General features: G+C 59.0%; 40 protein-coding genes, 1 tRNA gene, 2 rRNA genes and 1 pseudogene (1 of these 44 only partly in view). 20 read left to right on the top strand and 24 right to left on the bottom strand.

Going from position 1 to position 53,176, the window contains the following annotated elements; all coding sequences use genetic code 11:
• From J3O30_RS18150 to J3O30_RS18140, 3 genes are all read left to right on the top strand, one after another.
• Nucleotides 1–1,299: ribosomal RNA gene (locus J3O30_RS18150) — 23S ribosomal RNA — on the top strand (it extends 1,581 nt beyond the left edge of the window).
• Nucleotides 1,300–1,519: 220 nt separating this feature from the next.
• Nucleotides 1,520–1,634: ribosomal RNA gene (gene rrf / locus J3O30_RS18145) — 5S ribosomal RNA — on the top strand.
• A 172-nt stretch (nucleotides 1,635–1,806) separates the two neighbouring features.
• A tRNA-Met gene (locus J3O30_RS18140) sits at nucleotides 1,807–1,883 on the top strand.
• Between the two features lie 430 nt (nucleotides 1,884–2,313).
• On the opposite strand, the gene J3O30_RS18135 is transcribed toward J3O30_RS18140, so the two are convergent.
• The 5 genes and pseudogenes from J3O30_RS18135 to J3O30_RS18115 all read right to left on the bottom strand — a co-directional run bounded on the left by J3O30_RS18135 (nucleotide 2,314) and on the right by J3O30_RS18115 (nucleotide 8,753).
• A complete protein-coding gene (locus J3O30_RS18135; RefSeq protein ID WP_207581618.1) occupies nucleotides 2,314–3,633 on the bottom strand; it encodes a glucoamylase family protein in 1,320 nt (439 codons plus the stop codon).
• A 251-nt stretch (nucleotides 3,634–3,884) separates the two neighbouring features.
• Nucleotides 3,885–4,325 (bottom strand): annotated as a pseudogene (locus J3O30_RS33750) (glycosyl transferase); the annotation flags it as partial.
• Between the two features lie 120 nt (nucleotides 4,326–4,445).
• The gene (locus tag J3O30_RS18125; RefSeq protein ID WP_246762766.1) at nucleotides 4,446–6,884 is read right to left on the bottom strand and encodes a phosphoketolase family protein; all 2,439 of its coding nucleotides are present in this window, start codon (nucleotides 6,882–6,884) and stop codon (nucleotides 4,446–4,448) included.
• Between the two features lie 93 nt (nucleotides 6,885–6,977).
• A complete protein-coding gene (gene adhP / locus J3O30_RS18120) occupies nucleotides 6,978–8,006 on the bottom strand; it encodes an alcohol dehydrogenase AdhP (RefSeq protein WP_207581616.1) in 1,029 nt (342 codons plus the stop codon).
• A gap of 78 nt (nucleotides 8,007–8,084) precedes the next feature.
• Nucleotides 8,085–8,753: a CBS domain-containing protein gene (locus J3O30_RS18115; protein WP_207581615.1), complete on the bottom strand. Its 669-nt coding sequence runs from the start codon at nucleotides 8,751–8,753 to the stop codon at nucleotides 8,085–8,087.
• 465 nt (nucleotides 8,754–9,218) lie between these two features.
• Between J3O30_RS18115 and J3O30_RS18110 the strand changes: the two genes are divergently transcribed.
• On the top strand, nucleotides 9,219–10,184 hold the full coding sequence (locus J3O30_RS18110) for a phosphate acetyltransferase (protein ID WP_207581614.1): 966 nt from the start codon (nucleotides 9,219–9,221) through the stop codon (nucleotides 10,182–10,184).
• A 4-nt stretch (nucleotides 10,185–10,188) separates the two neighbouring features.
• Nucleotides 10,189–11,361: an acetate kinase gene (locus tag J3O30_RS18105; RefSeq protein WP_207581613.1), complete on the top strand. Its 1,173-nt coding sequence runs from the start codon at nucleotides 10,189–10,191 to the stop codon at nucleotides 11,359–11,361.
• Between the two features lie 68 nt (nucleotides 11,362–11,429).
• Here J3O30_RS18105 and J3O30_RS18100 read toward each other — a convergent pair whose 3' ends face one another.
• The 3 genes from J3O30_RS18100 to J3O30_RS18090 all read right to left on the bottom strand — a co-directional run bounded on the left by J3O30_RS18100 (nucleotide 11,430) and on the right by J3O30_RS18090 (nucleotide 17,444).
• Complete coding sequence (locus J3O30_RS18100) at nucleotides 11,430–13,118, bottom strand: SbmA/BacA-like family transporter (protein ID WP_207581612.1); 1,689 nt, start codon at nucleotides 13,116–13,118, stop codon at nucleotides 11,430–11,432.
• 70 nt (nucleotides 13,119–13,188) lie between these two features.
• Nucleotides 13,189–14,982 (bottom strand): adenylate/guanylate cyclase domain-containing protein, encoded by a 1,794-nt coding sequence (locus tag J3O30_RS18095; protein ID WP_207581611.1) that lies wholly within the window; start codon nucleotides 14,980–14,982, stop codon nucleotides 13,189–13,191.
• Between the two features lie 143 nt (nucleotides 14,983–15,125).
• Entirely contained in the window at nucleotides 15,126–17,444 is a 2,319-nt protein-coding gene (locus tag J3O30_RS18090) for a membrane-bound PQQ-dependent dehydrogenase, glucose/quinate/shikimate family (protein ID WP_207581610.1), read from the bottom strand.
• 254 nt (nucleotides 17,445–17,698) lie between these two features.
• Here J3O30_RS18090 and J3O30_RS18085 point away from each other — a divergent pair, with 254 nt between their 5' ends.
• Entirely contained in the window at nucleotides 17,699–18,808 is a 1,110-nt protein-coding gene (locus J3O30_RS18085) for an acyltransferase (RefSeq protein WP_207584364.1), read from the top strand.
• A 586-nt stretch (nucleotides 18,809–19,394) separates the two neighbouring features.
• Entirely contained in the window at nucleotides 19,395–19,694 is a 300-nt protein-coding gene (locus J3O30_RS18080) for a hypothetical protein (protein ID WP_207581609.1), read from the top strand.
• Between the two features lie 213 nt (nucleotides 19,695–19,907).
• On the opposite strand, the gene J3O30_RS18075 is transcribed toward J3O30_RS18080, so the two are convergent.
• Nucleotides 19,908–20,558, bottom strand: a complete 651-nt coding sequence (locus J3O30_RS18075; RefSeq protein WP_207581608.1) for a sugar transferase — start codon at nucleotides 20,556–20,558, stop codon at nucleotides 19,908–19,910.
• A gap of 450 nt (nucleotides 20,559–21,008) precedes the next feature.
• On the opposite strand from J3O30_RS18075, the gene J3O30_RS18070 reads away from it, so the two are divergent.
• On the top strand, nucleotides 21,009–21,761 hold the full coding sequence (locus tag J3O30_RS18070; RefSeq protein WP_207581607.1) for a Crp/Fnr family transcriptional regulator: 753 nt from the start codon (nucleotides 21,009–21,011) through the stop codon (nucleotides 21,759–21,761).
• Between the two features lie 48 nt (nucleotides 21,762–21,809).
• Here the strand turns inward: J3O30_RS18070 and J3O30_RS18065 are convergent, their stop codons facing one another.
• Both J3O30_RS18065 and J3O30_RS18060 read right to left on the bottom strand, forming a co-directional pair.
• Nucleotides 21,810–22,832 (bottom strand): glycosyltransferase family 2 protein, encoded by a 1,023-nt coding sequence (locus tag J3O30_RS18065; protein ID WP_207581606.1) that lies wholly within the window; start codon nucleotides 22,830–22,832, stop codon nucleotides 21,810–21,812.
• A gap of 135 nt (nucleotides 22,833–22,967) precedes the next feature.
• Nucleotides 22,968–23,879, bottom strand: coding sequence for a glycosyltransferase (locus J3O30_RS18060; RefSeq protein WP_207581605.1), 912 nt, complete (start codon nucleotides 23,877–23,879; stop codon nucleotides 22,968–22,970).
• 305 nt (nucleotides 23,880–24,184) lie between these two features.
• Here J3O30_RS18060 and J3O30_RS18055 point away from each other — a divergent pair, with 305 nt between their 5' ends.
• Nucleotides 24,185–24,484, top strand: coding sequence for a hypothetical protein (locus J3O30_RS18055; RefSeq protein ID WP_246762687.1), 300 nt, complete (start codon nucleotides 24,185–24,187; stop codon nucleotides 24,482–24,484).
• A 104-nt stretch (nucleotides 24,485–24,588) separates the two neighbouring features.
• Here the strand turns inward: J3O30_RS18055 and J3O30_RS18050 are convergent, their stop codons facing one another.
• From J3O30_RS18050 to J3O30_RS18030, 5 genes are all read right to left on the bottom strand, one after another.
• The gene (locus tag J3O30_RS18050) at nucleotides 24,589–26,058 is read right to left on the bottom strand and encodes a hypothetical protein (protein ID WP_207581603.1); all 1,470 of its coding nucleotides are present in this window, start codon (nucleotides 26,056–26,058) and stop codon (nucleotides 24,589–24,591) included.
• A 125-nt stretch (nucleotides 26,059–26,183) separates the two neighbouring features.
• Nucleotides 26,184–27,563, bottom strand: coding sequence for a polysaccharide biosynthesis/export family protein (locus J3O30_RS18045; RefSeq protein ID WP_207581602.1), 1,380 nt, complete (start codon nucleotides 27,561–27,563; stop codon nucleotides 26,184–26,186).
• 4 nt (nucleotides 27,564–27,567) lie between these two features.
• Nucleotides 27,568–28,590 carry a glycosyltransferase gene (locus J3O30_RS18040; RefSeq protein WP_207581601.1) on the bottom strand — a complete coding sequence of 341 codons (1,023 nt, stop codon included), beginning with the start codon at nucleotides 28,588–28,590 and terminating at the stop codon, nucleotides 27,568–27,570.
• Nucleotides 28,587–30,341, bottom strand: a complete 1,755-nt coding sequence (locus J3O30_RS18035; protein ID WP_207581600.1) for a GNVR domain-containing protein — start codon at nucleotides 30,339–30,341, stop codon at nucleotides 28,587–28,589. Before J3O30_RS18035 ends, J3O30_RS18040 begins: the two co-directional genes overlap by 4 nt.
• A gap of 133 nt (nucleotides 30,342–30,474) precedes the next feature.
• Nucleotides 30,475–31,176, bottom strand: coding sequence for a sugar transferase (locus J3O30_RS18030; protein ID WP_207581599.1), 702 nt, complete (start codon nucleotides 31,174–31,176; stop codon nucleotides 30,475–30,477).
• A 471-nt stretch (nucleotides 31,177–31,647) separates the two neighbouring features.
• On the opposite strand from J3O30_RS18030, the gene J3O30_RS18025 reads away from it, so the two are divergent.
• The 5 genes from J3O30_RS18025 (at nucleotide 31,648) to J3O30_RS18005 (ending at nucleotide 37,416) form a co-directional block, all read left to right on the top strand.
• Nucleotides 31,648–32,385 (top strand): Crp/Fnr family transcriptional regulator, encoded by a 738-nt coding sequence (locus J3O30_RS18025; RefSeq protein WP_207581598.1) that lies wholly within the window; start codon nucleotides 31,648–31,650, stop codon nucleotides 32,383–32,385.
• On the top strand, nucleotides 32,385–33,731 hold the full coding sequence (locus J3O30_RS18020) for a glycosyltransferase family 4 protein (RefSeq protein ID WP_207581597.1): 1,347 nt from the start codon (nucleotides 32,385–32,387) through the stop codon (nucleotides 33,729–33,731). Before J3O30_RS18025 ends, J3O30_RS18020 begins: the two co-directional genes overlap by 1 nt.
• Nucleotides 33,728–34,972 (top strand): glycosyltransferase family 4 protein, encoded by a 1,245-nt coding sequence (locus tag J3O30_RS18015; protein WP_207581596.1) that lies wholly within the window; start codon nucleotides 33,728–33,730, stop codon nucleotides 34,970–34,972. Before J3O30_RS18020 ends, J3O30_RS18015 begins: the two co-directional genes overlap by 4 nt.
• Nucleotides 34,973–35,055: 83 nt before the next feature.
• Entirely contained in the window at nucleotides 35,056–36,537 is a 1,482-nt protein-coding gene (locus tag J3O30_RS18010; protein ID WP_207581595.1) for a lipopolysaccharide biosynthesis protein, read from the top strand.
• 51 nt (nucleotides 36,538–36,588) lie between these two features.
• The gene (locus J3O30_RS18005; protein WP_207581594.1) at nucleotides 36,589–37,416 is read left to right on the top strand and encodes a glycoside hydrolase family 16 protein; all 828 of its coding nucleotides are present in this window, start codon (nucleotides 36,589–36,591) and stop codon (nucleotides 37,414–37,416) included.
• A 27-nt stretch (nucleotides 37,417–37,443) separates the two neighbouring features.
• Here J3O30_RS18005 and J3O30_RS18000 read toward each other — a convergent pair whose 3' ends face one another.
• The 6 genes from J3O30_RS18000 to J3O30_RS17975 all read right to left on the bottom strand — a co-directional run bounded on the left by J3O30_RS18000 (nucleotide 37,444) and on the right by J3O30_RS17975 (nucleotide 43,512).
• The gene (locus tag J3O30_RS18000) at nucleotides 37,444–38,523 is read right to left on the bottom strand and encodes an ABC transporter ATP-binding protein (protein ID WP_207581593.1); all 1,080 of its coding nucleotides are present in this window, start codon (nucleotides 38,521–38,523) and stop codon (nucleotides 37,444–37,446) included.
• Complete coding sequence (locus tag J3O30_RS17995; protein ID WP_207581592.1) at nucleotides 38,520–39,449, bottom strand: PfkB family carbohydrate kinase; 930 nt, start codon at nucleotides 39,447–39,449, stop codon at nucleotides 38,520–38,522. Before J3O30_RS17995 ends, J3O30_RS18000 begins: the two co-directional genes overlap by 4 nt.
• A complete protein-coding gene (locus J3O30_RS17990; RefSeq protein ID WP_207581591.1) occupies nucleotides 39,450–40,472 on the bottom strand; it encodes an SIS domain-containing protein in 1,023 nt (340 codons plus the stop codon).
• On the bottom strand, nucleotides 40,469–41,314 hold the full coding sequence (locus J3O30_RS17985; protein ID WP_207581590.1) for a carbohydrate ABC transporter permease: 846 nt from the start codon (nucleotides 41,312–41,314) through the stop codon (nucleotides 40,469–40,471). Before J3O30_RS17985 ends, J3O30_RS17990 begins: the two co-directional genes overlap by 4 nt.
• Nucleotides 41,314–42,198 (bottom strand): sugar ABC transporter permease, encoded by an 885-nt coding sequence (locus J3O30_RS17980; protein ID WP_207581589.1) that lies wholly within the window; start codon nucleotides 42,196–42,198, stop codon nucleotides 41,314–41,316. The genes J3O30_RS17985 and J3O30_RS17980 overlap by 1 nt, the downstream gene beginning before the upstream one ends.
• Nucleotides 42,199–42,273: 75 nt before the next feature.
• A complete protein-coding gene (locus J3O30_RS17975; RefSeq protein ID WP_207581588.1) occupies nucleotides 42,274–43,512 on the bottom strand; it encodes an extracellular solute-binding protein in 1,239 nt (412 codons plus the stop codon).
• A 193-nt stretch (nucleotides 43,513–43,705) separates the two neighbouring features.
• Between J3O30_RS17975 and J3O30_RS17970 the strand changes: the two genes are divergently transcribed.
• From J3O30_RS17970 to J3O30_RS17950, 5 genes are all read left to right on the top strand, one after another.
• Nucleotides 43,706–44,911 (top strand): ROK family transcriptional regulator, encoded by a 1,206-nt coding sequence (locus J3O30_RS17970; protein ID WP_207581587.1) that lies wholly within the window; start codon nucleotides 43,706–43,708, stop codon nucleotides 44,909–44,911.
• Nucleotides 44,912–45,273: 362 nt separating this feature from the next.
• Nucleotides 45,274–46,629: an extracellular solute-binding protein gene (locus J3O30_RS17965; RefSeq protein WP_207581586.1), complete on the top strand. Its 1,356-nt coding sequence runs from the start codon at nucleotides 45,274–45,276 to the stop codon at nucleotides 46,627–46,629.
• Between the two features lie 227 nt (nucleotides 46,630–46,856).
• On the top strand, nucleotides 46,857–47,741 hold the full coding sequence (locus J3O30_RS17960; protein ID WP_207581585.1) for a sugar ABC transporter permease: 885 nt from the start codon (nucleotides 46,857–46,859) through the stop codon (nucleotides 47,739–47,741).
• A gap of 11 nt (nucleotides 47,742–47,752) precedes the next feature.
• Complete coding sequence (locus J3O30_RS17955) at nucleotides 47,753–48,667, top strand: ABC transporter permease subunit (protein WP_164016154.1); 915 nt, start codon at nucleotides 47,753–47,755, stop codon at nucleotides 48,665–48,667.
• Nucleotides 48,668–48,679: 12 nt separating this feature from the next.
• Complete coding sequence (locus tag J3O30_RS17950; RefSeq protein WP_207581584.1) at nucleotides 48,680–49,789, top strand: sn-glycerol-3-phosphate import ATP-binding protein UgpC; 1,110 nt, start codon at nucleotides 48,680–48,682, stop codon at nucleotides 49,787–49,789.
• Nucleotides 49,790–49,837: 48 nt separating this feature from the next.
• Here J3O30_RS17950 and J3O30_RS17945 read toward each other — a convergent pair whose 3' ends face one another.
• Nucleotides 49,838–50,311 (bottom strand): cupin domain-containing protein, encoded by a 474-nt coding sequence (locus tag J3O30_RS17945; RefSeq protein ID WP_207581583.1) that lies wholly within the window; start codon nucleotides 50,309–50,311, stop codon nucleotides 49,838–49,840.
• Nucleotides 50,312–50,485: 174 nt separating this feature from the next.
• Between J3O30_RS17945 and J3O30_RS17940 the strand changes: the two genes are divergently transcribed.
• Complete coding sequence (locus J3O30_RS17940; protein WP_207581582.1) at nucleotides 50,486–51,028, top strand: hypothetical protein; 543 nt, start codon at nucleotides 50,486–50,488, stop codon at nucleotides 51,026–51,028.
• Nucleotides 51,029–51,031: 3 nt separating this feature from the next.
• Here J3O30_RS17940 and J3O30_RS17935 read toward each other — a convergent pair whose 3' ends face one another.
• Nucleotides 51,032–53,134 (bottom strand): beta-galactosidase, encoded by a 2,103-nt coding sequence (locus tag J3O30_RS17935; RefSeq protein WP_207581581.1) that lies wholly within the window; start codon nucleotides 53,132–53,134, stop codon nucleotides 51,032–51,034.
• Nucleotides 53,135–53,176 lie beyond the last annotated feature (42 nt).

Genomic DNA, 53,176 nt, shown 5'->3' with positions numbered 1-53,176 from the left:
CGGAGCGGTTCCAGGAAATAGCTCCACCGTATAGACCGTACCCGAAACCGACACAGGTGGTCAGGTAGAGTATACCAAGGCGCTTGAGAGAACTATGTTGAAGGAACTCGGCAAATTGCACGCGTAACTTCGGAAGAAGCGTGACCCCATTCTACGCAAGTATGATGGGGTGGCACAGACCAGGGGGTAGCGACTGTTTATCAAAAACACAGGGCTCTGCGAAGTCGCAAGACGACGTATAGGGTCTGACGCCTGCCCGGTGCTGGAAGGTTAAGAGGAGAGGTGCAAGCTTTGAATCGAAGCCCCAGTAAACGGCGGCCGTAACTATAACGGTCCTAAGGTAGCGAAATTCCTTGTCGGGTAAGTTCCGACCTGCACGAATGGCGTAACGACTTCCCCGCTGTCTCCAACATAGACTCAGTGAAATTGAATTCCCCGTGAAGATGCGGGGTTCCTGCGGTCAGACGGAAAGACCCCGTGCACCTTTACTATAGCTTTACACTGGCATTCGTGTCGGCATGTGTAGGATAGGTGGTAGGCTTTGAAGCGGGGACGCCAGTTTCCGTGGAGCCATCCTTGAAATACCACCCTTATCGTCATGGATGTCTAACCGCGGCCCGTTATCCGGGTCCGGGACAGTGTATGGTGGGTAGTTTGACTGGGGCGGTCGCCTCCGAAAGAGTAACGGAGGCGCGCGATGGTGGGCTCAGACCGGTCGGAAATCGGTCGTCGAGTGCAATGGCATAAGCCCGCCTGACTGCGAGACTGACAAGTCGAGCAGAGACGAAAGTCGGTCATAGTGATCCGGTGGTCCCGCGTGGAAGGGCCATCGCTCAACGGATAAAAGGTACGCCGGGGATAACAGGCTGATGACCCCCAAGAGTCCATATCGACGGGGTTGTTTGGCACCTCGATGTCGGCTCATCGCATCCTGGGGCTGGAGCAGGTCCCAAGGGTTTGGCTGTTCGCCAATTAAAGCGGTACGTGAGCTGGGTTCAGAACGTCGTGAGACAGTTCGGTCCCTATCTGCCGTGGGTGTAGGAATATTGACAGGATCTGTCCCTAGTACGAGAGGACCGGGATGGACATATCTCTGGTGGACCTGTTGTCCTGCCAAGGGCATAGCAGGGTAGCTACATATGGACGGGATAACCGCTGAAGGCATCTAAGCGGGAAACCCACCTGAAAACGAGTATTCCCTATCAGAGCCGTGGAAGACGACCACGTTGATAGGCCGGGTGTGGAAGTGCGGCAACGCATGAAGCTTACCGGTACTAATAGCTCGATTGGCTTGATCGTTCTCATTGACTGTGCTCATCGAACAAAGTTCGATGATGCTTGACCTTTGTCCTGACGCGCCAATGGCGCTGCGGACGGCCCGCGCTACCGAGCGCGACGGCCTCTGGCCTGTATGGGTGCCACAAGCGCCCTCGGGTGGAAAAGATCGAAGACGTGTTCAAAAAAAGAAAACAGGCTAACGCCTGCCAGCTTCTCAAAACATAAAGTTGCGCTTTGCCGACCTGGTGGTTATGGCGGGGTGGCTGCACCCGTTCCCTTTCCGAACACGGCCGTGAAACGCCCCTGCGCCCATGGTACTTCGTCTTAAGACGCGGGAGAGTAGGTCGCTGCCAGGTCTGCAAAGCGCAACTTAACGCATGCTCCCGGAGCCTTAAGGCTTCGGAAAGATGCATGCGCCAACAAAACCAATCTTCTCAAAACAATCAACGGCAAACGCCGTCAAAAGGCCGCTAACAAGCGGCCTTTCGTGTTATAATACTCAAAGCAGATCCAATGGATTTGCCATGGCGCGGGGTGGAGCAGCCCGGTAGCTCGTCAGGCTCATAACCTGAAGGCCGCAGGTTCAAATCCTGCCCCCGCAACCAATCCTTCCATGATCAAACACACAATACCCAAAAACCCGCCTCATGGCGGGCTTTTGCGTTTACGGGGTGGCCGGGAAGATCCAGTAGGCGACCAGGATCCCTCAGTTCGGACCGCTGAAGCGTGGGAATTCGCCACCGTGCTCCACGGAAACGCTTCCCCACGAACCATAGATATTTTGCCTTCGCGGCAGACAGCCGAGGAAGTTCGTAAGCAGCCTGAGCGCATACGCGAAAGCTCGAAATTACTTCACTCCTAACGATTAAAGCATGTCGCGCAAAAGTGTGCAGCGGTTTTGCGCTAATGACATGCGTAAAAACAAAGACCTAAAGCGCGAGGAGCAAATCTGAAAGATCGCGACCCGCTTTAGGCCCGAGATCGTTGACGCTGTTTGTAACATTCGAACCGAGGCCTGTTGCCTCTCGGTTGTTTTCACAGCCACCCGCCTGCAAAACCTGCTTTCCTCAATCCCACCACGATTGGCCGGCAGCGACGCATGATGCTCCACAGCAACCCGCTCCTGTAGTTCTCGATCATCAGAACGACGGGACCTTGATCGATTCCAAAGTGATAGGGACTGACCCATCGTCCGGTGTCACTGTTTTTCACGGCATAGGTTTGGTTGAAAGACGGCTTGAAGCCATAAAGTCGCGTCATGCCAAGATCCATGCGTGCGAAGTTCCAAAGTGTCGGTATGACTATCTCTGGCGCAAAGGGTAGGGAGGCAACAACTGCCCATGGTGATACCGTTCCATCGTCCGGCCCGTATGGCGCGCCGCGAGCGATGTAGTCGAAGAACTCCACCTCTACCCCCCCAATGTTTCGCTTGGTCCAGCCCGGTCCGTCGCTTGCGGTGAAACCCCAGCAATGCTCGCCGTATCCGGCGAAATTCTTGGGATTGCGGATCGCATATTCCTGCTGGACGAATGTCGCGTGGCGACTGTTCTGGAAATAGTCGCTGTCGTGCTCTCTCATAAATTCGTCACGGATGCCACGAAAGTCGATCCACATATGCGAAAGCTGATGGGTAAACAGCGGTCCGGAGTAGAGCAGTTCGCGTCCGTAGATGTTACGCCATTCATAGCTGGCGGTGTAGGCCGCATAGGATTCAAAGGGCAACGGATGGGTCGGTGACCCGAGGCCCAGAATATAGAGAAGCAATCCCTCGTCGTAACCGCGCCAGCGGTAGGGGATAAAACCGATTTCCGGCCGCCAGCCGTGGGTCAAGGTGAGGCCGTGATCACAAGCCCAATCCCAGTCAGCGCGCTCGTAAAGTGCATTGGCCAGGCGGCGAACTTCAGCCTCTTCCACGGAATCGCCATCAAAATAGGCGGCAACGGTCAATGCTCCGGCAAACAGGAACGCGGAGTCGATCGTCGACAGCTCGCATTGCCAAACGCGTCGTCCGGTTTCGATGTCAAGGAAATGGTAGAAAAAGCCCTTGTATCCCGTTGCATCGGGCTCAGGTCCTTGTGGACTATCCAGCAAGAACTTCAATCGCATGCGTGCGATCTTCACCGCGAACTCTCGAATGATGATGCCACGCTCCACGAGAACGGGGATGGTTGCGAGAGCCATGCCTATCGCGGCAATGCTCGCAGGCGCGTCCGGCTGCGTCTTGTCGCGGACAAGGCCGTTGTCCGGATTCGTGCAGTGAAGATAGTAGAGCAGGGTCGTGAACTGCAGACGAGCCAGGTCCTCCTCGGCCGGCATCCTGTTCAGTTCGGGATCCGTAGAGAGCTGCTCTGTCATGGCGAACCAAGGATAGTGCGGACATCATGACGGCGGCCGTCATCTGACAGCGTTATCGTGCTTCCATCGATCCCTTTGCCATCCACGACAAGCGAAAGCAGGCTGTGCCCCGGCCCGCTCTTGTTGTCCACATGGATTTTATGGGTTGCTGATCCGTGCTCGAAATCGAGCTCGTAGCCCGGCCAATCCGCCGGATTGCAGGGATCGACCGAAAGAAACTGACCTTCTCTTCGAATGCCGAGAATAGCCTCAAGTTTGGCAAAGGCCGGATGCGCACTGTCGGCACGACGGTTGTTCAGGCAGATTTCGCTATAGCTTGTCAGTTCGAGCTCTTTTGCCTTTGAGCCAAGATTGGAAATTCGAAGCAGGCGCACTTCCGCATCGCAATCTGTCACGACGCATATCGAACTCCGAATATCAATGTCTTCGGTAGAGCAGCGGAGTTCCGCTCGATCACTTTGAAAGGAGTGTTCGTAGATGCAGTCTGTCCGATGGATCGGCTGCCCGCCGACTGACCAGATCTTGTTGTCCGCAAGATCCCTGACGTAGCAGAATTGCCCCCAGCAATCGCGCGTGCCATCCTCGCGCCAGCGAGTCACGTCGAGGTCGAACCGGGATGCGTAGCCCGCGCCTGCCTCGGTGACGAGAGTGCGACCGTTGGAGAGCAAGCCTACCTCTGGAAGCATGCCCATACGGTCATGGCTTCCTTCGGCGTCGTGAGCGCCAACATCCTTGTTTGATCGCATCATAAACGGATCCTTCAAACTAGATCGGTCCCGCGGAGCGATTGATTGGAAAGCCCGCCAATGTCTTCAGGCGTTGTCGCCTTCGGTGGAGGTTGATTTCGGTGCCTTCGTCGTGCCCCTTGCTCCCCATTTCCAGCCGCTGATCGACGGCATGTCATCGCCGTATTTCTCGATGTACTCCTTGTGTTCAAGCAGCTTCATCCGGATGGCCTGTTTGAAGTAGGCGGCGCGGGCACCCAGTTGCGGCAACCGGTCGATGACGTCTGCGACAAGGCTGAACCGATCGAGTTCATTAAGAACCACCATGTCGAAGGGCGTGGTTGTGGTGCCTTCTTCCTTGTAGCCGCGGACATGCAGGTTGCCGTGGTTCGTCCTCCGATAGGTCAGCCGGTGGATCAGCCAGGGATAGCCGTGGAACGCGAAGATGATGGGCTTGTTCTTGGTGAACAGGCCGTCGAAATCCGCATCGGACAGCCCGTGTGGATGTTCCTTGGCCGGCTGCAGCTTCATCAGGTTGACGACATTGATGACCCGCACCTTGATCTCGGGAAGATGCTCACGGATCAATTGGACCGCGGCCAGCGTCTCGACGGTCGGAACGTCGCCACAGCAGGCCATCACCACGTCCGGCTCGCTGCCCTTGTCATTGCTGGCCCATTCCCAGATGCCAATACCCATGCTGCAATGCCTGACGGCCTCGGACATCGTCAGCCATTGCGGCGCGGGTTGCTTTCCCGCAACCACCACGTTGACGTAGTTGCGACTGCGCAGGCAATGATCCGTGACCGACAGCAGTGTGTTGGCATCCGGTGGCAGGTAGACCCGCACCACCTCCGCCTTCTTGTTGACGACATGATCGATGAACCCGGGGTCTTGATGGCTGAAGCCGTTGTGATCCTGGCGCCAGACATGAGAACTCAAAAAGTAGTTCAGTGACGCGATCGGCCTTCGCCACGGGATTTCATTGCATACTTTCAGCCATTTGGCGTGCTGGTTGAACATCGAGTCGATGATGTGGATGAAGGCTTCGTAGCAGGAGAAGAAGCCGTGACGACCCGTCAGAAGGTAGCCTTCCAGCCAGCCCTGGCACTGGTGCTCGCTCAGCACTTCCATGACACGGCCATCAGGCGAGAGATGGTCGTCCTCCGGATAGATCTCGGCCATGTAACAACGGTTGGTGACCTCGAGCACGTCCTGCCAGCGGTTGGAATTGTTTTCATCCGGACTGAAGAGGCGGAAATTTTCGGTTTCGAGGTTCAGCTTCATTACGTCGCGCAGGAATGTTCCCATGACGCGCGCCGCCTCGGCCGTCGTTTCGCCGGGACTCGGAACATCGATCGCGTAGTCCCGGAAATCCGGCATCTTGAGATCGCGCATCACGAGCCCGCCATTGGCATGGGGGTTATCGCTCATCCGGCGCTGCCCGGTCGGAGCCAGTGCCGCCAGTTCGGGCTTGAACCGGCCGGAATCGTCGAACAGCTCCTCGGGACGATAGCTCTTCATCCATTGCTCGAGGATTCGGATGTGTTCGGGCTTGTCCATGTCGCCCATCGGAACCTGGTGCGATCGCCAGTAGCCCTCGGACTTCTTCCCATCTATCTCCGCCGGGCATGTCCACCCCTTTGGCGTTCGAAAGACGATCATCGGCCAGGCGGGGCGCTTCAGGTTGCCGTTCGCTCGCGCATCTGCCCAGATGTTGCGGATCTCGGCAACGGCCGTGTCGAGCACAGAAGCCAGCTCCCGGTGGACCTTGTCGGGATCATGCCCCTCGACGAAATAGGGCTTGTAACCCATGCCCTCGAAGAACTTCCGCAGTTCCTCTTTCGGGATTCTGGCAAGGAAGCACGGGTTGGCGATTTTGTATCCGTTGAGATGGAGGATCGGCAGAACGCAGCCGTCGCGCGCCGGGTTCAGGAACTTGTTGCCTTGCCAGCCGGTCGCCAGTGGCCCGGTCTCGGCTTCGCCGTCACCGACGACGCAGGCAACGATCATGTCGGGATTGTCGAAGGCGGCGCCATAGGCGTGGCTGAGCGCATATCCGAGCTCACCGCCCTCATGAATGCTGCCCGGCGTTTCCGGAGCAACATGGCTTGGAATGCCGCCTGGGAAGCTGAACTGCTTGAACAGCCGCCGCATGCCCTCCGTATCCTTGCTAATGTTCGGATAGAACTCGCTGTAGGTGCCCTCCAGATAGGCATGGGCGACCAGTGACGGCCCTCCATGACCAGGACCGATCACGTAGATCATGTTCAGGTCATCGCGCTTGATCACCCTATTCAGGTGCACATAGAGCATGTTGAGGCCGGGCGACGTGCCCCAGTGGCCGAGCAGCCGCGGCTTTACGTGCTCGCGCTTCAACGGCTCCTTCAGCAAAGGATTGTCCAGGAGGTATATCTGGCCGACCGAAAGGTAGTTCGAAGCGCGCCAATAGGCATCCAGCAGACGAAGTTCTTGTGCTGAAATCGCACTTGGTGGCGGGGGACCGCCCGACACAGTTTCGTTCATTGCTGCCATCTCAGTCGAACCCATCTCAACCTCCCGATCAAACTGACATTTGCCAACCCGTAGATCTATGCAGCTCGCTCCGACGCTCTCCGGTTATGAAAGGGGAATGACGACGCGACCATCGATTTTGCCCGCTTCCATGCGGTGGAATATGTCGTTGATGTTTTCCAAGCTGTCCCAGGAAAAATGAGGCGTAACCTTGCCCTCCGCCGCGAACTGCAGGGACTCGTCCAAATCCTGGCGCGTGCCAACGATTGATCCACGCACGGTGATGCGTTTCAGAACCGTTTCAAAGACGGGTAGTGCGATTTTCCCAGGCGGCAAGCCGACGAGGACCATCGTGCCCTTTGACCGCATGAACCCGAAAGCCTGCTCCATTGCCGGCGGTGAGACCGCCGTCACCAGTACTCCATGAACGCCGCCATTTGTGGCAGCTTGTATCTGCGCGACCGCATCTACAGCCTTGGCGTTTATCGTGATATCCGCGCCGAGTTGCTTTGCCAACGCCAGCTTGTCTTCGAAAATGTCGGCAGCAACAACGTTCATGCCCATCGCCTTAGCATACTGAACGGCCATGTGGCCCAAGCCTCCCACGCCCGAAATCGCCACCCATTCACCGGGGCGCACCTCTGATTCCTTGAGGCCTTTGTAAACGGTCACCCCGGCGCACAGCACCGGAGCGGCGGGACCGAAATCCAACCCGTTTGGCAAATTGCCGACGAAATCAGGATCAGCCAGCCCGAACTCGGCGAAGGTTCCATTCACCGAATATCCAGTGTTGGACTGAGACGCGCAAAGCGTTTCCCAACCGGTTCGGCAATGGGGGCAGTAGCCGCACGCGGCATGGAGCCAAGGCACGCCGACTCGGTCGCCCTCCTTTACCCGCTTCACGCCCGCTCCTACCGCAGCGACAAAGCCGGCACCTTCATGTCCAGGTATGAACGGCGGGGAGGGCTTCACTGGCCAGTCGCCATTGGCCGCATGCAGATCGGTGTGGCATACACCAGTCGCTTCGTATTTCACGAGAATCTGACCGCTTCCCGGACTTGGGATCTCCATCTCTTCGATAACTAGCGGTGCGCGGAACTGTCGAACGACGGCCGCGTTCATGAGCTTTACCATGCGATGCCTCCGTCGGAATATGCCAGCTCCGACAGTCCGGAGCGGCAGTAGGCCTCTATATCGGCAATGCAGTGCTGATCAGCTATCCGGGGCGGTGAAGTGCTCGACTACTCCCCTGACCCCATGAACACCTTCTGCGAGAACCCGCGCCGCTCTTCGGCATTCGGTGGTCTCGACGTTCCCCCAGATGTGCACGATCCCGTCGGTAACCGTCACGCTTAGATCCAAACCTTCCAGTCCGGTGTTTTCTCCGAACCGTGTGACGATACTGCGTTGGATGCCCTCATCCCCTCCACCAGTTTCGTCTTGCCGCGCCACCAGAATTGCCTGAAGCAGGTCTGCGCGACTAACTATGCCGACCAGCTCGCGACCTCTCACGACAGGAATTCGCTTGATGCTCCGCTCGTGCATGAGCTTCGCAACGCGCGCCAGCGAGGCTTCCTCGTCAATGGTGAGAGGATCCGGGGTCATTGCATCACCGACCCGCCACGAGGTGCGCCTGACATAGGCGTTGGCTCGAGCTTCCGATGGCAATGCCATTTCCTCAAGCGAGGCTATCGCTCCAGATACCAACTCCGTTCTGCGGATCAGATCCCCTTCGCTGAGGACACCCAGCAAATGCCCTTCGTCATCAACGACTGGGACGCCGCTGACGTGGTTATCAAGCATGATTTTTGCCGCCTGCCTGACACTGTTGTCAGGCGACACCTTGATAATTTTGACGGTCATTACATCTTTGACGAGCATTCGGCTCCAACTCCTGCATGGACCTCAGGGCGGCGATACGAATTGAGCTAGCTGTAGGCTCGGTAACCGTTTATCGCCCATGGGCAAAGTTGCAGACAGGCGGCATCAGATAACTCCCTACGGGTATCTGGCAAGGTGTATGTTCCCGTAACATACGTGCAGTGGCTGGAAGGAGACGATAAACCGTCACAATGGGTTACTAGGATGGCTTCGGTCGCCGGCTTGTCCTGCACGCCGTCGGGTTTTTCCCGTTGAATTGCGGCTGCCGCAAAGCGGGGCTGGCAAGAAGCAATGTGGGTGCGCTCGCGGCGCTCCCGGCATGTCGCCTGCAGACACGCAGCTTAGCCGGAGCGCCATCCGATTGCCCGAAAACGGCGAGGATCGCACCGGACCGGCAGGTCCAGAACTCAGGATCACGACCCGATATCGGCGGCTGCGATAGAAGCTGTTCTAATGGGAGTTTTCATGACGGATACAGCAGGCATTGTACCGCCGGAGGCGCACCGGAAATATGAACAGCTCGTCGCGCGCGCCAAGCAGGCTCCGCGGATGAACACGGTCATCGTTCACCCCTGCGACGAAGCATCTCTGCGCGGCGCCGTCGAGGCTGCCGAGGAGGGGCTGATCACGCCCATACTCGTCGGTCCCGCCCAGAAGATTGAGGCGGTGGCCGAGGCACACCATCTCGATATCGCAGCCTATGAGATCGTGGACGTTACCCACAGCGATGCCGCCGCAGTTCGCGGAGTTGAGCTGATCCGCGAGGCGAAAGGCGAGCTTCTGATGAAGGGCAGCCTGCACACCGACGAGTTGATGCGTGCCGTGACCGCGTCAGCCACGGGATTGCGGACTGCCCGCCGGATCAGCCACGTCTTCGTCATGGACGTGCCGACCTATTCGGAGCCGCTGTTCATCACGGATGCAGCTATCAATATCGAACCGGACCTCGATGCGAAGCGCGATATCGTCCAGAATGCCATCGACCTGTTTACCCAGGTTGGCCTCGGCAAGCCGCGGGTGGCGATCCTGTCGGCCGTCGAAACGGTAACCTCGAAGATCCCTTCCACCATCGAGGCGGCCGCGCTTTGCAAGATGGCGGAGCGCGGGCAGATCACCGGCGGGCTGCTCGATGGGCCGCTCGCCTTCGACAATGCCATCGACCCCGAAGCTGCGCGGATAAAAGCTATCCATTCGCCGGTGGCAGGCAAGGCGCAGATTCTTGTCGTGCCCAATCTGGAAGCCGGCAATATGCTGGCGAAGAACCTTACATTTCTGGCGCGCGCAGACGCTGCTGGCATCGTGCTCGGCGCCAGGGTGCCGATCATCCTCACGTCCCGTGCCGATTCCGTGCGGACCCGCCTTGCTTCCTGTGCGGTGGCAGTCCTGCTCGCCGAAGCGCGCCGCCGAATGGCGACCATATCGGGTGCATAGTGTGATGGATGTCATTCTCGTCGTAAATGCCGGATCCTCCAGCCTCAAATTCGAGGTCTTTTCGGTCGAAGGTGGCCTTTCAAAACTTTTGAAAGGGCAGATGGAAGGCGTGGGTACCGCCCCGCGTTTACGCATCAAGGGCACCGGCTCAGAGATGCTTGCGGATCATCAGCACAGCCCGAGCGAAGTTCCCGACCTGCCGGCCGCCATGCGGCTCGTCGGGGACTGGCTGCGAGAACGACATCAAGATCGGCTTGTCGCAGTTGGTCACCGGGTTGTGCACGGCGGCCCGGATTATGATCGGGCGGTGCTCATCGATAAAACGGTGCTCGCGGATCTGGAGCGTTATGTGCCGCTCGCCCCGCTGCATCAGCCGAACAATCTGGCGCCGATCCGCGCGATCCGGCAGCGGCGTCCGGATTTGCCGCAGGTCGCCTGCTTCGATACATCCTTCCATCGCGGCCACAGTGCGGTTGCAGATCACTATGCCATTCCTGAACGGTTCTATGCCGAAGGCGTCAGGCGCTACGGCTTTCACGGGCTCTCCTATGAATATGTGGCAAATCGCCTGCGCGAACTTGCACCGGAGATCGCCGGTGGCCGCATTGTCGTCGCCCATCTCGGCAGCGGCGCCTCAATGTGCGCGCTGCTCGGTGGTCACAGTGTGGAAAGCACTTTTGGCTTCACTGCTCTCGACGGGCTGCCGATGGGCACGCGTTGCGGTCAGATCGATCCCGGCGTCATCCTCTATCTTCTAGACCAGAAGGGCATGAAGCCCGACGGAGTGCAGGACCTGCTCTACAAGGAGTCGGGGCTCATGGGCCTTTCCGGCGTGAGCAATGATGTACGTGCGCTCCTGGAAAGCCGGCAATCGTCTGCGGCCTTCGCTCTGGAGCACTTCGTCCATCGCATCGGCTTGCATGCCGGCATGCTGGCAGCAGCCCTTGGCGGCATCGATGCCTTTGTCTTCACTGCCGGCATCGGCGAAAACTCGCCCGAGATGAGGAAGAGGATCGTTGCGAAACTCGAATGGCTGGGGGCGAAGCTGGATCCGGAAAGGAACGCCAAGGGAGATCTGCTGATCTCGACGCCGGATAGCAGGCTGCGGGTCTATGTGGTGCCTACGGACGAAGAACTGATGATCGCCCGCCATACGCTAGCTACGACCCGGACCTAGAATGGAATGTCCAACAGCGGCAATGGCGGCATGGAGGAAGTGCGGCAGCACTCGCCCACCATGAGCAATTAGGAATTGCCTAGTTGATCGATCCAGATCCAGGATCCGTCGGCATGATATTCGAGAACTGCATCATAGCCGCTGCGCGCTGCATCGGGCTCCGCGAAGTTGATGCATGCGACCGATCTTTCCGCCAGAAGCCCGAGGATCTGATTCAGCAGTTCCTGCCCGAACATGACCTCGCCCTTCTCCATCAGGACATAGTGCGGCTCGGCAACGAGCGCTCCCGCGATAGCCAGAAGGTGCTGCTCGCGTGGCGACAGCAGTGTCGCCCAGTTCTGTTCCTTGTCGATTTCCCCGGCATCCATGGCGCGTCCAAGACCGAGCTCTTTCAGCAATCGAAGGATTTGCTCTTCCGAGACGTCCCCGGATCGATCCGGCGGTACGAGGATCTGGCGCAACGTGCCGGGAGCAACATAGGGGCGCTGGGGAATGAAACGGATCAAATCCCGCCTTGGACGGTTGATGCGTCCGTTGCCTGATATATTGATCCCCGCTGTGGCCCGGAACAAAGCAATGCCTGCGGCGTCTTCATCGCCGACGACAAGCAATCGCGTGCCGAGCGGGATCGACGTTGACAGCTCTCGCAGCAAAGGCACATCCGAGGGTGCCGTCAGGGTCACATCCTCATAGGCAAGTTGCTCTCCGTTTTCGGTGAACTCAATCCCGGATTCTGCGGATTCTTGCGCCTCCTCTATGGCGTCCAGCAGAGAGCTGATGCGGGCCACCACGGCGGCGAAATTGGAAATCGAATGGAACTGGCTGACGATGAACGAGAATGCGCCGACCAGCGTCGCAAACGCTGCAGCCGACTGCGTGATGACGCCGAATTCCATGTCGCTATTCATGAAGACTGGAGCAATGATGACGACCGGAATGATCTGTATCATCCAGTTATAGCCGGTGGTGAAGAAGCCGACATTGCGATTGATGAGTATTATTCTCCTGAAATTGCTGGCGAGCTGATCGAACTGTTTGATCAGGAATCTGGCGTGGCGCTCCTCTCCGCCTGCGATCATGACGGATTCCGCGTTTTCCCGCATATGGATCAGGCTGGAGCGGAAGGCCGCTTCGGAGTCGAGCTGGTTGTAGTTCAGGTCGATCAACGGTCGGCCGAGCGCGATCGTCATGTAGGAGCCAAATGCCGCATAGACGACTGCAGCAATGAACAGCAGCGGACTGATCAACCACAGCACACCTGAAAAGGTCAAAATGGTCAACCCGCTGTTCAACAGCATCAGCACGAAGGAAAGCGTGGCAATGGTAAACGCCTTGATGTCGTCTGCGATTCTCTGGTCCGGGTGTGAGAGCTTGCCTGATATGCCGACCCGATAAAAGGTGCCGTCGCTCATGTAAAGCCCGATGGCGCGATGTGTCAGGAATTCCCTCCAGAGCAGAGCAAGACGTTCCTCCGCAAAACGCGCGATCACCGAGACAATCGTCGAGGCGCCAAATACCCCAGTATAAAGCAACGCCTGGCGGACGAATTCGGCAGTTTGCTTTTCGGCAATGGCGGTCATGAAATGTCGCCCAACAAAGCTGTTGAGGACATTCAGTGCGCTGATGCCGCAGAAGAGCGTTACCAAGCCAAGGAGGAGGAGTTTTGCTCTTCCGCCGACATGCGAAGTCAAGAAGATTTTCACCGCGTAGGAAAACCTGGCCACGGTTACCTTGAGCGGAGTGTATTGCTGGCTCATGCTCTTCCTCCACAACTACATATCTGCGGCGGATGCAGCTATCGGCATCGTAAGCGCGGCCGAAGGCGGTTCATCGATCGAGATTCGCGATCGTCAATCCGGCCTTACGCAGTCCTTCCACACGGCGGTTAAAGTCCTCGGGGTTTCGGAAGGGAAGGACGCGGCGGCGGCGCTCGACGGAAAAATTGGGATTGATCTGGAGTGCCTTTTCCCACGCGCGTCGGCACTCCTCCGGCCGGCCGAGGTGGCCGTAGCATGACGCCAGCAGGGCATAGGCGGTTTCCGATTGGGAGTTTTGTTGGAGCCGCAGCTCGATCGCGACGATCGCTTGCTCATATTCACCGAGAGAAAAGCGCGCGTCAGCGAGAAATTGGAAAAGAATTTCCGGATGATGTGGGTCAAGCCGCATCGATGCATCGAGTTTTTCCAAGGCGCCTTCGGGATCGCCGGAGAATATCTGGATATGGGCCATCAGCATCAGGAGCTCGGCGGAATTGGGAGAAAGCGCGAGGCCTCGCAGCACTTCTGCCCGGGCCCGGTCCAGTTCGCGGTTCCACATGCAGGCCATGCCCAGCGCGAAGTGGCTATTGGGTTGTTCTTCCGCCATTTGCACTGCCTGCTGCGCGAGATCCAGCCCGATCTGCAGCGAAGCCTCCGGATCGTCGCTCCAGGCGTTGACGTAGTCGAGCACATGCGTGAAGGAAATGAGGGCTTGGGCCGCCGCGTAGTCCGGATCGATGGCTATAGCGTCTGCAGCCAGGCTGCGGGCGGCTCTATTTCCGGCTCGGGTATGGGCCGACGCCTGCTCACGGCCACGCAATAACAACTCGTAAGCGCCGACGTCGACTGCGCGCCCCTGGCCCAAACGGTCCTGGTCGCCATGGGTGAGGTTCAACTTGAGCGCTGTCACGATCTCCTGTGTTAGTTCATCCTGAACCGCAAAAATGTCGGTAAGGTCGCGGTCGAACCGGCTGGCCCAGATATGTCCGCCATTGCTGGCGTCGATCAATTGGGCGGTAACACGCACGCGGTTGCCAGCCTTGCGCACGCTGCCTTCAAGGACATAGCGGACACCAAGAGCCTTGGCCATCTCAGGCACGGAAGCTGTCACGTTCTTGTAGATGAAGGATGAATTGCGGGCGATCACGTGCAATTCGGACAACTTCGAGAGGTCGGTGATGATGTCCTCGCTGATCCCGTCGGAGAAATATTCCTGTTCGGCGTCGCCGCTCATGTTGTTGAACGCCAGTACGGCGATGGAGGGCTTGTCATGAACGGCTGCGGCCCATGTCGGTTTCATCGGGGTCGGCTCTCCCGGCTGCCATGCCGGAAGCGGCTTTGAGACAGTTCCGATCTGAAGCAAATAGGCCCGCATCGGCTCCGCGATATTCTTGAGAGGGATTTTGCCGAGATCGGTCACGGCACATTCAAGCCGCGTTTTCACCTGGCGATAGGCATCTTCGGAGAGACAGATGGCGCCGGGCTGGGCAATTCCCTCCAGCCGTGCGGCGATATTGACGCCGTCGCCCATCAAATCGCCGTCGCTCTCCTCGACGACATCCCCCAGATGGATACCGACCCGGAACTCGATGCGATTCTCGGGGGACACGCCGATATTTCGCTCGACCATGGCAGTCTGCACTTCGATCGCGCAGCGCACGGCGTCGACGACGCTGCGAAACTCGATGAGGCTTCCATCTCCGGTACGCTTGACCACACGGCCATTGTGTACGGCAATGGTCGGATCGACCAGATCGCTGCGCAACGTTCGCAGCCGCGCCAGGATGCGATCCTCGTCCGCACCGGCGAGGCGGCTGTAGCCGACCACATCCGCGACCAGGATCGCCGCCAGTTTTCGCGTCACGCTCGTAGCCTCAGTTCCCTATCGGACCAAAATAACACAATGCGGCCGGCAACGTCGCCAAATCCTGATTGCCTTTGCTGCGGGTCTCGTGATGAGTTCGTTTGAGGTGGAGATGGTCGGGTAAGCTTGTGCGCTGACAGCGGCTAATGTTCGTCTTTGAGAGTGAAGGCGAGCACGTAGTCGCCGACGTCCGTCGAATATGGCGCTCCACCAACGGATATCAGGACATACTGCTTTCCGGTTTTAGGTGAGACATAGGTCATGGGCGTGGCGCTCGAGCCGACCGGCAGGGGATATTTCCAGAGTTCCGAGCCGTTCTCGGCGTCATAGGCGCGGATATAATAGTCCTGAAAGCCGGCGAAGAAGACGACACCGCCGGCAGTCGCCGACGTGCCGGCATAACTCGGCAGGCCCATCGGCATCGGCAGATTGGTTTTGATCTTAAACGGCCCTAGTTCTTCGGCGGTCCCGGCCGGAACCTGCCATGCGATCTTACGGGTGTTCAGATCCACTGCCGTGACGGTGCCGAAAGGCGGCTGCGTGCAGGGAACCCGGAGCCTCGAGGTCCACATTTCGGTAGCCATACCATATGGTGTACCGCGCTGCGGGGCGGAGGGGCCATGCGCGGTCGTGGTGAGGGCAAAATCGACATACTCTGCGCGTGGGATGAGTGCGAAGAGACTGGGCACGCGGATATCGTTTATGAAGACCCGGTTGTTCGGCAGATCAACCGATACGCTTCCCCAGTTGAGGCCGCCCAGATTTCCCGGCTGCTGGATTGCATAGTGCGGGCCGATCGGGGTGAAATCGCCATCGTAGCGCATCTTTCGGAAGGCGATGCGGCATGCCAGTTGATCGAACATCGTCAGGCCCCAGGCCGTCTGCTCCGTCACCCGCTCGGCACCGATTGTCGGCATGCCGACGGAATAGGGCTGTGTCGGAGACAGCTTCTCCCCCGGCGCGCCGCCGTCCTGCGGCACCGGATTCTCCTGAACCTCGGCAAGCGGTGCGCCGGTCTGCCGGTTGAGCAGGAAAAGCTGCCCGCGTTTGGTGGTCTGCAGGAGAGCAGGCATTGTGGCGCCATTGCCATCAGGCAGGTCGATCAAAACCGGTTGGGCCGGGAGGTCATAGTCCCAGAGGTCGTGATGCACGGTCTGGAACTTCCATTTCTCTCGTCCCGTCGTGACATCGAGCGCTACCAGTGTGGCATTGTATCGATCGGCGAAGGCCGGGCGATTGACGCCGTAGTAATCCGGGGTGGTATTGCCGAGCGGTGCATAGATGAGCCCAAGCTTGTCGTCGAATGCGGCCGTCGTCCACATGTTGGGCGTGGCCCGCGTATAAGTCTGGCCCTTCGGCGGGAGTTTGGTGATCTCAGGATTGCCGAGATCCCACGCCCATTCGAGCTCGCCGGTGACGACATTGAAGGCGCGGATGACGCCCGAGGGTTCGCCGACCTCCTGATTGTCCATGACCCAGCCTCCGACGACGATCAGATTGCGGGCAATCAGCGGCGCTGATGTTTGGAAATAATAACCTGTCTTGACTTCGCCCATGCCCTGGGAGAGCTGCACGGTGCCATTGTCTCCGAAGCCTTTACAGGGCGCGCCGGTCCTGCTGTCGATCTCGAGGAGGCGGGCATCAATCGTTGTCTGCACCAGACGCTCATTGCAAAGACCGTCGGCAGATGGGGCCTCCTGGGGCATCTTATAGTAACCGAGGCCGCGGCAGCGCTGCCAGTAAGGCGCCGTTGCCTTGGGGTCGAAGGTCCAGCGGGGTTTGCCGGTATCTGCATCGAGCGCTGCGATCACATCCGTCGGCGTGCAGCTATAGATCGTATCGCCGATCTGCAGAGGCGTGTTCTGATCGGCGCCTTCTCCTTTTCCTGTGCGATATGTCCAGGCAAGGTCTAGCTTGGCAACATTGCCGCGATTGATCTGATCGAACGGCGAGTAGCGATCTCCTGCCGTGCTGCGGCCATAGGATGTCCAGTCGGAGGGAGCATTGTCGCCTTTGGCGATTTTGTAGGCGGGGATGTCGGCGGAGGGGCGGATCAGCCCATGCGGCGTGAAAGCAAGGCTAAAGCCCGCAACGAACAGGACGACGGCAAGCAGGGTGCCGCCATAGAAAAGTTTCCGGTTGGCGGCTGGCAAAAGCGAGGGCGCAAAAAGAAGTGCAAAGCCCGCCAGTGCAATGGGAGACATCAAACGTGCAAAAAGTGCCCAAAAATTGAGACCCGACTCCCAAAGTGCCCAGGGAAGGGTGAAAACGGCACCAAGAAAGACGATGAATGCGCCTGACGCTTTCCGGCGCCATAGCAGGAGCGCTGCAATCAGATAGGCAAGCCCGACGATCGCGTAATAGGGCGAGCCGCCGAGGCTGAGCAGCACGGCGCCGCCTCCCATCAAGCCCAACCCGATAAAGGCGAGAACAATACAGAATAGGGTGGCCAGAAATTTCATCGTTTCCTCATCCAATCCGCCGCCCGATCGCCTGGATTTAAACTCTGACCGTCGCATGGCACCTCGGGAAGCACAGGGCCATTGGGTTGATGGTCAGCTATCTCGTCTTCAGGAGAGGGGAGCTCTCTCGTTCAATTTTTCCTGGTGTACCTCTGGTCACTGACACGCGGCTCCGATCTGGCAATGATGCCGCCGCCGCACTGCGGCAACAGCTTGCCATTCCAAATCGAGTAATATTTCTGAAAGGGGCACAGATGTTTCTCGGCGAAAAGCTTGATCTAGCGAACGGGCGACCGGCAGGATTCGATTATATGCGATTACTGTTAGCCTTTTCAGTGCTTTGGATACATACGGCCCGCGTCACCTACGGCGATGACCTCTTCCTCTGGGAGTCGCCCTTCCGTCCTGTCATCAAATCAGTGCTCCCGATGTTCTTTGTCTTGAGTGGATTCCTGGTGGCCGGCAGTCTTGAACGGTCGAAGACATTAATCTCATTTCTCGGTAACCGATTTATCCGGATCTACCCTGCTCTTGCGGTGGAGGTATTGCTGGCTGCCTTTATACTCGGAGCGATCTATACAGAGTATGACCTGCGTGACTATTTCACCGACCCACAGTTCTTTACCTATCTGCTGAATGTCACAGGGCACATTCACTTCAATCTTCCAGGGGTATTCCTGGATAATCCCGACGCCGCGATGGTGAACGGGCAGCTCTGGACTGTACCCTTCGAGCTCGAGTGTTATGCTGTGATCGCCGCCCTGTTTCTGCTTGGCGTGGTCAGGCGGCGCGTGATCGCCCTTATCGCAACGCCGGCTTTGATCGTAAGCTTCGGTATCGCAAGGTATTGGAAACATGAAAGTGACTGGGCGGCGATGCCCACGACCGCGTCAGGTAATCTGCTTATTTGTGCTTTTCTCGTGGGCGTGACTTTCTATCTCTACAAGGACAAGGTTCTTTGGGATGTGAGAATTTTCCTTGCCTCCATGGCAATGATATTCTGGGCCTACTGGTTCACCTCCTTTGGGGATTTCATAGCCATTCCGGCCATGGGATATGTCACGGTTTTCCTCGGCCTGACCTCGCCCCGCAAGCTTGGCGTTTTGCGCGGGGCAGACTACTCCTACGGCGTCTTCCTCTATGGATATCCCATCCAACAAGCGTTCGTAGCGCTCGGGCCTTGGGCGCATAACTGGTTGTTGAATGGCATTGTCTGCAGCATCGTTGCGACTTGCTTTGCTGCCTTCTCCTGGAGATTCATCGAAAAGCCGGCGTTGAAATTGAGGAAACAAGTCACTTGGCTTGAAAACCTCAGTCTCCAACGCGGCGCAAAACGGCAATTGGCGGCTGCAGTCTCGAAATAGACTTATCGATGCCGGTCGCGAGACTGGCAACTTTATCGCCGGTGCTTAACCTGCAAAAGACATCAGCAGGGCTCACCAATCACCGGCGGGCCCTGTTTCGTTGTAACGTGGTCGACCGCCACGGGGGGAGCGTCCGATCCCGTCGTGAAAGCCGAGCTTGGAGCAGGCTTGCTGCAGATCACTGACGTCGTCGTCATCTCATGCTGGGTTGACAGGCGCTGTTTGGATCATCGCGGGTGCATAATACGCAAGCTTATGTTCAGATTTGTCTTTTTGGAACAATCGAACGAATGTTCAGTTAGGCGCTGGAACGTCGCGGCAGCACCGCGGCGCCTCGTTACTAATCCGATACCTAAACCTTCCTGCGTGCTCCAAGCATCTTTTGATTTTGGACGATGGATGGCCCTGTCTGAGGAATAGCCAAATATTCTTCGCGTAGTTGATCGGGTTGCTAGGCGGTTCTTAGCAATATTTTAACAGTAATAGATAAAATACTTTGATCGGACTTCGTTCCGACTTTGAGTTTTGTCATGTCATTGAGGGCAGACGGCGGCTTGAAGGAGGCGTGAAGAGAGGAGCAGTATAAATGCTGAAGAGCACGCTCATCGTGGTTTCCATCTCCATCGCCGCCGGAGCGGCCATTCGCGCCTGGGCCTTTGCAATCTTTGCATTTCTGCTGGTCGCTGCCCTGGGTGCTGTGATCCTGCTGAAAGGCTCCTCCTTTTCCGAAGCGATCGCCTACTCGCTCGAAGCGCTTGTATTGATGGAAATATGCTATCTGGCGGGTCTATTCGCCTACTCATTGTGGGTGCATATCCAAAAGCGGCGGAAAAAGGACTCTATCACCGAGCGCTCACAAGTGACCGGCAAGCCTCCCCACGGATAATGCAATGGCTGAACAGGCAGGTTGCGCCTCTGTGTGGTATCTCAGCCGTCCGGAACGAAGGCAACATCCACAAAAAATGACGATTTGCGCCCACCAGAACAGGATGGTTTAAGGCTGCCGGTCTGCCTAAAATCCTGTTTTTAATAAGATATTTTGCATCATTATTTCGTCCAAAAACCGCTTACGCTTTTCGGCGGGGAAAACGGAAATACTCTACCAGTCCACTTTCGGCAGCAAGGCGTGCCGGGAAAGCAGGGCCGACAGAGTTTTTGCCATGATCATGAAATCCAATGCGAGCGTCCATTTGCTCAGATACTCGACGTCGAGGCAAACGCTATTCTGATATTTGGCGCGCTCGCCAGTCTGCCACTGACCGATCAGACCAGGACGGACCGCGATGTAGGCATAGGCATGTTCGCCGTATCGCGGCAGCTCTTCTTTGCTAACGGCGCGGGGTCCGACAAGGCTCATTTGCCCAAGCAGCACGTTGATCACTTTAGGAAGCTTGTCGAGGCTCGATCGCGTCAGGATGTCGCCGAGAACAGTCACATGCGGGCTGGCCGTTGCGTCGGCTCTCGTCGTCCGAAACTTGAGGCAACCGAACTCTTTTCCCCTATAGCCAATCCGCCGATGGGAATTGAGAATAGGCCCCCTATCGCTTAGCGTCATGATGAGTGCTACCGACAGAAGGAGCGGCGACAGAAGAAATAAGAGAGACGCCGCAATGGTGATGTCCAATGCGCGCTTCAGAATCCTGCTGATCGTATCGGATTTGGACGAGTTGAATGGATACCCTTCCTGTCGTCCCCTGGTGTAGTCCCGCCAAGGATCGTTTCGGTTGATACCCTGATTTTTTCCCGCCATCCGCGTCTCCGTTGGGCGAAGCCCAGAAATTACAGCGAAAGCTTGTTCTAATATAGGCTTGATGTCTGTGACCGAGGTCATAATGGTGAACAAATTCCTTATCTCCGAAGGTGTATTTGTGCATATTTAAAATACTGTTTGCACATCCGGTTAAGTAAACAAAATGTTATTAGTATTAATTGGTGGTAATGGGATTAATCGTCTGTCGCGCCGATTTGTCGTGTAATTGAGAAATTGTCATGGATCGTACAAAATCCAACCATAGCTTACGATCATGGCAGTTTATGGAATTCAGTATAGATCTTTATGTATATAAATGTGAGCATTCGTCATAGTTTATGTATAATTTCGACAGTATATCTTTATACTATCGTTATTCGACTTTCTAAGTTAACGTATTTCCAATGTTGCCGACGATAATAACGAATTAATCTGCGTGGAGTTGTGTGTATGGACGGGGCGATTAGCATCAGAGATAACAAGACTAAAGGAGGCGCGTCGCGAATAGAGGAGGCGGTTACTTCAGGGCCTGTAGGTATTATATACGGTGGGCGGGGGGATCTGGATCATGAATTCCCGTTTTGCCGTTCGAGTGTCCGAAAGTTTCGCCGCGGTGAGGTGATTGCCAGCGCCGGTGTCGTCGTCGACATATTCGCCCGCGTTCAGCACGGAATGGTGAGTGCAAGCACCCCGCTTGCAGATGGACGAGAGTTCATCGTGGAAATCGTTCCAAAAGGCGGCCTGATCGGCGAACTGGCGGTACTGCGCAAGCAGTCCCTCAGCCTGGAATATCGGGCCTCGTCCGACTGCGAACTGCATTATTTCGACGGTCGGTTGCTGCGGGACTTATGTGCAAACGATCCGCAATTCCAGGTGAAGCTTCTGTCGAAGGCGCTGGCGCGTGTTTCCGAACTCGAACTGCGGATCATTTCCAATGCGGGATCGAGCCTAAGGCAGAGACTGGCCGGGACGCTGCTGCGCCTTTCTGCCGTGTACAAAGTGGATGCGCAAAATAGCGGAGATGAGCTGATTATCTCCCAACATGAGCTGGCGGCGACGCTGCCGGCGTCGCGCGAAAAGGTCAACCAGTGTCTGCGGCGTTTGCGCGAGAGCAAAGTGGTCGACGGCACGCATGGCAAAATCCGCATTCTCAATCGGAAGGCGTTGGAGGCTTATGCCGAGGGTGCGGCGCACCTCGCTTGAGACGGCGCCGCGAGCACTTCCGGGGGATATGCATCTAGGTGACCTGCATCAGACTTCGCTCTCGGAGGCATTTCTCCAGTATTTCCAGCCTTCACCCTGGATGAGCCCGTGATCGGAGAGGTCCTTCCAGCTTCTGTAGGTCCCGGTATCGGCACAGACGAAGGCATCCACATTATTGCTCGAGGAATATACGGCATATTCCTCCGTATGTTGGGACCGGTGCGCCGCATCGGCAACCTTGTGCACGAAGGTCGACAGGAACTTAAAATGCAGAAGCGCGCCAGATACGCCGAGTGCGCCGCTCATGTCGCCCAAATTCAGGGAGAGCGGCCAGACCTGGTGGGATGATTTCAGAAAAAGACGTTCACCCCCGACATAGACAAGGGGTATCTTGTTGAGCGCAGGGCCATCCCAGAGCCGGTTGTTGAAATAGACCCGCCCGCGAACGCCGCCCTTGATCCAAATCGTCCAGTTGCGTTTGTCGAAATGCGCGACATAACCGGACCGGTCGAAGAGATTGCAGACTTCGAGCGGATTTCGACCGGGTTCACATATGTTTTCGAGAACGGGATGGGGGCTGTACATGTCGATCATCACCGAGCGGAGGGAATGGCCGCCCATGGAATCGATATAGGCGGTCAATTGATCGATCGGCCGTGTGTCGCAATGGGGATAGACCAGGAACTCGTCTGCATCGACATAGAGAACCCATTTCTCCCGACAGTGACGATTGATGACTTCGTTGATCCAGTCGTTTCCGAATCTCGCAGCCTTGTAGGACCCGTGGGCAGAAAGAAGTGAGACATCGTCGAAGCTGGACAGCAGCTCGACCGTGCCATCGGTCGAGCCGTTGTCGATGCAGATAAAATGCTCGAAGCCGAGATCACGATAATATTGCAGGAAGAATGCCAGCCGGTGCACCTCGTCGCGGATGACGCAGATGACGACGTGACGTGCCTGCGTGAGCCCATCGCGCAGCAGGTCATAGCGAACCTGCCGGGCCTTGAGCGACCGGCGCAGGCGGGCTTTTGCGTAATGCGAGATACTGGCGACGGAAGCCCTATAACTCATATTCTGTCCTGAACATTATCTATCCTGGTATGAATAGATGAATACTTGCGCGCGCGCCTGCAATCCAAAGCTCGACCGGCGATGCTGAGATCGGTCACGCCGACATTCACCTCAGGACGAACCAACGATGGGTCCTCATACAGCGTAGTCGCCAACCAGCAGCTTTTGGACCCGCGGATCAGATCCGTCTTTCTCAATTGCATGTTCGATGCGCGCTCGTATCGACCGGTACTTATACAGGATCTTACGATCGAAGCTTATTCCGCGATACAACGAGTTGTAAATCGGATGGGCTTTGCGAAGGTCGACGTAAACTTGGCTTTCCTTGTCGGTCCATGGAAAGAAGGTTCCGTGCCACGGCTTCGGATGCGCCATGTAATGCACGATCGCCAAGGAGGACATATTGACGAGATGAAGGAACTGCTTGGGAAAGTTCCAGCGGTTCGATACGAGGATCAGCGATGCGCCACAGACATAATTCAATGCGCCCTGATCGTGTTTGCCCTCGCAGGCCTCAGGATTTTTAGCAAAAAGCTCAAGCGCCTCCTGCCCGATCCAGCCATTGCGATGGAATTTCAGGACTCCCGCGTTGAAATAGTGGCTGCTCTTTCCAGTGTCGAGGAAATCATGGATCGCCGTGTAATCGCGCGCCGCGAAAAACCTGCCTTCGGGCACAGCGGCGTTTTCGAGCCTGCCGAGATCGCTGACGATCTGCGTATCCCCATCAAGGTAGATGATCTGGGTATAGTTGGCAGGCAGAATCTCGCAAAGCACCAACTTGGCCATCGTGCTGACGCTGATGCGTCCCCGGAAATGCGCCCCGTCGAGCTTGCCGAGCGAATCGTGCAGCGCTCCGGTCACATCCATCAAGTCGACCCCGCTCGTGGCGAGCAGGGCTTTCAATTCTACGAAATTATCGAGATGTTCCGACATGAGAACGCAGACATCAGTCGCGGGGCTTGCGAATTTGCGAGCCTGAAGCGCCGAGAGAATAGTCGGAAATGAATACTCGACATCCGTGACGTAGACGACGCACTGATTGTTCATGCCATCACCCTTCCGATTGTGCGCGATACAAATGAACCGGCATTGTCTTTCCAGTCGAGAGAACAGTTGTGAATTGAGCCGACGGGTCTGTCATATGAAGGCCCCGTTCGGTATATATAGCCCGCGTCCAGTCCGGTGGTGACCGAATCGGATCTGTCCGCCGGCGGCTTTTGTGTGATCATTGTTGAGATATTCACCATGAAGAGTGCCTTGCCTGTCACAAGGCTGTGTTTCGACATCTTGTTTCGCGGACCAACGATTGGTGCTGGGAGCCGTGTCGGCATGCAGAAGGAATGGGGATTGCGATGCTGATCACCACACTCGTGGCAGCTGTGATTTCGATCGTTGCCGGGGCTTCCATCCGTGCCTGGGGCTTCGCAATTTTTGCATTCCTCGTGGCAATCGGATTCGGCAGCGTGGCTTTCGCCGATGGGTCTTCCGTGATTGCGGCGGTCCTCTCCGGTATTGCTATCCTCATACTGATGGAAATTGGCTATGTGGCAGGCGTATTCGTGTCGGGGCTTTTGCGGCGTAGTGCCAGGTTGCGGGAAAATAATTCGGTCGCAGACAACGTCGCGACCAGCCGCGAGCGCCCGCAAGGCTGATGTTGATACAGACCTCTCAGCATATCCGTCTGCGGCGCGCTTTGTAGGAGCGCCTTTGGCCGACGGGCTCCTTCTCGTGCTGCGGCGGAGTTCGAGCGCGGGCATCATCGTGCTGAAAACATCGGCGCTCTCATCAGAGATGTCGATGTCTCCCGTGGGGTTCGGTTGGCAAGCGACAGGGCTGCGCGTCGCGGTGAGATATTGGTTGGTGCCAGGCACCCGGCAGCCAGACCCGCCGTGGTGCTGAACAGCAGGCCGAGATCGGTGCCGCTTCCTGATATCGCCGCCGAGGCGACCTGGGCGATGCATGCCATAATCGCGGCATTTCCGATCGCGTGGGTTTCCCGATCGCCTGATATGCGCCGGCCGGAAGCCCTTAAAAGGCTGCACAGGAAAGTGGCGAAGAGAAGAGTGCCGGTTAATCCGACATTGGAAAGCAATGCAGCGATAAAACTCGAGGCTCGAACCGTGCCGAGCCCGGCGCCGAAGGTGGCGGTATCAACGAATGCGATCAATGCCAGCGTGTTCCAGGCGGTCCGTTCTTCGCCGGATTGCGATTGGAGCTTGTCCGACAAGGTGGTGTTCACCAGGCCGGCAATGGAATCCCACGCATCGGGGACGAGGCTGAGTGCAACGATGGCACAGGGAATCAAGAACAGCGTGATCACCAGGAGTGTCACGTGCGGGGTCGTTGCCGGGCCGCCGATCAGTCGTTTCAGGCAGAACAGCACGAACAAGCTGACAACGAAGATGCCGGCGATGTAGGCGGTTGTTGACGTGCAAAGCACGATCGTCGGGCCGATGAAAAGCGTTGCAAGTCCCGCCATGCGGCTTTGAACACGCTCCAGCCAGAGCATCAGCGTGAAGGAAAAATAGGCCAGCGCGACCGCGCCATAGGTGCTCGCTTCGGGAAAGGAACCGACGATGCGCTTGAACCCGCTGATCGTCTCGGCCGTATGCATCGTATAATTCGCATTCCTGATGACATCGAGCAGGTAGGACTGGCCGGTCAGGAAGGTTCCGATATCGATAAGCGCCAATGCAAAACATACTAGCGACGCCACGATCAGTTGTTGTGCAATGAAACTGGCATATCCGAGCCTGGTAAGCCCCGAGACGACGGCAAAGCAGGCGAGGTCGCCAAGCAGATAGACGGACTGGCTGAGATTGGACGAGCCTGGAGCCAGCGGAGCAGCCACTGTCGACATCATCCCCGAAACGTCTCGTGCAGAGGAGTAGACGAGGGTCGCGCCGGCAAAGATGCGGGGCAAGAAGAACGACGATGCCACGGAAAACAGGATGTAGCTGGCAAACCAGAAGCCAGGGCCTGGATAGGCGATGCTGGCCAGTACCGTCTGCGTTTGAGCCGGGCGCAGCAGGGCGGCCAGAACGAGAAAGAGCACCAAAAGATGGCTTGGCTGGATGCTGCTGCCGCCGAGCGCGGGCAATTGGAGAGCCGCTGCGGCTCCTAGCAGCGTCGACAGGCAGAGGGTCGTAAGAGCAAAGCGCGCGCCGTTGATCATGCCGAGCACACCAAGCAGCAGAACGATGAAACCGATCGGTTCTATCGACATGCTTCAGATCCTGATCCGGAGGGTAAGCGGCCAAGACCCCGCTTTTGCCGACAACCGGCATCCGTCTCTCGGCATGATGCTCGAGGCGAAAGCTGCCCGCTGTCGTCGAGGATCACAACCGCCACCTAATTCGATCCCGCCTGAGATACCCAGCCGGGGGCCGGCCGACTGTCCCCGGCCACATCGGACGACGAGACCGTCGAGCTCTGTTTCTGCGGCGCGGTCTGCGGCGACTGGGATGAGCCCTGAAGAGCCGTGTCTAAACCGACCTCGACCAGATCGTGCGGCAGCAATGCGGTTTGCTCATCCGCCACGATGTTGTGATAGGTTCCGTCGTCATTGCGGCGCACGATCCTGTAGTTCTTCTGCGCTCTGCCGAGACCCGGTGCGTCCGTGCTGATCTGGGCGAGTTGAGCGTCGTAGCCGGCCTGTTCGCCAAGAAGCTGGGCCACCTGGATATCGATCGCCGCCCTGCCGATCGCAAGATTGACCTGATTGAGCAGGTCCTGGTTTTCGCTGTTCTGCCTGTTGACGATGTTGATCTTGGAACGGTCAGCTTCGCTGAGGCCCTGACGAGCCGTGGTCAGGGCAACTTCGAGATCGATCAGGGTGCCCTGTGCATCCGCGACCCCGCGATCGACCGAGACCTGACGGGAATTGCTGACCAGGCCTTTGCTGACCAGGCTGTTGACATTGTCCAATTCTTTTTGGGCAAGATCGATCTGCCGTTTTTGCGAATTGATCTTGGCCGCAAGCGACTCGACCTGCTGGCCATAGAGGCGGGTGAGATCATTCGCCGCTTCGATCTGGCTGTCGATATCGACGCGCCGCAGCCGCATCAGGTTCAATTCCTGTGCCTTCAGCTTGTCTATATCGGGCGTTCCCACAAGTTCGTCAGGAATTTCAAAACTCTGCTCGCCAGCGATCTCCGCGCGCAGCCGCGCCTGCCGCATCAAGAGATCGCGCCGGTTGAGAACGGCCGTTCGGTAGGCGCCGGCAGCCTGGATCCGGTCGCGTTCGAAGTAGGTATTATCCTCGCGTTCCCGCAGGAAACCACCAGCGATGCTGACCACCTTCATGACGGTCATGTTGGGTTCAAAAGGATAGCGCCCGGGAGTTTGCACGGTTCCGGTGACGAAGATCGGCGCATGCTCGGCAATCTCCAAGGCGATGTACGGCTTGCCCGGGAGTTCCGCCTTTTCGGCCAGCGCGCCGGCGATAGCATCGGCGAGCTCTTCAGTCGTCTTTCCGGTCGCCTGCACGTGACCGGCGATCGGGATCGACAGGTCGCCGGTATCATCGACGGTATAGACGCCGTCGAGAGCCTCCCAGCTGGCATAGCGCGAATCCGACGAGCGCCATTCGACGACGCGCAGTCTTACCTTGTCTTCCGGTACGAGGGTGAATGTCTGCGCATGGGCGACGCTCCAGCCGGTCAGGCAGCAGAAGGCCAGCAAGGAGAGTGCCGCGGAGATGAGGCGATCGGACAAGGATGTAGGCTGCATTGATCTATCTCCGTTTCGTTGCGATCGACGGCGAAGGCATCTCGCGCGGCGACGGATTGCCGAGTTCGAGAATGCGGGACGGAGAGGCGCGGCCGACAAGAAGATCGGAAAGCGCCAGCAAATTGCCATTCAAACGTCCCCAACGGTCAATCAAGCGGTCTTTGAACAATAGGCCCGAGGCGTTCGCCAGGATGTTGCGGCCGATTTGTGCGATTGCGCGGGCCCTCGACATCGTGCCCTTGCGGATCAGATAAACAGGATTGGCAACCTGCGAATAGCCGAGTCTTCGGCCGGGCTGGCGCCCGGATCTGACGCCGAGATGCACGCCGCGGGCGCCTTCGACATGCACGGACCTGCCGTAGCGGGCGATGGACCTGCTGAAATCGACATCCTCGAGCCAGCCGTAGAGTGGCAGCTGCTCGTCAAAAGTCAGCGCATGCTCGACAACGGATGAAAGGCGAACCGCCATGTTGCATCCGTAGGCGTTATAGACCTCCGTCACCTGTTCGGCCGCTTCGCCGGCCGTTTCAAGAACCTGCAGGGCCTTTGACATGCTAAGGCCGCCATCGAGGATGCCGTCAGCCAGGACTTCGCCAGTGGCGATCGCGACGTCGGGCCTTAGCGTAAAGACCGCCGCAATCCGCGACAGGAAGGTTGCTGCGGGAATGAAGTCGTCGTCCAGGAATATCAGAATATCCGTATCGGCCGCGGCGGCCTCGATGATCCTGTTGCGCTGAGAGGTCAGGCCACGGCTGCCGATGATGACGTCCACGTCGATGCGGTCGGCAAGCCCGGTGGCATCGTCGATCGAAGGCACGCAGACGATCAACCGCTCAGCCTGACCGGGCATGGTGGTGAGATAATCGATCGTCTCCCGCAGGATCGAGGGGCGGCCTGCCGAAGCAATCCCGATGGCAATCCGCAATGGGCGGCTCGCGGCCCCTGACGCGGCTTCAGTGCCGCAAGGACCAGGCGCCGGCGCGATTGGCCCGTCCTGCCTGGTTGCTCCTGCCGAAGATGAGGTCATGACTGCATTCTCTTCGGTGCATGGTTGATGATCGCGCCGAGGATCTCCGCGCCGACGTTCCGCATCGTGTCGATGATGCGCATGGTATCGTCGATCGAGGTGCGGCCGTGCGAGGTGACGACGAGGACGCCGTCCAGTTCCGGCGCGATCGCATTGGCATCCGGAGAAGCGGAGAATGCGGAAATGTCGACGAATATGGCGTCGAATTCCTTTTTCAGATCGGCGAAGCTCAACTGCGTGCGACGGGAGCTCAGGCGAATGGCCGGCGTCACCGCTTCGACATCGCCGAGGGGAAGGAACTTCAGCGTCGGGGTGAGGGGCAATGCCGCCGTCTGAATCAGTTCTCCATTGTCGAGGACATCGATGAGGCCGGTGGAACTATAGGGCGCGATCGATTTGCTGAGCGACGATTTCTGTGCAGCCGCATCGATCAACAGCGTCCGAGCTCCTGATATCGACGACAGCACGGCAAGTTCACACGCAATGGTCGATGCCCCGCTGCCGGGATCGATAGCGACGATTCCAATCACAACCCGGCGTTTGCGCCGAAGACCGACGACCGTCGCGCTCAGTTCCGCCATGCCTGGGATATCAGGATAGGCGGCTGCAGTGCTGCTATCAGTGCCGGCCGCAAGGAAACGCGCAGGGTGTCGATTGCTGGCCCTCTTCGATGTCGCCAGCAGAGTGACGAAGGGCAGTCCAGCGGCCTCCGCGATCTGATGGGGACGGATGATCCGGCGATCACCGGCGTGCCTTATCATGGCAAGTGCCAGGCCGAGACCAAGACCGACCGCCGCCGCAAAGGCGAGGATAAGCGTGCTGCGTGGCCTGGCCTTCGAAAGAGGCAGCGTGGCCCGCGAAACGATCGTGGCATCGGACACCGGGTAGGTGATGCGCTGCTTGGCTTCGGTAAGCTGGTTCAAGGTGCTTTCATAAAGGGTGCGGCGGGCGTCCGTCGCGCTTTGCAGCTCCGCAAGCTTGAACTGATCGCGCGGATTGCTCGTAAAGCCAGCCAAAGCGCTAGCAGCTTCGGCAAGTCCTCGCTGTTGCTCGGTTATGAACTTCGCCAGCCAGTCGCTGTATTGGCGGGCGGCGCTGGCCTTCATGGAGATATTCTTCTGGATATACTGCCTGGCGAGCGTGTCGGCGATATCGACGGCTTTCTGAGGGGTCGTTGCCGCGGCCGATATCTCGATGACCGTCGAACTTCCGATCCGGCGTATTTCCATCATGTTCAGCAGGGTGGCGGTCGCCCAGTCATGGAGCCGCTCCCCCTCCGGCTGCGCTTCTCTCGTTCCCTTGCCCGTCGCTTCCTGCGATGGCGTATCCAGTTGCGAAGAAAAGCCCGTCAGCCAATTCTTTGCCCTGTCCTGCAGCGAAGGCGCCTGATCGACGAATTCCGGATCGGTGTCGAGATCCAGCGCCGTTACCGTTCCGCCGACGACGTCGCTGGATCTGGCGATTTCCAGCTGTCCCTCTATGAATGCGTCTTCCGCAAAGGCCCTCTGTGTTTCGGAGCCGCTCACCTGGGGAAAGATCAAAAGTTGCGTGCTGGCAACGAATGTCGGCTCGGCGGTCAGTACATAGCTCCCCGCCATTACGAGGAAGGCTATCGTCGTCGCCGCAATCCACAGCCAGCGCATTCTAAGAAAGAAAAGCATATCCCGCAAAGTCAGCGGTGAATTCGCCCCAGTCGTTGCGGCAGGCAGAGGTATCGAAGAAACGCCGCTGAAGATCGTGCTCGAGGTCATGTCGTCCTAATCCAAAATGGCGATATCAAGGAGTAACCAGGTATCGGGTGACCAGGTGCCTGCAGCTTGGAGGGGACGGAGGAGGTGTATGTCTTCCGATTTCAGGCATGATCGGCAGCTCTCTCCTAATTGCTCAGTACGAGCCCCGCTGCGAAAACAGTGCGGGAATGGTCTTGGCAATGATGATTAAGTCCCGGCCTAGCGACCAGTTATCGAGATAGTGAACGTCGAGGGAAACCCGGTGCTCATAGCTGACATCGTTGCGCCCGCTGGTTTGCCAGTGGCCTGTCAGGCCGGGGCGGACTGCCATGTACGCCCAGATATGCTCGCCGTAGCGCGGCAATTCCTCGACGGTGATTGGCCGAGGGCCGACGAGGCTCATTTCGCCACGCAGGACATTGAACAGCTGGGGAAGCTCGTCGATGCTCGACCGCCTCAGGATGTCGCCGACGGCCGTAATCCTCGGATCGTCCTTCAGCTTGTGGGTCGCCTCCCACTCGGTTCGTGCAACTGGGTTGTTTTCGAGCAATTCGGCAAGCTGAGCACTCGCATCGGTCTTCATCGTGCGAAATTTGAGGCATCCGAACGGCGCGCCGCTGAAGCCGATGCGCGTATGGGAGTAGAAGACCGGGCCGCGGTCGGAGACCTTTACGATCAAGGCGACGACCAAAAGAAGCGGGGAAAGCAGGAACAGGGCGGTGATCGCCATCAGAAGGTCGAGTGCGCGCTTGGACGATCTGCCTGCTGCACGAGGCCGGGACGCATTCAGATCGCCGCCTTTCGCAGACCTTCCGACACGCGACCATGCTTCGAAACTATGTGCATCCCATGCCATAGGGGGTCTCCAAAACTTTCCGATTAAGAACCGTTCAAAGTTTGCTGCGCCGCACTCTTGTTGTCTGTTACCAAGGTCATAATCCTTAATAAATTCTTTATGCTACTAGACGGCAGAAGAGAACTCCGATTGTACCTTTGGGCGAATTATTTTCATTCTAAAGAGCAATCTAACATACTTAAAGGTGATTAATTCACTGAAATTCAATTATATTTTTGATATCACCTTTTCGATTATGACTTTTTTTTAACTAGAAAGACTTTTTAATGAGCACCTCTTTCCAATCATACAATCGTTCTTCGGTTACGCCGAGTTTTCGATTGTCGATGATGGTGTATTTTTGTTTTTCACCCAAATGTAGTCTTAATCTTTACGCTGTCTATCGGGGATGTTATTTGACTTGGGTATTAAGGTAATATAAATGATGCGGTGCAGCATTGCCTATCGTTATTCGAGTACTGGAGTATGCGCATGGACGGGGTGACTCACGCATCAGATCGCAGGGCCGGGGTCGGCAAGGCGGCGATATCGGCTAGTGGCGGCATTCATCTCGGCAGCCGCATAGTGCTCGACGACGAATTCCTTTCGTGCCGGTCGAGCGTTCGGCGTTTCCGGCGCGGCGAGGTCATCGCCGGGGCCGGCGTCCTGATCGATATGTTCGCTCGCGTACATTCGGGAGTGGTCAGCGCAAGCACGATGTTGCCCGACGGCAGAGAATTTATCGTTGAGATCATCCCAAAATCGGGCCTGATCGGCGAACTCGAGGTTTTGCGCAGACAGACGTTGAGCCTAGAATACCGAGCCGGTTCCAACTGCGAGTTGCACTTCTTCGAAGGCCGCCTGCTGCGCGACATGTATGCCAGCGATCCTAGCTTTCGCGAAAAGGTCTTCTCCAGGGCGCTGGCGCGTATTTCGGAGCTCGAACTCCGGATCATTGCGAATGCGGCGTCGAGCCTGCAGTCGAGGCTGGCCAGCACACTGCTGCGGCTCTCCGCCGTTTATGGAAAAGATGCGGCAAACAGCGGGGACGAACTGATCATTTCGCAAAATGATCTGGCCGCGACGCTGCCGGCGTCCCGCGAGAAGGTCAATCAATGCCTGCGGCGCCTGCGTGAAGGCAAGATCATCGACGGGGGGCAGGGCAAGATCCGTATTCTTAACCGAAAGGCGCTGGAAGCCTGTGCCAACGGTGCGGTTTCGGTGAAATGATGCGCTTGTCGCCTTCCGAGGCCAGCCGATCCACCGCACGCGTCGGCCGGTTTCTCGGCCCTGGCACGACAAAGATCGATCGCCTGGTCATTATCGACGACTACTCGGTGGCCAGAGGCGGGGCGACAGGCCTGGCGGTGCTGTCTGCCAAGCTTTTTCGCGGGCTCGGCATTCCGGTGACCTATATTTGCGGAGATAACGCCGCCAATGCGGAGCTTGCCGCGCTCGGAGTCTCGATGGTCGGACTGAAAAGCCGCGACCTGCTCAGTGCCGAGCGTGCGAAGGCGTTCGTGACCGGCATTCACAATGGCGCCGCCGTCCGCATGGTCGCGAACTGGATTGCTGCAAACGATACCGCCAACACCATCTACCATGTGCATGGCTGGCACCAGATTCTGTCCCCCGCGATTTTCAGGGCGTTGGTGCCGGTCGCCAGACGATGCGTGGTTCACGCGCATGATTTCTTCACGGCTTGCCCGAACGGCGCCTTCTTCGACTATCAGGCGCAGGAGATCTGCCTGCGACGCCCGCTCGGCGGAGGCTGCATTGCGACGGCTTGCGACAAGAGAAGCTATTCGCACAAATTGTGGCGTGTCGCCCGCGGCTCGAATATCCTCCGGCTCTTGAAGGATCAGGCCAATTTCGGCCGGATAATTCTGCTGCACGAGAAGATGGCGAGCTTTCTCGTCGGCGCCGGCTATCGGCCCGAAAGGCTGACGACGATCCGCAATCCCGTCGCTCCACTTTCCATCAAACGGATTGTGGCAGAGGCCAACGACGAGTTCGTGTTCATCGGACGGTTGGACGAGGAGAAAGGCGTGGAGGACGCCCTAGCCGCCACGCGCAGAGCCGGCGTCCGGCTTTGCGTGATCGGGGACGGGCCACTGATGCCGCTGGTCGCCGCGTCAGGAAATCACGTCAGGGCCGTCGGCTGGCAGTCGCATGCGGAGATCGGCCCGACCATCCGCAAGGCGCGTGCGCTGTTGATGCCCTCGCGTTATCCCGAGCCGTTCGGTCTCGTCGCTATCGAAGCGGCCAGGAGCGGTCTGCCCGTGATCATGTCGCGCAGCGCCTTTCTCGCCGAGGAAATGGAAAGAGCCGGCATGGCACTTGCCTGCGATACGGCCGATCAAAGCGCCTTTGCCGACACTCTGGCGAGATTTAGCCAAATGCCCAAGCAAGAGGTCCGCGCCATGAGCGAGCGGGCTTTCCGGCTGTCGCCGGATCTCGCCTCGACACACGAGGAATGGCGCGATGCGCTTCTTGCCGAATACCATAGCCTGATTTCGACGAATACGGTTTCCGAGCTGACAGACGGTGTGGCGATACAAGGAGTATTGAGTTGACCCTTAAAGCAACAACCTCTCTTCCCGACGCGAGGGCTTTTCTTACCGATGCGCCTGTCATGGCGAAAAGGCGCGTCACCGAGGGCGGAAGCACAAGCGAAACCGGGCAACTTCGGGTCGCCATCGTGCATTACTGGCTCGTTTCGATGCGCGGCGGCGAAAAGGTCCTTGAAGAGCTGTGCCGCATGTTTCCGCAGGCCGATATCTTCACCCTCGTCTGTAACCGGGATCGCATCAGCGATTTTCTGAAGACGCGGAACATCCGCACCTCTTTCCTGCAGAAGATCCCTGGCGCGCAGCGGCATTATACCAAGATGCTGCCGCTGATGCCCTTCGCGCTCGAGCAGTTCGATCTGCAGGATTACGACCTGGTCCTGTCGAGCGAATCCGGGCCCGCCAAAGGCATCATCACGCGCGCCGACGCTCTCCATGTCTGTTACTGCCATTCGCCGATGCGCTATATCTGGGATCAGTTCCATGTCTATCGCCATGGCCTTCCCTGGCTGGGACGCGCCTTAATGTCGATTACCGCGCCGATGCTGCGCGCCTGGGACGTGACGACGTCCTCGCGCGTCGATGTGTTCGTCGCCAACTCCGATTATGTCGCAAGCCGCATCCGCCGCTTCTACGACCGGGACTCCGTCGTCATTCATCCGCCCGTTGCGACCGACGATTTTGCGGTGGGGAAGGGGAAAGGCGAATTTTACCTTTATGCGGGACAGCTGACCACCTACAAGCGGCCGGATATCGCGGTGCGCGCCTGCACCGAGGCTGGCCGGAAGCTGGTCGTCATCGGCGAGGGAGAACAATTATCTTATCTGAAGTCGATCGCCGGCCCGACCGTTGAGTTTCTCGGCCATCAGCCATTCAACGTGCTGCGCGACCATCTGTCGCGATGCCGCGCGCTGTTGTTTCCGGGCACGGAGGATTTCGGCATCCTGCCGGTGGAAGCCATGGCATCGGGGCGGCCGGTTCTGGCTTTCGACGCGGGCGGCGCCCGGGAAACCGTATCCGCGCCACAGGTCGGCTTTCGCTTCGCGCAACAGACGACGGAAGCCCTTTTGGAAACGATGGCAGCGTTCGAAGCGGTCGAGGACGATATCGATCCGCATGCAATCCGCGCGCACTCGCTGAAATTCTCCGCCGCCGTATTCCGCGATCGTCTGTCCAGCCTGATCGAGCGACAGTTGTCCAGCCATGGAGACGGATCTGCCGACGTCTTCAGAAGACGGCACGGTTGAGGGGGAAGGAACGGAGCTGCCTGCCTTGCCGCGCCCCGCCCGAATCCGTCTCAAGCCCCCGACGAGGAATAGATAAACAGATCATGTCAAGCGTATCTCAGAGGACGGCGACGGCGAGCATCTGGACCATCAGCGGAAAATTCCTCGCGCGGATGCTCGATTTCGTCAGCCTCCTTGTCCTGGCAAGGCTGCTGAGCCCTGAGGATTTCGGCCTGGTCGCCATCGCAACGTCGGTCTTGGTCATCGTCGAGGCGATCCTGGACCTGCCGTTGACCCAGGCCCTGATGCGCCAATCGTCGCCTTCGGACGAGATGTTCGCCACGGCCTTCACCCTCAGCCTGCTGAGAGGGCTGGCTATCAGCCTGCTGATGATGATCATCTCCTGGCCAATGGCGCTGGTCTACGCCGATCCGCGGCTTTTCGCCCTTGTCGCCGTTCTATCGATCGCGCCTGCCATGCGCAGCATGATCAGCCCGCGTATGGTTCTTTTCATGCAGCGGTTCGATTTCAAGCGTGAGTTCGCGCTCGATCTTATTGCCAAGGGATCGACATTGTTGTTCGGGGTGGGTGTAGCTGTGGCAACAGGCAGCTACTGGGGGCTGGCGATCGGAGCGGTCGCCGGCCCGACGGCGGCGATGATCACGTCCTATGTCTTTGCGCCGATGCGACCGACGTTCAGCCTTTCCGAATGGAAGCATTTTCAGGACATGATCAGCTGGAATACCGTGTCGCAGGTGCTGAATTCGATCAATTGGCAGCTGGACCGGCTGCTTCTGCCGCGTTTTACGGGCTTGTCGACGTTCGGCGCCTTCAGCGTCGCCGACAATATCGCGGGCATTCCGTACCAGACCTTCGTCGGACCGTTGCTACGCCCGCTGATGGCGGCATTCTCCACCGTCGAAGACCGCCGCAACCTGGTCGCCGCCTATCTAAAGGCGACGAATGCGATCACCTTCGTCGCGGCACCCATTCTCATCGCGCTTGCCCTCCTCGCAGAGCCGACCGTGCGCGTCCTCGTCGGCGAAAAATGGGCATCGTCCGCACCGATCCTGCAATGGCTGTGCCTTGTCAGCCTACTCGGTCTTCCCACGAACATGATGCCGCCATTGGCCATGGTCATGAACAATACCCGCTATGTCGCTCTCAGGATGTTTGTCGAGTTCGCCGTCAGGGCTCCGGTTACCATTCTGGCTATCGCCTATTTTCACGTGGCGGGCGCGCTGGGGGCGCGGTTCGTGGCAGTCCTCGTCGCCTATGGCGCATCGCTCGTCATCACAAGGCGTCTGATCGGCGCGAGTTTTGCCGCGCAATTGATGTCCTTTTTCCGGCCTCTGCTCGCGAGCTTGCCGATGATCGCTTTCCTGCTCTGGGCGGAGCCGATGCTTGTCGCCATGCCTGTCGGTCTCAATCTTATCGTCGGCGTCGCGCTTTTCGGCGGGGCGGCAGCGGGGATTTTCTGGGCTGTCGCGTTGCTGTTGTGGCAGATGATCGGAAGGCCCGACGGTATCGAGACCATCATCGTCCAAAGGCTCATGCCACGACGAAACGAGGTCTTCACCTCATGATCGAGAAGAGTGCATCCCAATGATTGGTTCGGCGTTTCCAGAGGAGTAGTAATGCGTTACGGGATATCTGCTAAGGGGCTCGGTTTGCTCCTCGTCCTCGGTCTGGGCGCGTTGCCGGGCCAGCCCAGCGTGGCCCAGGAACCACTCAATATCGATGCATACCAGCTGACGTTCGAGGAGAGTTTTGACAGCCTTGACGTTTCGGCCTGGGGAGAGAAAAGCTCCCGCTGGATCGCCCATACGCCCTGGAACGGTGATTTCGGTGATGCCCGTTTCACCGATCCGGCCCCCGGCTTTCCATTTACCACCGATCAGGGAATTCTGAAGATCGAGGCGCGCAAGGAGGCCGACGGCACCTGGCGCTCGGGCTTGCTTTCGTCGGTGAACCCGAAGGGTGAAGGTTTCTCGCAGCAGTTCGGCTATTTCGAAGCACGAATGAAGCTGCCGCCGGGTAAGGGAGTCTGGCCGGCATTCTGGCTCATCGGGCTCGATCGGTCGAAATACACCTCCGAAATCGACGTGCTGGAATATTATGGACGCGCGCCCTACGAATTCAGCATGGGCTTTCATGTCTGGCGTCAGAGCCAGGGCGGCCAGAACAGCACCGGTGGCCATTGGCAAAGCGTCCAGCACGGAATTTTGAACAGCGAATATCACACCTACGGCGTCGATATCCAAGCTGACAAGACGAGTTTTTACTTCGATCGTCAGTTCATCTGGAGCTTCGACACGCCGAAAGAGTTCCACATGCCATTTTATCCGTTGGTAAACTTGGCGCTTGGCTCGGGTTGGCCGATCGATGAAACGCCGAACCCTTCCATTCTGCTCGTCGACTATATCCATGTTTACAAGCGGAAGCCTGCCGACGCAGCGAATTGAACGAGTGGCTCGTGGTGCGTGACCGGCCTATTGCTCGCGGAGGCAGCTGAGACCGGTTTCAGGGTCGAAGAGATGCATTGCCTCCTCGTCGAAGAAGAGGGTCAGCTTTTCGTTGTCGCGGATCGGCGTGCGCGGCGGCAGGCAGGCCATCAGACGCTGATTTCCGGCAAGGGCGGTGACGACGAGTTCCGGGCCGGTCAGCTCTGCGACCTCAGCGGTGGCCTCGATCGACGGGCCGGGGCCGTCTGTGCGAAGCGCTTCGGGGCGGATGCCGAGGACGAGGTCGCGGCCATTGCCGGCCGTATCGCGGAAACGGGCGGGCAGGGGTAGGCCAGTGTCGGAGCCTGAAAGCACCAGCCGGTTGTCCCGAACGGTGGCCTTCAAAAGGTTCATCGGCGGCGCGCCGACAAAAGTGGCGACGTAAAGCGTTGCCGGGTGGTTGTAGATCTCCTCCGGCGTGCCGAGCTGCTCGATACGGCCGTCGCGCATAACGGCGATGCGGCTTGCCAGCGTCATCGCCTCGATCTGGTCATGGGTGACATAGACGACCGTCGTCTTCAGCATCTGGTGCAGCCGCTTGATCTCGGTGCGCATCTCCATTCGCAGCTTGGCGTCAAGGTTGGAGAGCGGCTCGTCGAACAGAAACACCTCAGGTTTGCGCACCAGCGCACGGCCGATCGCGACGCGCTGACGCTGGCCGCCGGAAAGCTGACTCGGCTTGCGGTCGAGGAGGTTTTCGATCTGCAGGAGCTTTGCCGCATCGCGAACGGCCTTGTCGCGGTCGTCCGCCGGCACTTTGCGCATTTCCAGCCCGAAGCCGATGTTCCTGTGCACCGTCAGATTAGGATAGAGCGCGTAGGATTGAAAGACCATGGCGATGTCACGGTCCTTCGGATGCACGCCGAGCACCGAGCGCCCACCGATCCTGACATCGCCGCTCGTTGCCTCGGCAAGTCCGGCGATGATGTTCAAGAGCGTAGACTTGCCGCAGCCGGACGAGCCGAGCAAAACGAGAAATTCACCGCTTTCCAGCGAGATGTCGATGCCTTTCAGGGTCTCGACATCACCATAGGACTTGCGGATGGTCTGGATTTCGAGCGCACTCATCGCAACGGCTCCTGAAGAGTTGTCGGGCCGCCATAATTGCGGGGAAGGGTTGAGATGGCGCGCGAGGCAACCTCCGTTCCGGCTATCAGGCAGGAAAGCAGCGGCGCATCGCCAGCGAGAGCCGCGAGGAAAGCGGCGTTGAAGACATCACCGGCACCGATCGTATCGACAACTTCGACAACGGGTGCGCCCACCGAAACCAACACGCCCTCCGGCCCGATCGCGATCGCGCCGTCCGGGCCACGCTTAACAACGACGATCGCATCCTGCGGCATATGCAGCCTGATGTGACGTGCGGCCGCGATCGGATCGACGATGCCGGCAAGCGTCGTCGCCTCGATTTCGTTCAACAGCGCGATGCCGCTGCGAGACAGCCAGGCGCGTGTCGCCGCGCAATTCCGCTGCGTCCAACCGTCGAGCGGCCAGCCGGTGTCGAGTGCGACGGTAACGTCATGGCTGTCGGCCCAGTCGAAAAAGGGGTCGTATTGCTCGGTCAGATCGTCGGTCAGGAACGAGCCGCAAAGGAGGGCGTAACCGCTGCTAAGGCGCGCTGCGTCGAGGACCGCGAAGACATCGGCCAGACTGAAACGCGGCAGATGGCCTTTGGTCGTGAAGAAGGTGCGCTCGCCGTCCGGATGGATGATGCCGACGGAGAGCGTCGTTTTCTCAGGACGTATGGGCCACTTCTCGGAACGGTGGCCGAAGGCTTCGCTCAGCCAGCGGCCGAATTGGTCACTGCCGATATTGGCGGCGATCTCGAATTCGACGCCAAGCGCCTGCCAGGTGAGTGCGCTGTTGCCGGCGGCTCCGCCGACCCGTAGTTCGTCGTGATCGACGATGATTTCCGTCCCGGCCTTCGGCCAGGCGGCTGCCGGTCCAAGGATCAGGTCGACGTTGACGTTGCCGATGACTGCAAGCGGCCGCATTCATTCACTCCGGGTGATCTTGGTGGATCGAACCGGCGTTCCGGCATTCTCCACACGGGCGTCGGCAAAGGCGATCATCAGCCGCTGGGCAACCGGCAGCATGGCGAAGATCGCGGCAAGGCCCGTTACCGGGGTAAAGCGGATTGTCACCGCGCCGGCGACCGGCGCTTGCCCGGATGCGTCGAACAGGATGACGGGGGCGCCGGTCTCGACGGCGGAGATCGCCATTGCGGTCACCAAGCCGGATGTCTCGTCCAAGCCGCGGAACAGCACGACGCCGATTTCCGGCCCCAGCATCTCCATCGGCCCATGGCGCAACTGGCCGCCTTCAAGCGAGAAGCAGGGGCGGCGCGACAATTCGGTCAATCCGAGCGCCAATGCCTCGGCGATGCCCTGCAGCCGGCGGCCTGAGGTGACGACCGTTGCGACGTCTTCGAGCGCGGTGAGGGCGGCGGCGATGTCATGGTCTTCAGGCGCGTTGAGGATCGCAAGTGCGGCCCGGGGATCTTCGCCGAGGGCGGCGAGGATTGCCAGATGCAGGGCGAAGGTTACCGTCAGGCTGCGTGTCGCGGCGAAGGCAAGTTCGGTGCCGCCGGCGCCCACCAATGACGGGGCGGTTCTTGCGAGGAAGGAACTGGCTTCGAGCGTCAGGCCGAAGGTCTCCTCAGTGCCGCCGGTTTCATCGAACCAACGCACCACCTCGGCGCTCTCGCCGGATTGCGAGGTGACGAAGATCGTCCTGCCAGCAACCGGTAGCGGCTGGCCAAGCTGCTCGGAAAGCGGCAAGGCGACGGCATCGATACCGAGGGCCCGATAGAGCGGTTCGACGGCGCGGTTGACGGCATGCGAGCCGCCCATGCCGAGCAGGAGCAGCCGGCCGGTTTTCTTCAGCGAGACGGCGGCTCTTGTCGCGCTCGGCCCGGCAACTTCATAGGAGGCGATCGCATCGGCATGCTGGCGCGCCATCTCGCGATCGATCGCGGCAAGTCCGGCCGGCCGGATTGTTTCTGTTGTCATGTTCATCCCTTGACGCCGCCGCTGGTGAGCCCTGAAACCAGGGCACGTTGCATGATGAGACCAATCAGCACCGGAGGCAGGGCGGCGAGCACGCCTGCCGTGGCGATCAGTCCGTAATCGGAAACGCGGCCACCGGCGAGATCCGCGATGGCGACGGTCAGCGTTTTGGCGCGCTGGTCGGAGGTGAAAAGCAGCGCATAGAAGAATTCGTCCCAGGCAAGCAGGAATGCAAACAGGCTTGACGTCGCGACCACGGGGCCGGCGAGCGGCAGCGTAATGATCCTCAGCGTCTGGAACAGGCCGGCGCCGTCGATCATTGCGGCGGATTCGATTTCGCGTGGGATGGAATCGAAGCCCGATTTCATCAGCCAGGTGGTGAAGGGCGCCAGGATGCTGAGATAGACGAGGGCCAGGCCGAAGACGTTGTTCAGCATGCCGAGATGGGAGAGACCCATATAGAGCGGCACCGCAAGCGCCACCGGCGGCAGCATATAGGTGCCGATCACCATCGACAGCGACCATCCCACAGAAGGCGTGCGCGACACCGCCCAGCCGGCCGGAATGGCGAGCGCGATCGACGCGATCGTCGCCATGCCAGCCACCTCGATGCTGTTGCGCAGCGACGAGGTGAAGGCGGCGCCGGCGCTGTTTTCGATCGTCGAGAGCAGCACGGCGTAGCGAGAGAAATCCGCCGTTTGCGGCCACCAGCGCAATGGCTTCGCCGCAAGGTCGGCGGCGGGCGAGATGCTCATGATGAACAGCCACAGGATCGGCGCCAGGATGACGGCGGCAAGAAGCAGCGCGCAGACATAGATGAAGGCGGTAAAGATTGGGCTTTGGCGTTCCATCAGGCCGCACTCCCGGCGGTCTTGCGCACCAGGGCGGCGTAGCCGGCGGCAAGCAGCGTCACCAGCAGCGTCACGATCAACGCCAGCGATGCGCCGGAGCCGGCTCGCTGGAAGGAGAAGGCTTCCTGATAGACGAGGATCGACAGCGTGCGCGTGCTATTGGCCGGGCCACCGCGGGTCATGACCCAGATGATGTCGAACACCTTGAAGGCTTCGATCGTGCGCAGCACCAGGGCCACCATCAGCGGGCCGGCGAGATAGGGCAGTATGACGAAGCGGAAGCGGGCGAAAGCGCCGGCGCCGTCGACGAGCGAGGCGGCGGTGATGTCGCGCGGCACGGCCTGGAGTGCGGCCAGCGCGATCAGCGCCACCAGCGGGAAATTCTTCCAGCAATCGGCGACGATGAGAGCTGCCAACGCCGTGCCCGGTTCGCCGAGCCAGGAGCGGTAGGCATCAAGCAGGCCGAGCTGGGTCAGCGCCGCGTTCAGCGCGCCATATTCCGGGTTGTAGATCAGCCGCCAGAGCGTGGCATTGACGACGGTCGGCAGCGCCCAGGGCAGGATCATCAGGGCGCGAAGCGCGGCGCGGCCGCGGAATTGCTGGTTCAGTAATAGGGCGGCGAGAACGCCGATCACCATTTCGGCGGCAACCGAGACGATCGCGAACCATGCGGTGGTGATGAGGGTGCGTTGAAAATTCGAGCCGGAGATCATCTTCGCGTAATTGCCGATACCGACGAAACTTCCTTCGGTGCCGACGAGCTTGGCATCGGTGAAGGAGAGGCCGACAGTATCGATCAGGGGCCAGCCGATGACCGATATCATGACCACGAGAAGCGGCAGCATCAAAAGCCACGCGCGGGTTGTCAGCCAAGTGCCCGACATCAAGGCGACCCTTCTTCATTCTTAAGTTTTTGGAAACCGGGCGACGGCAGGCGCCGCCCGGGGTTCTGAGCTGGATCAGAGACCGCTATTATCGGCCGCCGATTTCAGCGCGTTCTCGGGAGAGGACTGGCCAAGCAACGATTCCTGTATCGCCTGCTGCAGGGCGGTCGAAAGCTCCTGATATTTCGGTGTCGTCGGACGCGGATACATGGCGGCGAGGCCGACCTTGGCGGCGGAGATCAGCTCTTCCTGACCCTTGGTGACGGCCGGGTCCTCATAGGAGGAGGCCCAGATCGGCAGGCTGAGCTTGGCATAGGCATTCTGCGTCGCCTGCGAGGTCATGAAGGTGATGTATTTCCAGGCCTCATCCGGATGCTGGCTGGCCGAGGTGATGCCGAGGCCCATCGAACCGTTGACGGCCGAAGCCGCGCTCTTGCCGGCCACACCCGGTGCCGGGACGACGCCGACCTTGCCCGCGACCTTGCTGTCCTTCGGATCGTTGGCCATATTGTACATATAGGTCCAGTTCAGCGCGAAGGCGGCATCGCCGTTTTCGAAGACCTTGCGGACGTCCTCTTCCAGGAATTCCTTGGAGTTCGGATTGGTCAGGCCGGAGGAATAGCTGGAGACCATATATTTCAGCGCATCAAGACCGCCGCCGGTCTGGAAGGCGGGCTTGCCCTCCTTGAGGAAATCGCCGCCATAGGCGCTGACGAGCGTTGTATAGTCGCAGATTGCCGCTTCGGCCTGCGACCAGCTCCAGGCGATCGGCGTAGCGAGCAGGCCCTTGTCCTTGATCGTCTTTGCCTGCTCGGTCAGCTCGTCCCAGGTTTTCGGTGGAGCCTTGATGCCGGCCTTTTCAAGGATCTCCTTGTTGTAGAACAGGTATTTGGTATCGAGGATCCACGGCATGCCGAAATATTTGCCGTCATACTGCACGGTGGTCCAGGCGCCCGGCAGCACGCCTTTCTTCATCTCGTCGGTGATGTGCGAGGAGACGTCGACCAGCACCTTGTTGGTGGCGTATTCCGCCGGCCAGATAACATCGAAGAGGACGACGTCATAGCCGCCGCCGGAACCCTGCGCCAGCACCGTCTTGTCGTGCAGGCCTTCATAGGGAACGAATTCGAGATTGACTTTGATATCGGGGTTCGCCTTGGCGAAGGCATCGGTCATGGCCCGCACGTCGGCCTCGCTATAGGCGGCCTGCGCCATGAAAAGCGCGTTCAGCGTCGTCTCGGCGAAAGCGTGCGGTGCAAGAGATGCGCCGATCAAGGCCGCACCGAGAAGCGTCTTGTTAAAGGATTTCAGCATTGCAGCCTCCAGTTTTTGACATTTACGCATTTCCGAGGGCTTCCGCCATCGGTGTTCGAGAAGTCGTCTCGGAGCGTCGTCGGAGCCCTTGTCGGCGTCCTGCGTTCCCTGGAACTCTCCGGCTCCTTATTAAGTCAAGTGTCTTGACTTATTACTTCTTCAACATTCTATTGGAGTCAAGAGGCAATTGCACATGAATGACAGCCGTCCGATCCGAGCCAAGAGCGGCACCAACCACGGGGGCACCAGTGCCCATAACCGGCGCGTGATGATCGATGCCCTGAGAATCAACGGTGCGCTTTCCCGCGCCGATCTGGCGCGGGCGACGCGGCTGACCAAGCAGACGGTGTCCAATATCATTGAGGAACTCGAACGCGACGGTCTCGTCAGTTCGCAGGAGGCGGTGAGGAAGGGCAGGGGCCAGCCCTCGACGCCCTATCGGCTCGTGCCGGAAGGCGCCTTTGCGATCGGCCTGCAGATCGACCGGCATGTGACGCGTTCGGTTGCGGTCGATCTTGTCGGTAGCGTTCTCGTGCGCGACGAGGCCGGGCTCCCACCTGGAGGTCCGTCGCAGGGGGCGAAGGTGATCCTCAATCTTGTCGCCAGCGTGCGTTCGAAGCTTGCCGGCGTCGTCCGGCAGTCGGAAAAGCGGCTTGTCGGCCTCGGCGCGGCCATGCCTGGGCCCTTCGGCGTCGCCGGTAGCGGCGACGATCCGTGGATGATGGAGGCTTGGCAGAAGTTTCCGCTGTTGGAAACGCTGACTGCCGGCACCGGGCTCGATGTCGACCTGCAGAACGATGCGGCGGCGGCAGCGACCGCCGAGCGCATGGTGGGGGCGGCCCATGGGCTCGACCATGCCATCTGCCTCTTCGTCGGCTATGGCATCGGTGCCGGGCTTATCCTGAATGGCGAGCTCTACCGCGGCGCCAACGGCAATGCCGGCGAGATCGGCATGGCGCTGCTGTTTGCCGACGGCAAATCGACGCCGCTCGAACATCGTGCCTCCCTCGCCTCGCTCTATCAGCATCTCTCGGCCGATCCCGCCGATCCCGACCTCCACGCACGCATCAACGACCTTACCTTGAGCGGCGATCAAAGCATCGACGCCTGGGTCGAGGCGGCGGCGGTCGACCTGCGCTGGAGCATCCATCTCATCGAGACCCTGTTCGATCCGCAAACCGTTATCCTTTGCGGCAGCGCTCCGGAAGCGCTGGTGAACAAGTTGATTGCGGCAATCGGCCGGTTGCTGCCCTCGATCGCCGAACGTCGCGGTCGCATACTGCCGCGCCTGCAGCCCGGTATGGCCGATCCCTGGTCGGTCGCACTCGGTGCTGCCGCCGGGCCGATCAGCCACGCGTTCGATCCGCGTTTTGCTGCAATTTTGAAGGATTCCCTTTGATTTCAAGGCTAAAACCAGACGTTGCACACGAGTGCAGTGGCGGAAAGATAGCCGTTTCTGCAGGTTTCATGTGACGGTATCCCCGAATAAGGATGCTCTGTCGCAATATAGGCAAATATTGAAAACCCTTGATAATTATAATTATTCGAATATGAATATAACTGTTCGGCAGTGCGCTGGGGAGGCTGGCGAGGCTTCTCTAAATATAGCCTCGGCTGCGGCAAATAACATCCGAATGAAGGTTTTGTGACGGCACGATTTCGATCGTTTCATGTCATGTAATATTCATTAGCCGCAGCAATTTGAACCAGCTAATAGGGCGTGCGCTGAAAGTGCGCGTCTCTTTTACGTTCGAGGTTCTCATGCAAGCCAAGCTTCTCGGCGCCGTAGGCGCCCTTCTCGCTACAGCGTTTCTTGCTGGTCCCGCTGCCGCCGCCGATAAGACCAAGATTGACTTCTGGTTCGGCAATTCCGGTGACATCGCAAAGCGGGTCCAGGAACAGTGCGATCGGTTCAACCAGTCGCAGGCCGATTATGAAATCGTCTGCACCAGCCAGGGCAGCTACGACGCTTCCCTGCAGAACACCATCGCCGCCTTCCGCGCCGGCAAGCAGCCGACCATCGCCCAGGTCTCCGACGCCGGCACGCTCGACATCATGCTTTCCGGCGCCTACTACCCGGCCAACAAGCTGATGACCGACATGGGCTACAATGTCGACTGGAAAGATTACTTCTCCGGCATCGCAAACTATTATGCGACGTCGAAGGGCGAGATGTATTCGTTCCCCTTCAATTCCTCGACCGCTCTGCTCTACTGGAACAAGGATGCCTTCGCCAAGATCGGCAAAGACCATGCTCCCGCCACCTGGCAGGAAGCCGGCGAAGACTTCAAGGCTCTGAAGAACGCCGGCTATGCTTGCCCGCTCGCCTTCGACATCTCCAACAACGAAGTCTGGCAGTACATCGAGCAGTTCGAAGCCGTCAACGGCGAAGCGATCGCGACGAAGAAGAACGGCTTTGAAGGCCTCGACGCCGAGCTGGCGTTCAACAAGAACCCGCTGCTCGTCAGCTATGTCAAGGACCTCAAGTCCTGGTACGACAACAAGCTTGCCTTCATCAAGAACAAGGCCGTCGGCCAGACTTTCGTCGAGGCTTTCGCCGCCGGCGATTGCCAGGTCATCCTGACCTCGGTCGGCGACCATGGCAATGTTGGCCGCACCGCCAAGCAGGGCATGAACTGGGGCGTTGCCATGCTCCCCACCTACGGCAACGCAACCCGCCACAGCTCCTACGTCGGCGGCGCTTCGCTCTGGGTTCTGAAGGGTCACTCCGACGCCGAATACAAGGCTGCTGCTGCCTTCTTCAACTTCATCGCAAAGCCGGAAGAAGCTCTCACCTGGTCGACTGTTACCGGCTATATCCCGGTTCGCAACTCCGGTTTCGAATACCTGAAGAAGCAGGGCTTCTACGACAAGGCTCCCTATGCCGGCCGCGAACTCGCCATTCAGAGCCTGACCGCATCGCCTGCTGACGACACGGCTGCGCACGGCATCCGCCTCGGCGGCCTGCTGCAGGTTCGCACCGAAATCGCAAACAGCCTGCAGGCAATCTTTGTCAACAACGCTGACGTCCAGGCTTCGCTCGACGGCGCGGCCGAACGCGGCAACCAGCTCCTGCGTCGCTTCCAGCAGACCTACAAGAACGTTCAGCTTCCCTGATCATTCGATATGAGCCGCACCCAGCCCGCGTTTGGCGCGCTGGGTGCGTTTTGCAGGTTCTTCAATCGGACGCGGATGCGAACTCGCCGCCCGCGCCTACCGCATAATCCCTTAAATCGGAATCGATTTAGGGATAAATTATGCAGCAATTCAAAAGCTGCAGCGTCCTTTGCGCGTCTGAAAGAGGCGCGGCGCTGTGGGTCAAACCAGGGCGAAAACGACCACTCATGGAAAAGCGCGTCACTTTCTCCTCGACGACGATCGGACTGCTCTTTGCATTTCCGATGCTGCTGCTGATCTTCGTATTCTTCTATTGGCCTAGCGCCCAGGCGCTCTATTGGGCGTTCACGCTCGAGCAGCCATGGGGCGGCGGCAATGCCTGGGTCGGTTTCGACAATTTCAAACAGCTGCTTACCGACCCGGTCTATTGGGACTCGATTTCCCGCAGCATGATCTTCGGCTTCAGTTCGACGGCCATTGCCATGGGTCTGGCGCTCATCCTAGCGCTTTTGACAGATCGTGAACTGCGCGGCCATAAGATCTACCGGTCGGTCTTCATCTGGCCCTACGCGATTGCCGCGCCCGCTCTCGGTCTCGCCTTCCGCTTCATCCTGGCGCCGGAGGCAGGCCTTCTGTCGGTCATCAATCACGTCTGGCCCGGTCTCTGGAATCCGGCGCTCGACGGCAAGGATGCGATGATCGCCGTCATCGTTGCATTCTCCTGGAAATATATCGGCTACAATTTCATCTTCTTCCTCTCGGCGCTGCAAGGCATTCCGCGTTCGCTGATCGAGGCCGCCGCAATGGACGGTTCGGGGCCGATGCGCCGTATCTGGGATATTCAGCTGCCCTTGCTGACGCCGACGCTGTTCTTCCTGCTCGTCATCAACATCACCGAGAGCTTCCAGGATTCCTTCGGCATCGTCGACGTCATGACGCAGGGGGGGCCGGCGCGCGCGACGGACCTCATGGTTTACAAGATCTATTTCGACGGCTTTAGGGGCCTCGATTATTCGGGCGCCGCAGCCCAGTCGATCATTCTGATGGTGCTCGTTGTTCTTCTTACCATCTTTCAGTTCCGCTTTATCGAGCGGCGCGTGCACTACAAGTAAGGCCCCTGCACATGATCGAACGCACCCCAATATTCAATTTCATCTGCTATACGCTTCTCGCGCTCGGCATGGTCATCGCGCTCCTGCCTTTCGCCATTGTCATCATCGCGTCGACCCTCGATCTGGAGACGGTCAATCGTGTGCCGCTGCCGCTCACGCCGGGCTCGCATTTCTGGGAAAACGTCCAGACCGCCTGGGTCCGTGCCGATCTCGGCAACAAGCTGTTTCACAGTATCATCTTCGCCGCGGCGGTCGGCGCCGGCAAAGTGATCCTTTCTGCCATGGCAGCCTTCTCGATCGTCTACTTCCGCTTCCGCGGCCGGTATGTGATTTTCTGGATCATCTTCATCACGCTGATGCTGCCGCTGGAGGTCCGCATCGTGCCGACCTATTCGATCGCGGCCAATGCGCTGCAGCCGTTCCAGACGATCCTTGATGTCCTCGGCATAAGCTGGCTCGTGGCGCAGATCACCGGCATCCAGATCAAGCTCGAATGGGGCCTGCTGAATTCCTATCCCGGTCTCGTTCTGCCGTTGGTCGCAACGGCGACCGGCACTTTCCTTTACCGGCAGTTTTACCTGACGGTTCCGGACGAACTTGCCGAGGCCTCGAAGATGGACGGATCGGGTCCTGTCCGGTTTTTCTGGGACATTCTGGTGCCGCTTTCGCGGCCCAACATGATCGCACTGTTCACGATCATGTTCGTCTGGGCATGGAACCAGTATCTCTGGCCGCTGCTGATTACTACCGATCCGAATTTCGGCATTGCTGTGACGCAGCTCAAGACCCTCATTCCCTCCGAATTCGGCCTGCCAGACTGGAACGTCGCCATGGCAGGTACACTTATCATCATGTCGCCGCCGCTGGTGCTCGTCATCCTGATGCAGCGTTGGTTCGTGCGCGGCCTTATCTCTACCGAGAAATGAAGGAATAGTCCTGTGGCACCTATCTCAATCCGTGATGTGAAGAAGAGCTACGGCAAGAATCCCGTCGTTCACGGCGTCGATCTCGAAATCCAGTCCGGTGAGTTCATCGTCATCCTCGGCCCGTCCGGCTGCGGCAAGTCCACACTGTTGCGCATGATCGCCGGCCTGGAGGAAATCAGCGGCGGCGAAATCGCAATCGATGGGCGCGTCGTCAACCGGCTTGAGCCGCGCGAGCGCGGCTGCGCCATGGTGTTTCAGAACTATGCGCTCTATCCGCATATGAGCGTCGCCGAGAATATCGGTTATGCCCTTAAAGTGGCCGGCGTCTCCAAGGTGGAGCGTGAGCGCCGCATCGCCGAAGTCGCCAAGGCGCTCAGCCTGGAACCCTTCCTCGACCGCCGGCCCGCCGCCCTTTCCGGCGGGCAGCGCCAGCGCGTCGCCATGGGCCGTGCGATGATCCGCGAACCGAAAGTGTTCCTCTTCGACGAGCCGCTTTCGAACCTCGACGCCAAGCTGCGCATCGCCATGCGCGCCGAAATCCGCCGGCTGCATCGCCGCCTTGGCGCCACTTCGATCTTCGTCACGCATGACCAGACCGAGGCCATGACGCTGGCTGACCGGCTGGTGGTGATGAACGGCGGCAGGGTCGAGCAGGTCGGCACCCCGGAAGAAGTCTATCATCATCCGGTGTCGCGTTTCGTTGCCGGCTTCGTCGGCACGCCGGCGATGAACCTGCTTGAAGGCACAATCAATGACGAGGGTGTCTTCGTCTACGACCAGAGCCGCAAGATCGCGCTGCCGCGCGAGCGCGCAGCACCGCTGAAAGGCAAACGCGTCGTGCTCGGCATGCGCGCCGAAGCGGCCCGGCTGGTGGCCCCGGATGCGCCCGGTGCTCTCACTGCAACGGCCGATTTCATCGAAGAACTCGGCGCGAGCCGTGTCGTTCACGCCGATTTCGACGGGCTGCCCTTTGCCGTGGCGCTGACCGAAGCCGTGAAGGTGAAGTCCGGCGATCCGATCGGCATCGCGATCGACTATAACGCGATCCATCTCTATGCCGCCGATACCGGCCGGATCATCGAGAACCCTGTGATGAGCAGCGCTGGCGCCGTTCACGCGTGAGGGGACGCGCCGAGGTTGCTTTCTTTCCAGCGGGCGTGGCGGCATGCATCAGCGATGGATCGGGTCGATCCAGGGCACGTCTTCCGGTTTCTCGATCGGCTCGATGTCGAGATTGACGACGACCGGCTCCTGGCCTGAACGGACGAGCACGCATTCCAGCGTCTCGTCGCGGCTGGCGTTGATCTCCTGGTGCGGCACATAGGGGGGAACATAGATGAAGTCGCCGGGACCGGCCTCGGCGGTATATTCCAGATGCTCGCCCCAGCGCATGCGGGCTTTGCCCTTGACCACGTAGATGATGCTTTCGAGGTCACCGTGATGATGGGCGCCGGTCTTGGCGTTGGCATGGATCGTCACCGTGCCGGCCCAGATTTTCTCGGCCCCGGCACGCGCATTGTTGATCGCGGCGGCGCGGTTCATGCCCGGCGTCTGCGCGGTGTTCGGATCGAGCGAATTGCCGGGAATGACCTTGACGCCATGTTCCCGCCAGTCGACGTGATGATGCTCGTGATCGTCGCTCATGCCTTGCCTCCCCCTTCGATGAGATCAATCTAGGCGGAGGCGGCGCGAGGGCCAAGTGGATTTGCCGGTCACGCGGGCCGGAATATCTGATCGAAACGAAAAGCTGAACGAAGTTGGGTTGCACACTATGCCGGTGCATCGATAACGTCTGCGCAAAACGAAAGAGCGGACCCGATGAGCCACCTCCCACAGATCGACTACGACACTGCTTCGCAAGAGGTTCGTGCGGCGCATGACGAGGAAGTCAGGCTGCGCGGACGCATGACCAACATGAAGCGCACGCTGCTGCATTCGCCGGCCGCCCATCGCATCTATGCCGAATGGTTCACGCTACGGGCAGAACTCGATCCTGCTATCGGCGACCGGGCGATCTGGATCTTCTCGCATGCAATCTCGAAGGCGGCGAAATCGAAGATCGCCGTCACCTTCTTTCGCCGGGCTTTGATCAACAAAGGTTTCAATCCCGACGCGCTCGAACTTTCCGAGGAGGAAGCGCTGCTCGAGGCCTTCGGCAAGGCGACCGTCGCCGATTCCAATGCCGTTCCCGCCGAACTCTGGGCGAAGCTGAAAGAGCGCTACGAGACGCGGGTGCTGGTCGATCTCGTCGCTTTCGCCGGCATCATGCTGGCTACCGCCGTCTTCAACAATGTCGTCGAGGTCGATTTCGACCCCGAGCTTGAAGCCTTTGCCGAAAGCGCCGATTCACCGGCATCCTGAAACTCAACGATCGAGCGGCAGGATCAGCACATCGCGCGCCGGCACCTCGATGCCGCCATTGTCCATATGGTCGATCGGCCAGACGGGTTGGCCTCGCGCCAACATTCCGCGGGCAAGCGTCACCTCTGTTTTCTGTGCAGTTCTCGTCGGGTTGACGAGCCAGAGAAAGCTGCCTTTCTCCCCGACGTGAATGCGCGGGAAGAGCGCGCCATTCGAAAGCGTCGCATGCCGCTTCTTGCCGCTCCATGTTATTAGTTCGGCGAAGAAAGCCCCGTTCGCCTTTCCCTGCGTGCGGTAATAGGCGACGGAGGGATTGGTGCCAATTAGCAGCGTGCGGCCGTTGCCAAAGGTATTTTCGACGACGGCAAGACGGCCGTCGGTGAAATGCCCACGTGCCGCGCCGCCCGCCAGCCGGTAGGACTGCAGGAAACCGCCGCCGTCGACAGCTGCGCCGTCGAGATCGAAATGGATGCGGTCGCCGATATCGGGCATGAATTCGACTTCTTCCTCGCGCGCACCGAAGACCTCGTCGAGGCCCATGTTCGGCTGCACGGTGCCGACATGGCCACGATCGCCGAAATAGCCGGGGCATGCTTCGGCAATCAGCGTGCCGCCGTTTTCGACCCAGGCTTTCAGGCGTTTTGCCTGTTCTGATGTGAACATGATCGGGTAGGGGAAATAGAGGAAATCATAGGGGTCGATATCGTCGATATGCACCCAGTCCGGCTGCGCGCCCTGTTCGAGGAAGGCGCGATAGGCGCCCCACATTGCTTCGGGATAGGGCTTTTCCTTACGATCGTGGTTCAGGAGGTAATCGAACTCCTGTGTTTCGCGGATAACCAGGATGCCGACCTCGCCGCGCACCGGCTTTGCCTCCCAGAGGGGACCTTGCGCCGTGTCGTTTGCCCACTTTGCCATGGCGCTCGCCATGTCGGAGCGCGGCGTGCGCGAGCCGTCCATGCCGTAGGAGCCGAAGGCGCCGAAAAGGGGGCCGTCAAGCAGTGGGCGCCAGCGAAGGTTTAGGACGCCGCGGGCGCCGCCGGCAAGCGAGGTCATGCTCCAGAGGCGGATATCCTCGGGCTCGGCGACACGGCCATCCTCCTTGTCGCGGCCGATCACCTGCGGCTGCAGCCAAAGGGGGCCGCCCTGGCGCTCGGCATGCCAGAAAGGCTTGCCGCGGGCGGCGGCGCGGTTGATATCGACGCCGTACCAGTTCTTCCAGGCTTCCGAGCCCTTGCGCGCTTGGATCCAGGTGAAGCCGTAGACTTCGACCTTGGAAGCGGCGAGCCAGTCGTCGCAGCCGTTGGCCGCCATGTTGGGAATTGCGCCCGATATGCCGTGGGCAACGATGGTGTTCTTCAGATCGACGGCGCGGAGTGTGTCGATGCGCCACTGCATCTGGTCGTAGAAGTTGTCGCGCTTGAACTGCAGCCAGTCGATGCATTCGGGATAGGGCGCCATGTGGACCGGCGGCTCGATATCCTCCCATTCGGCGTAGCTGTAGCGGTGCCAGGCTGTCGCCAGGGCCTTCAGGCTCCCGTATTTCTTCTCCAGCCACTTGCGGAAGGCTGATTTGGCGTAGCTGCTGTAATCGACATCGGCGGAATAGTTGCACTCGTTCCAGACGTCGTAGCCATAGATTGCCGGGTGACCCTTGTAGCGGGTGGCGAGCGCGGTCAGGAACTTGCCGGCAGCTTCCTTGACCTCCGGGCAGTTCAGCGTCAGGGCGCCGGCACCGCCGCCATTATTGGAGAAGCCGCCGGTCGCCGCCGAGACGCCCATATAGGAACCGAGCTTGTTGCCGTCGGCATTGACCTGCAGCGCATGGGCGTATTTGCGAACGGCCCAGTCGGGCACGGCATGGATCAGTTCGGCGATGACTGTCTTGATGCCGTTTGCGGCGGCAAGGTCCAACTGGCGGTCATATTCTTCCCAGTCGTAAACGCCGGGTGCTGTCTCGATCGCGCCCCACATGAACCAGTGGCGGAAGATGTTGAGGCTGTCTTGCCCAGCGGTCGCGTAGTCGCGCTCCCAATCGTCGCGGGGCGGATTTGATTTGCGAAAATAGACGGCGCCGTAGGGCAGTTGGATATCTTTATTGAGCATTGTCTTGTCCTTTTCTATCGATGTCCGGACATGGCTTCGCCG

It is taken from the genome of Rhizobium sp. NZLR1, assembly GCF_017357385.1.
Taxonomy (GTDB): domain Bacteria; phylum Pseudomonadota; class Alphaproteobacteria; order Rhizobiales; family Rhizobiaceae; genus Rhizobium.
The sequence above is the reverse complement of the archived record's forward strand: the minus strand, read 5'-3'. Positions and strand labels throughout refer to the sequence as shown.

Coding starts and splice junctions, on each gene's coding strand:
- J3O30_RS17965 (WP_207581586.1), top strand. CDS start 45,274: ATGCAAGCCAAGCTTCTCGGCGCCGTAGGCGCCCTTCTCGCTACAGCG.
- J3O30_RS18080 (WP_207581609.1), top strand. CDS start 19,395: ATGCTGAAGAGCACGCTCATCGTGGTTTCCATCTCCATCGCCGCCGGA.
- J3O30_RS18000 (WP_207581593.1), bottom strand. CDS start 38,523: ATGAGTGCGCTCGAAATCCAGACCATCCGCAAGTCCTATGGTGATGTC.
- J3O30_RS18055 (WP_246762687.1), top strand. CDS start 24,185: ATGCTGATCACCACACTCGTGGCAGCTGTGATTTCGATCGTTGCCGGG.
- J3O30_RS18115 (WP_207581615.1), bottom strand. CDS start 8,753: ATGCTCGTCAAAGATGTAATGACCGTCAAAATTATCAAGGTGTCGCCT.
- J3O30_RS17970 (WP_207581587.1), top strand. CDS start 43,706: ATGAATGACAGCCGTCCGATCCGAGCCAAGAGCGGCACCAACCACGGG.
- J3O30_RS18125 (WP_246762766.1), bottom strand. CDS start 6,884: ATGAACGAAACTGTGTCGGGCGGTCCCCCGCCACCAAGTGCGATTTCA.
- J3O30_RS18005 (WP_207581594.1), top strand. CDS start 36,589: ATGCGTTACGGGATATCTGCTAAGGGGCTCGGTTTGCTCCTCGTCCTC.
- J3O30_RS18090 (WP_207581610.1), bottom strand. CDS start 17,444: ATGAAATTTCTGGCCACCCTATTCTGTATTGTTCTCGCCTTTATCGGG.
- J3O30_RS18085 (WP_207584364.1), top strand. CDS start 17,699: ATGTTTCTCGGCGAAAAGCTTGATCTAGCGAACGGGCGACCGGCAGGA.
- J3O30_RS17940 (WP_207581582.1), top strand. CDS start 50,486: ATGAGCCACCTCCCACAGATCGACTACGACACTGCTTCGCAAGAGGTT.
- adhP (WP_207581616.1), bottom strand. CDS start 8,006: ATGGTAAAGCTCATGAACGCGGCCGTCGTTCGACAGTTCCGCGCACCG.
- J3O30_RS18025 (WP_207581598.1), top strand. CDS start 31,648: ATGGACGGGGTGACTCACGCATCAGATCGCAGGGCCGGGGTCGGCAAG.
- J3O30_RS18045 (WP_207581602.1), bottom strand. CDS start 27,563: ATGCAGCCTACATCCTTGTCCGATCGCCTCATCTCCGCGGCACTCTCC.
- J3O30_RS18070 (WP_207581607.1), top strand. CDS start 21,009: ATGGACGGGGCGATTAGCATCAGAGATAACAAGACTAAAGGAGGCGCG.
- J3O30_RS18100 (WP_207581612.1), bottom strand. CDS start 13,118: ATGAGCCAGCAATACACTCCGCTCAAGGTAACCGTGGCCAGGTTTTCC.
- J3O30_RS18110 (WP_207581614.1), top strand. CDS start 9,219: ATGACGGATACAGCAGGCATTGTACCGCCGGAGGCGCACCGGAAATAT.
- J3O30_RS18060 (WP_207581605.1), bottom strand. CDS start 23,879: ATGAACAATCAGTGCGTCGTCTACGTCACGGATGTCGAGTATTCATTT.
- J3O30_RS17935 (WP_207581581.1), bottom strand. CDS start 53,134: ATGCTCAATAAAGATATCCAACTGCCCTACGGCGCCGTCTATTTTCGC.
- J3O30_RS18050 (WP_207581603.1), bottom strand. CDS start 26,058: ATGTCGATAGAACCGATCGGTTTCATCGTTCTGCTGCTTGGTGTGCTC.
- J3O30_RS17960 (WP_207581585.1), top strand. CDS start 46,857: ATGGAAAAGCGCGTCACTTTCTCCTCGACGACGATCGGACTGCTCTTT.
- J3O30_RS18040 (WP_207581601.1), bottom strand. CDS start 28,590: ATGACCTCATCTTCGGCAGGAGCAACCAGGCAGGACGGGCCAATCGCG.
- J3O30_RS17955 (WP_164016154.1), top strand. CDS start 47,753: ATGATCGAACGCACCCCAATATTCAATTTCATCTGCTATACGCTTCTC.
- J3O30_RS17990 (WP_207581591.1), bottom strand. CDS start 40,472: ATGAACATGACAACAGAAACAATCCGGCCGGCCGGACTTGCCGCGATC.
- J3O30_RS18075 (WP_207581608.1), bottom strand. CDS start 20,558: ATGGCGGGAAAAAATCAGGGTATCAACCGAAACGATCCTTGGCGGGAC.
- J3O30_RS18065 (WP_207581606.1), bottom strand. CDS start 22,832: ATGAGTTATAGGGCTTCCGTCGCCAGTATCTCGCATTACGCAAAAGCC.
- J3O30_RS17995 (WP_207581592.1), bottom strand. CDS start 39,449: ATGCGGCCGCTTGCAGTCATCGGCAACGTCAACGTCGACCTGATCCTT.
- J3O30_RS17945 (WP_207581583.1), bottom strand. CDS start 50,311: ATGAGCGACGATCACGAGCATCATCACGTCGACTGGCGGGAACATGGC.
- J3O30_RS18105 (WP_207581613.1), top strand. CDS start 10,189: ATGGATGTCATTCTCGTCGTAAATGCCGGATCCTCCAGCCTCAAATTC.
- J3O30_RS18020 (WP_207581597.1), top strand. CDS start 32,385: ATGCGCTTGTCGCCTTCCGAGGCCAGCCGATCCACCGCACGCGTCGGC.
- J3O30_RS17975 (WP_207581588.1), bottom strand. CDS start 43,512: ATGCTGAAATCCTTTAACAAGACGCTTCTCGGTGCGGCCTTGATCGGC.
- J3O30_RS18135 (WP_207581618.1), bottom strand. CDS start 3,633: ATGACAGAGCAGCTCTCTACGGATCCCGAACTGAACAGGATGCCGGCC.
- J3O30_RS17985 (WP_207581590.1), bottom strand. CDS start 41,314: ATGGAACGCCAAAGCCCAATCTTTACCGCCTTCATCTATGTCTGCGCG.
- J3O30_RS18035 (WP_207581600.1), bottom strand. CDS start 30,341: ATGACCTCGAGCACGATCTTCAGCGGCGTTTCTTCGATACCTCTGCCT.
- J3O30_RS18010 (WP_207581595.1), top strand. CDS start 35,056: ATGTCAAGCGTATCTCAGAGGACGGCGACGGCGAGCATCTGGACCATC.
- J3O30_RS18030 (WP_207581599.1), bottom strand. CDS start 31,176: ATGGCATGGGATGCACATAGTTTCGAAGCATGGTCGCGTGTCGGAAGG.
- J3O30_RS17980 (WP_207581589.1), bottom strand. CDS start 42,198: ATGTCGGGCACTTGGCTGACAACCCGCGCGTGGCTTTTGATGCTGCCG.